A 57,671-nucleotide genomic window follows, 5' to 3' on the forward strand; every position below is an offset into this window, starting at 1 on the left:
CCGCCGCGGCCGGCCGTCCCGCACACCTGCTGCTACTACCCGGCCTTCGTCCATCTGCGGTGCGGGACCGGCCGGCCGGTGCTTCTGCGGGCCGCGACGCCCGCACCGTGGAACTCCGTCTCGAACGCGTCCAGTTGGCGCAGGAACTGCCGGGTGGAGCTGGTCAGCGAGGTCCCCCGGGAGCTGCGCAGCAGCAGCCTGGCGCCGAGCCGGAACTCCAGCCGGTGGATCCGGCGGGTCAGGGCGGACTGGCTGATGGAGAGCACCGCCGCCGCCCGGTTGATGCTGCCGTGCTGGGCGACCGCGCGCAGCAGATGCAGATCCTCGACATCGAGCTGCCCGGATTCCGGCACCGACGGGGATTCCGGTGACGTGTGCGAAGCGGCCGTACCCGCTCCCGCGTCCTGGCGGTCCAGTTGTTCCCCGTACCACTGGGCCCACCAGGGGTCGCGGAGCATGTCCTGGTGGTGCTCGGCGAACCGCCCCAGATAGCGGGCGGTGAGCAGCGTGGCCAGCTGCTCGGCCAGTGCGCCCGGCACCACGGCCGGGTCGACGATCAGCGAGCAGGTGCGGCGGGGGCGCTCGACGACGGACCGGTGCACGAGGTTCGGGGTGTGCAGGGCCGGGCCCGTGGGCGAGCCCAGGCCGACGACGTCGCCCCGGTGCAGCATGCCCCGGACGACCGAGGCCCCGGCGACCTGGAGACGCGGGGGCTTGGGCAGACCCGCGGCGTGGAAGACCCGCTCCACCAGCGCCTCGGAGCCGGGCCCCGCCTCGCTCACCCAGTTCTCGTCCATCAGGTCGGCGAGCGCGAGGGACTCCCGGTCGGCCAGTCGGTGACCTGACGGCAGCGTGACCCACAGCGCGTCGTCGAGCACGTCGTAGACCCGCACCGCCCGGTCGACCGAGGCGTCCGGGGTGTCGAAGCCCCAGGTGTGCACGGCGTCCACGGAGAAGTCGGCCAGTTGCCGCAGCGCCCCGTGCGGGGTGTCGTGACTGATCGACAGCAGCACGCCCAGCGTGGCCGAAGCATCCTCGACAACGTCCTCCAGGAGCGGTTCGGCGGAAGCGATCGACAGCACGTCCGGGGCGTCAAGGGCCTCAGGACCGCTGCCGAATATCTCCGTACGGGCAGCAAGGTCGACCTGCCGGAAGAAGCGTCGCCCGGCCACGAGCAGTCGAGAACCGGCCGCGGTCAGCTGAGCGGAATGACAGCCGCGCCGGGTCAGCGCCAGGTCCACGTCCTTGTCGAGCCGGTCCAGCCTGCGCTCGACCGATCCCTGTCGCAGACCGAGTCTCCGGGCCACCTCCGCGAGGTCTCCGCATCCCGCCACCGTGTCCAGAAGCTGCAGGTCGGCGCGGGAAAAGGGGAACTGCGCCGGCGCAACGGGAACAGACGCTAAAACTCGCTCAAAAGGCACCGCGGACATCCTTTTTGATTGAGACCGACCGGCCCGCTGGGAGGGGCACGCTTCCGCATCAGAGTTCGGGGAGCGTCACTCCCACCCGTCTCCGCCCTCTCTCCGGCCCCTCCTCGAATATCTGGCAGAGAGAGGGCGAAGAGCGGCGACCGTCACGGTTCTCAGGTCTTGCCCATCGCTGAACGCCCAGGAGAGCCATGTCCCGCGTATCGACCGGCCCCAAGAACGAACCGACAGCTGCCCACGCACTGCTGACCCGGCTGCACGAGCACGGTGTGGACAAGGTCTTCGGCGTCGTCGGCCGCGAGGCCGCCTCGATCCTCTTCGACGAGGTCGAGGGCATCGAGTTCGTGCTCACCCGGCACGAGTTCACCGCCGGTGTCGCCGCCGATGTGCTCGCCCGTATCAGCGGCCGGCCGCAGGCGTGCTGGGCCACGCTCGGCCCCGGAATGACGAACCTCTCCACGGGCATCGCCACATCGATCCTGGACCGCTCGCCGGTCATCGCGCTGGCCGCGCAGTCCGAGTCGCACGACATCTTCCCCAACGACACCCACCAGTGCCTCGACCTGGTGGCCATCGCGAAACCGATGACGAAGTACGCCGTCGAGCTGGAGCGCCCGAGCGAGATCACCGACCTGGTGGACTCCGCGGTGTCCGCGGCCATGACCGAGCCGGTCGGCCCCTCCTTCATCTCCCTCCCGGTCGACCTGCTGGGCTCCAGTGAGGGCATCGACCTCGCAGACCGCCCGGCCGCCCGCACCGTGGCCAAGCCCACCGGCATGGTCGACGCCGACTGGAAGAGCGCAGCCGACGAGGCCGTCGAGCTGCTGCGCGGTGCCAAGCACCCGGTCCTGGCCGTCGGTGCCGCGGCCATCCGCTCCGGCGCCGTGGACGCCATCCGCGCCCTGGCCGAGCGGCTGAACATCCCGGTCATCACGACGTACATCGCCAAGGGCATCCTGCCGCACGAGCACGAGCTCAACTACGGCGCTGTCACCGGCTACATGGACGGCATCCTCGGCTTCCCGGCCCTGGAGACCCTGTTCGCCCCGGTGGACGTCGTCCTCACCGTCGGCTACGACTACGCCGAGGACCTGCGGCCCTCGATGTGGGCCCGCGGCCAGGAGAAGAAGACCGTCCGCATCTCCCCCACCCCGAACCCGATCCCCCGGGTGTACCGCCCGACCATCGACGTCGTCACCGACGTCCTGGCCTTCGTCGAGCACGTCGACGCGGCCACCAAGGACCTCGCCGCGAAGGACCGGCACGACATCGCCCCGCTGCGCGCGCGGATCGCGGAGTTCCTCGCCGACCCGACCGAGTACGAGGACGGCATGCGCGTCCACCAGGTCATGGACTCCATGAACGAGGTCATGGCCGAGTCCGCGGGTGCGGGCCGCGGCACGATCGTCTCCGACATCGGCTTCTTCCGTCACTACGGGGTGCTGTTCGCCCGCGCGGACCAGCCGTTCGGCTTCCTCACCTCGGCCGGCTGCTCCAGCTTCGGCTACGGCATCCCCGCGGCCATCGGCGCGCAGATGGCCCGCCCCGACGAGCCCACCTTCCTCATCGCGGGCGACGGCGGCTTCCACTCCAACAGCGCCGACCTGGAGACGATCGCCCGTCTCAACCTGCCGATCGTCACGGTCGTCGTGAACAACGACACCAACGGTCTCATCGAGCTCTACCAGAACCTCGGCCACCGCCGCAGCCACGACCCGGCGGTCAAGTTCGGCAGCGTCGACTTCGTCGCCCTCGCGGAGGCGAACGGTGTCGACGCGACCCGCGCCACCTCGCGCGAGGAGCTGCTCGCCGCGCTGCGCAAGGGAGCCGAGCTCGGCCGCCCCTTCCTCATCGAAGTACCGGTCAACTATGACTTCACGACCGGTGGCTTCGGGGCACTGAGCATCTGATCATGTCAGCGCAGGAGTCTCCTGCCGCCTACGGATTCCTGGTCTCCGCCCAGCTGGACGGAGACCGGGTCCTCGGTGCGGCCCACGCCACCCAGGGCACCAGCACCGGCGTCCGGGAAAGTCTGCAGACGCAGACCGTCACCGCGTCGCTGGTCCACGCCCCCAACGTCTCCCCCGAACCCGCCCTGGCCCGCGAGGCGGACATCGCCGTGCTGGCCGTCGGCGAGATCTACAACGGGGACGACCTCCGGTCCGTACTCCCGTCACTCCCGTCATCCAGTGCCGACACCGGCGACGCACAGCTGCTGCTCCACCTGTTCCAACGCTACGGAATCCACGCGTTCCGCCTCGTCAACGGCCGGTTCGCCGCAGTGGTCGCCACCGGCCAGTGCGTGTACCTGGCGACCGACCACGCCGGTTCCGTCCCGCTGTACATCCGGCCGGGACGCGGCGAGGTCTTCGCCTCGACCGAGGCAAAGACGCTGGCCAGACACGGCGGACCCATGGGCCTGCCGGTCCCGTCCGCCCGCCGGGTACGGCGTCTCGCCGGGGTCTACCAGGTGCCGGCCGGCACCGTGCTGGCCATCGACCTCAAGACGGGCACCACCGACGCCCACCGCACGTGGGCACCGGCGCTGTCACGCCGCATCGTCGAGGAGGACGAGGCGGTCCAGTCGCTGCGCGAGGTCCTCGACACCGCCGTACGCTCCCGGCTCGGCCCTGACGGGCCTCCGCTCGTGGTGCTGTCCGGGGGCATCGACTCCTCCGGGGTCGCGGCGCTCGCGCACCGGGCAGCCGGCGCGCTGGACACCGTATCGATGGGGACCGAGACCTCGGACGAGTTCCCGCAGGCCCGCGTCGTGGCGGAGCACCTCGGCTCGAACCACCGCGAACTGACGCTGCAGACCTCGGACCTGCTGGCCCGGCTTCCGCACACCGTCTGGTCCGCGGAGTCGCTCGACCCGGACATCATCGAGTACCTGCTCCCGCTGAACTCCCTCTACGGGACGCTCAAGGGACCGCAGCGGCGCATCCTCACCGGCTACGGGGCCGACATCCCGCTCGCCGGGATGCACCGCGAGGACCGGCTGCCGGACCTGGACTCGGCCGTGGCGTACGACATGGCCACGTTCGACGGCCTCAACGAGATGTCGCCGGTGCTTTCGACGATGTACGGGCACTGGACCACGCACCCGTACTGGGACCGCGAGGTTCTCGACCACCTGGTCTCCCTGGAGGCCGGGCTCAAGCGGCGGTACGGGCGTGACAAGTGGGTGCTGCGGGCCGCGATGGCCGAGCTGCTCCCGCACGAGACCGTCACCCGGCCCAAGCTCGGCGTGCACGAGGGTTCGGGCACCACCTCCGCCTTCAGCCTGATCCTCACGGAGCACGGCGTACCGGAGGAGTCCGTGCCCAGCGCCAAGCGGCAGGTCGTGCAGGAGCTGTTCGACCGCACCGTCGTCAAGGGCGAGCACCCGGACCACGTCTCCACCTGGGACGTCGTCGGCGAGGTCGCGGACCAGCTCAAGGAGCGCCGCTCCGTGCCGTCCTCGCGACGGCCGGCGGGATCGCCCCAGCTGCACGCCGCGCCCGTGCCCGGTCACAGCCCGGCCCAGGAAGGGGAGTGAAGCAGTGGAGCGCATCGATTCGCACGTCTCGCCCCGTTACGCACAGATCCCCACGTTCATGCGGCTGCCGCTCGACACCGAGCCGAGCGGTTACGACATGGTGGTCATCGGAGCCCCGTACGACGGCGGCACCAGCTACCGTCCGGGCGCGCGCTTCGGCCCGCGCGCCATCCGCGCCGAGTCGGGGCTCATCCACGGTGTCGGCATCGACCGCGGCCCGGGGACCTTCGATCTGATCCGGTGCGCGGACGCCGGGGACATCGACCTGACGCCGTTCAACATGCACATCGCCATGGAGACGGCCGAGCAGCACCTCAAGGCGCTGCTCGCGGACAACGCGGCGTTCCTGATGCTCGGCGGCGACCACTCGCTGACCCTCGCGGCCCTGCGGGCGGTCGCCGACCAGCACGGCCCGGTGGCGGTGGTGCACCTGGACGCGCACTCCGACACCAACCCGGCCTTCTACGGCGGCGAGTTCCACCACGGGACCCCGTTCCGGCACGCCATCGACGAGAAGATCGTCGACCCGTCGGCGATGGTCCAGATCGGCATCCGCGGGCACAACCCGAAGCCGGACTCGCTCGACTACGCCCGCGGGCACGGCGTCCGGATCGTCACCGCCGACGAGTTCGCCGACAACCCGGTGTCGCGGACCGCCGACCTCGTACGCGAACGGGTCGGCAAGCGCCCCGTGTACGTCTCGGTGGACATCGACGTACTCGACCCGGCGTTCGCCCCGGGCACCGGCACCCCGGCCCCGGGGGGACTGACCTCCCGCGAGGTCCTCGCGCTGCTGCGCTGCATCGGGGACCTCAAACCGGTCGGCTTCGACGTCATGGAGGTCTCCCCGCTCTACGACCACGCGGGGATCACCTCCGTCCTGGCCACCGAGATCGGCGCGGAACTGCTCTACCAGTACGCCCGCGCCCATCGCCCCAGAAGCGAAGGAGACAACGCACCATGACCGATCCGATCATCGACTGCACACGCGACAGCGATCAGCTCCGCGCGCTCGCCGCGCGGCTGCCGAAGGTCCCGCGCGCCGATCTGTACGCCTTCCTGGACTCCGCGAAGAAGCAATCGGTGGAGCTGCCCCAGCACCTGGGCGCCGCTCTCGACGAGTTCAACGCCGACGGCAACACCGACGGCTATCTGCTGCTGCGCGGACTGCCGGTGGACCAGGGCGACGCCCTGCCCGCCACCCCGACCAGCACCCCGGCCCCGGTGGACCGCGGGCTGCTGACCATGGAGGCGATGCTCGCGCTCGTCGGGCGCAGGCTCGGACTCCACACCGGCTACCAGGAGCTCCGCTCGGGCACCGTCTACCACGACGTGTACCCGTCGCCGGGTGCCCACCACCTGTCGTCGGAGACCTCCGAGACGCTGCTGGAGTTCCACACGGAGATGGCGTACCACGTCCTCCAGCCCAACTACGTGATGCTCGCCTGTTCCCGCGCCGACCACGAGCGCAAGGCAAAGACCCTGGTCGGTTCGGTCCGCAAGGCGCTGCCGCTGCTCTCGGACGAGGTGCGCGCGCGCCTCTTCGACCGCAAGATGCCGTGCATGGTCGACGTGGCGTTCCGCGGCGGCGTGGAGGACCCGGGGGCGATAGCCGAGGTCAAGCCGCTGTACGGCGACGAGAAGGACCCGCTGCTGGGGTACGACCGTGAGCTCCTCGCCCCGGTGGACCCCGCCGACAAGGAAGCCGTGGCGGCGCTGTCCGCGGCTCTCGACGACGTGACCGAGGAAGTCAGCCTGGTCCCCGGTGACGTACTCATCATCGACAACTTCCGTACGACGCACGCCCGTACGCCGTTCTCGCCGCGGTGGGACGGCAAGGACCGGTGGCTGCACCGCGTCTACATCCGTACCGACCGCAACGGCCAGCTCTCCGGCGGTGAGCGGGCCGGCGACGTGATCTCGTTCAGCCCCCGCCGCTGATCGTCCCCCCACGGGACGGGCCGGCCCCCTTTTTGCGGGGGCCGGCCTTCGCCGCTTCCTGACCACTCTTATCCGATACATGACAAGGACGTCGACATGCCGATTACTTCACGTACTCCGCTGCGCCTCGCGGCAGCCGTCGGAGCGGGCCTGCTCATCACCCTGGGCGCCGCACCGGTCCACGCGACAGCCGGGAGCGCCACCGCGACCGGGACCACCCTGGCCTGGGCCGTCGGCGAGAACAACTGGGGCGAGGCCACCGTCCCCGCAGAGGCGCAGTCGGGGGTCTCCGCCATCGACGCGGGCGACTACCACAGCCTCGCCATCAAGAACGGCAAGGTCCTCATGTGGGGCACCTGGATCTGCAGTGGCGTCCCCGACTGCCAGACGAACAAGATCTACGTCCCCACCGAGGCCCAGTCCGGAGTGACCGACATCGCGGGCGGATACGACCACAGCCTCGCCCTCAAGGGCGGCAAGGTCATCGCCTGGGGCAGCAACGCCCGCGGCCAGCTGAACGTCCCGGTCGAGGCCCAGTCCGGTGTGACGGACATTGTCGCCAGGGGTGACCACAGCCTGGCCCTGAAGGACGGCAAGGTCATAGCCTGGGGCGGCTCGAACATCGGGGGCGTCCTCGATGTGCCGGTGGAGGCCCAGTCCGGCGTGACCGCGATATCCGCCGGGCACTCGCACAACATGGCGGTCAAGAACGGCAAGGTCATCGTCTGGGGCGGTGACAACTGGGCCGGTCAGAACAACGTCCCCGCCTCGGCCACCACCGGAGTGACCGCCGTCGCGGCCGGGTTCTCGCAGAGCGTGGCCCTCAAGAACGGCCAGGTCATCGCCTGGGGCAAGAGCAACCACGCCGCCGTGCCGGCCGCCCTCGCTTCGGGCGTGACCGCCATCGCCGCCGCCGACTCCCACAGCCTCGCCCTCAAGGGCGGCAAGGTCATCGCGTGGGGCGGCACCGCGCCCGGAGCCAACTACGTGCCGGTCGCGGCCACTTCGGGCGTGACCGCGATCGCCGCCGGATCGAACCACAGCCTGGCACTCAAGTAACGGACACCCCGGATCCGAACCAGGGCGGCGGACCGGCCACCGGACCGGTCCGCCGCCCTGGCACGTCCCGGCCCCGTCCCGGCCTTGGAGGAGACTCGTCCCATGACTTCACGCTTACGCCGGCGGTCCGGCCAGGCCGCATCCCTGCTCTTCGTGTTCCTCCTGGCCGGCGTCACCGCCTGCTCCGGCGGCCCGAGCGAGAGCAAGCTCAAGGGAATCGCCACCTCCGACGAGGTCCGCCAGAAGCGCGAGCGCACCGAGCGTGAACTGCGTGCCAGGGCCGAGGAGATCGGCAAGGGGTCCCCGTGGGGCCCGGCGCTGCGTACCACCGTGGTGGACACCTGCGCGCGGGGCGCCGGCAAGAACTACTTCGACCCGAATCCGCCGGAGCGGACCGCGATGAACTGCCTGATGCGGCTGCACCTGTACTTCGTCGTGGACCGCCCCGTGCAGGAGGTGCTGCGGGAGCTGGGGACCATGAAGACCCCCGCCGTCTGGAACCCGGAATCCATCCGGGGCGCCCTGCGCTACTACGAGGACAGGACCTACGAGAGCCCGCACGCCTACCGGCCCTCGATCGCGAGCGTCAAGGGCGGGGAGCAGCTGTCCTGGGACGTGGCGGGCGACAGCGAGAAGCTGAAGCACCCCGACCCGTGCGCCACACGCCCGACGGTCTACAGCCGCTGCGTCTCGGAGCCCGCGGATGTCACCCTGTCCGACCTGCGGAAACGCGGGGGCACGCTGTTCGAGTGGACGCTGAACGCGACCTACCACACCGTGCCGGGCAAGTAGCCGCACGGAGAAGGCGGAGAGGCCGGCCGGGAACAACCCCGGCCGGCCTCCCGTCAGCTACTGGGCTACACCTACACCCAGCCGTCGATCGTCCACTCCATGGCGTCCGCGTACAGCCGGGCGCCCCCGATCTTCGGGTGGAAGGACTGCGCCGAGAGACCGTAGTCCTTGAGAATCGGCCAGTCCTTGACCGTGTTGTCGCTGTCGGTCAGCGTCTTGACCATGCCGTGAATGCTCTCCGGGTTTCCGCAGACTCCCTTGCCGTCGAAGTTCGTCGTCGGGTCGGAGAACCGTGCGTCGATGCCCCTGCCCCGGGCGAGCAGCGCGGCGTCCTTCATCTCGCTGGTGAGGTGCGCGGCGATGAAGTTCAGCCAGTCGTTGGACTCCTTGGAGAGTCCGAGCGGGCCGAGCCGCAGACAGCCGGCGTCTCCCGAGATCAGCTTCGGGTAGCCCATGAGCATGATCTTGGCGTTGGGCGCCTTGCTGTGGATCCGGTCGATGGCGGCGCCGATGTCCGCCTTCACCACCTGAGTGATCAGCAGAGGCAGCGCCTCCTGCATCTGACGCCCCTGATAGGGGCCGTCCCGGTTGGTCTCGATCGTGCCGTCCCCGTCGACGTCCCGGTCGATCTTCGGCTCGTGCGACTCGAACGCCTTCGTCTCGCAGCTGCCCGAGCCGAACGAGATCAGGCACTTCTGGATGACGTCGGCGAAGCGGGAGTCGTTACCGCCGATGGAGATCGTGACCAGGCTGGTGTTCTGGTCCAGATACCCCTTGTCGATCTGCGGCAGTTCGCCGTTCTCCGGGTGCTTCAGGATGTTGTACGTACGGGCTCCCGAGCACGCGATCAGGTGGTAGTCCATGCTCGCGTCCCAGCTGTCCGCCAGTTCACCGACGGACGCGAACGCCCCCGGCGTCCTGGCCTGGCGCGACCATGTCTTCTTGGAACGGTGGCAGGCGTTGCGGGTCTCCTCGTTCTGCGGGTCCCGGTAGTTGGTCTCCTTGTAGTAGTCCGCGTTGCCGTCGGACGCGCCCTCGCCCGAGGAGAAGGAGTCACCCATGGCCACGATCTGGTGCTTCGGCTTTCCGGGCAGCTTCTGGAACGCGACGGAGTCCCAGGCCACGTCCTCCCCGGTGCCGCCGTCCGCGGTGTGGGTCGACAGGGAGACCGTGGGCGTGCCGGTGAAGCGGAAGACTCCCAGGCTCACCCAGCGGTTCTCACGGGTGCGCTGCGGCACCACGCGTACCGGCGAATCGGAGTCCGTGCCGCCCACGACGTAGGCGGCCTGGCGGGTGTGCGCGCCATGGTCGGGCATGTGGACCAGGACCCTGGTCCAGCCGATGGCGGACTCGTCCAGCGTCCACTTGCCGGTGGTGAACAGCCGGCTGCCGTCGGCCGTGGTCCTGTCCCTGGTGTGGGAGAACCAGAAGTGGTTGTTGTCGCCCGCCCCGACCTGGTGCAGGTCCATCTTTCCTGGATACGTGCCGTTCCACCCGGTGAAGCTGAACTCGAACTTCCCGGCCGATGTGGAGGCACCGCACGATCTGCTCGCGCTCCCCGCCGGCATCGCGCCGTAGGGGATGTCCTCGACGATCTTGACCCCGGCCGGCAGTCCGCCCATCCCGCACTGCGGCGGGTAGGAGTTCGCGTCCGGTTGTTCGACGTAGGTGTCGTTGAACCGATGGACGGCGTTGCCGCACATCGCGAGCATGGTGCAGTCCTTCCACTCCACCGAGGTGTTCCACCAGCAGTGCAGCCAGTGCGGGTTGGTGTCCTTGTTCCCCTCGTCGAGGGTGCAGGCGCCCTGACCGGGGTCGTTGGAGTCACCGTCGCCGATGCGGCCCGCGTAGCAGTCGTTGTTCTCCATGGTGCAGAACAGGTCGATCGGCGGCTTGGCCATCGTGCGGTAGCCGTTGTTGGTCCACCACGCGGGGCGGTAGCCGGCCTGGATGTCACCGGGACCGAACATCGCGGCGATGGGCCGGGCGGCCCAGCCGATGACCTTCTCCTGGTACGGCCAGTGCTGCGGGTTCGCGGCGTGCGAGTAGTCGTCCCCGCCGTCCGCGTTCTCCAGGAACGGGGTCCGGTTGTACTTCCAGATGGGGTTGGCCGGGTTGTTCGTGAAGCCGACACCCCAGTGGTCGTCGCCGCCCGACGGGTCGCCGCCCTTCTCGTAGAACCCCGAGTTGTAGGCCCACAGGGCGAAGAACCAGTTCTCGATGTACCGCGGGTGGCCGTTGTTGGCGGTCAGCCCGGTCTTCGCGGTCTGGTTCCACTTCTCGATGAGGATGTTCGCACCGGCGGCGATGTTCGCCGTGTAGTCGAGCGCGACGGCCTCCTGCTGCGTCTTGCTCAGCTTGACGCCCTGGTCGGCGAGGCGCATGCCGTCGGTGACCTGGGCGATGCCGTAACCGCAGTCCGCGTCGGCCCAGTTGATCAGCCACGGGTCCGTCTGCTCCCCGTCAGGGGCGTAGTCGACGCCGTAGAAGTTCCCGATCAGGGAGTTCGCGGTGACACCCGGGACGGCGAAGCGGGTGGCCTGCCACATGTTGGATTCCTGCGCGGTGATACCGAGCATGATCTGCGACGGGATGTGCCAGTCGTCGGTGCGGTCCGGTACGCCGTTGGTGTCCCCGTACATCAGGTCCAGCGGGAAGAGGGACTGCGGCTGGTAGGCCGACATGCCCGTGTTCTTCCAGTTGGACGCCCGGGAGACGTGCTTGTTGAGCGTGCCCGCGACCGTCTGGTTCACGGCCCACTCCACCTGGCGCGGAGTCGGCTGGAACGCCTGCTTGCGGATGTCGTTGCGCGGCACGGCGCAGGTGCGCTCGGCCTCGACGGGGTCGGTGGGCGATCCGGCGAGCGCGGCGGCGCCGGAAGCACCGGAAGCGCCGGCAGTCTTCGTACCACCACTCTTCGCGGCTTTCCCGCCCCCGGGCAGCGCGGGCGACGTGGCGGTCCCGGCGGACTGCTCCTTCGTGCCCCCGAGCGGCTTGCCGCCCGGCAGCGCCTCCAGCTCAGCCGTCTTTCCGGTGTCGAGCATGCGCAGCTCGGTCCGCACGGTACGGGCTTCGCCCTCGGCCTCGGCACGGACGGGGGACTTCTTCCCCGCCGCCCACGCGGTACCCACGGCGGCCTCGCCACGGGTGGAGATCCGGGCGTCCTTGGCCAGGTCGCCCCGGTTCTTGACACTGCCTGGCAGCTTGCCCTCGGTCCTGGCCTCGCCCGTGACGTACACGGTGCCGTCTGCGGCTGACGCCAGGTCCCAGTCCGTCAGCCCGCCGCGGACCAGCGTGGCCGGCTCGGCGCCACCGTTCCTGATCTGCGCCGCGCTCACCCGCCGGGCACGGCTGTCGCCCTCGTCGGACTTCTTCTTCGCGGAGCCGGGTATCCGCTCGATGAACGTGACACCCCCGTCGCCGTCGGCCCGGAGCTGGAAGGGAACGCTGCCTGTACGGGCGATGGTCTCCTTCTCGCCCCCCTTGCCGACCTTGACCAGCCGCGCCCCGTCCGCCGCCACGATGCCCTGCGCCGTCGGCACCGCGGAGGTCACCTGGCCGTCGGACAGCACCGGCTTCGCGGCCTTGCCACTGGCGAGGTCGACGGAGACGAGACGGGTCCCGGACTGCTTGTCCCCGTCGTGCGAGAGCTGGGTGAAGACAGCGTTGTCACCCGCGCCGCAACCGGGCGAGAAGTACGCCAGTGCCGCCTGGTGCGGAAGCTTGGTGACCTTCCCCGACTCCAGGTCCACGACGGCGGTGAACGCGCCGCGCACCATCAGCTCGGGCTTGTTCGTGAACGTACGGGGCGCGTAGGCCACCGCCGCCAGCTTCCCGGACTCCGAGACGCAGGCGTTCCCGATCCAGGCATCGGCCTCGAAGCCGGGCTCCGACAGGGTGGCGGCGGTCTTCCACTCGTACCCCTTGGCCGCGTCGGCCACGAGCACATGGAAGCCCTCCGCGTCCCCGGAGGTGGTCCACGCCACATCCTTGGAAGCGGCAAACCCTTTGCCCTGCACGGCCGCGCGCCGCTCCGGGGGAATGGCGGCGGCCGGCTGCTCGCCGTCCTTGCCTGCCTTGCCCGCCTTGCCGTCCTTGCCTGCCCGCTCCGACCAGCCCTGCGCGGCGCCGTCCGGAATCTTCGGATCCACGGCAGCGGCCTGCGAGGGCAGGGTCGCCAGGAGCGCGACCGCGGTCGCGACGACCACCGGCCCTCGCGCCCGCCGCTGTCTGATACTTCGTTTCAAGGTGCGTTTCCTACTCTGCTCGGCAAGAGCCGGAGCACACACCGATCGGGGCCCCGGCCCGGTGGCGCACGAGCGCCACCGCGGGCCAGTGCACACCTGCGATCTCTCTCCCAACTCTCCCTGGACTCCCGCCTGTTGCACCAACTCGGGCCCGGGGAACTGCTTCCGGACATCTTTCCCCGAACCCCGCAGGTGATCACGGCAGAAACCGGCCGACCGATCATGAGCAGATCAATTCCCTCGCCCGCGTCCCTACTGTCACAGGACAAATCGGTGATCGGGGAAGGGACTTCACATGGCTCTCAAGGCACACGCGCGCGCCTGGGCTTCGGTAGTGGCATGCACGGCCGGCGCCCTGCTCATCACGACACCGCAGGCCCGAGCGACACCCTCATCCGCCGCATCCGCCGCTCCGGACTGCCAGGGAATCTGCGTCATAGGAGTACGCGCCGCGACCCACCCCGGCTTCGACCGCTTCGTGATCGACCTGGGCGAGGGAACGATCCCCCAGTGGACGACGAGCACCCAGACGACCCCGCTGAAGTGCTGCGGCGACGAGACGAACGAGCACGTGGTCCCGATCCAGGGCAAGGAGTACCTGAAGATCTACCTCTCCCCGGCGACCACGTTCGACTTCAACACCTCCACGGTGCTGTACACGAGCCCGATGTACGCCACGTACAACCTCCCCAGCCTCAAGGGCCAGGGCCGCACCGACATCGTCGACCCCGAGGCACGGGCGTTCCACATCGGCCTCGCGCTGGACGACTACTCCTCGTACAAGATCTTCAAGCTCACGGCCCCGAACCGCATCGTGGTCGACATCAACCACTGACTTTTCCCCGCACTCGCACCACACGCTCCGGTGCCCCCTGTCCCCTCCTGCGGATCAAGGACCACCCGCTACACTGACGGCGGTGGCTCGGCCTTCACAGGCCGCACCACCGCGACCTGTCACCAGGCGCGCCTTCGTAGCTCAGGGGATAGAGCACCGCTCTCCTAAAGCGGGTGTCGCAGGTTCGAATCCTGCCGGGGGCACAACGCAGTATGCCGCTGACCTGGGGATTTACCCCCCAGGGAGGCGCTCCACTCGGCCTCGGACTCCTCGTCCGGGGCCGTTTGCATGCGCGTGTCCTGGATGCCCATCAGATCGGCGCCGGCCGCATGGGCGAGGGGCGCCGGGCCGTGGCGCAGGTCGTGAAGTGGCGGATCAGCCGACCTGCCGGTGTGCGTAATCGGGGAGCGGCGCGGTGCGCTTTGCCCGGTTCAGCCGGTCGAGCGTGGCGAGGATCCGCAGCAGCGGGAGTCGGGCGAAGGCGTCGCGGATCCGGCGACCGGCCGCGGACTTCGGCACCATGAGGCGGACGTTGGGGCCGATCCGCTGCTTGGTGCGGACGAGGGAGCGGTGGGTGGCGTCGTAGCGGGCGAAGGCGAGCCGGTGGTCGCCGGGAGCCGCCGCGAGTTCGCCGGCCAGCCGGTAGGCGCCGACCAGGGCGAGTTCCGCGCCGGCGCCCGAGGCCGGGGAGGCGCACCAGGCGGCGTCGCCCACCAGGGCCACGCGGCCGGTGGACCAAGAGTCCATGTGGACCTGGCTGAGGGCGTCGAAGTAGAAGTCCTCCTCCGCCAGTGACGCGGTGAGCAGGTCGGGGATGCGCCAGCCGGACTCACCCGCGAACGCCTCGCTCACCAGGCGCTTGTGCTCCTCGACATCGCGGTGGTCGTAGGCGAGAGGGGCGGAGCGGAACATGAAGTACGCCTTGGCCTGGGCATGGTTGCCTGAGCGGTAGATCCCGGCCATCCTGCCCGGCCGGTTGTACATCGTCACCCAGTGGTTCTCCCCCAGGGCCGCATCGGTGTCCGCGAAGGCGAAGTAGTGGTCCTTGTGCCGCAGGTAGCGCTCCTCCGGTCCGAAGGCCAGACGGCGGACCGTGGAATGCAGGCCGTCGGCGCCGATGACCAGGTCGAAGCGACGGCTGCCGGCGTGATCGAAGGAGACCGTCACCCCGTGGTCGTCCTGCTCCAGACTGCGGACGGAGTCGCCGAAGAGGTACTCCACGTCGGCCCCGGCCGCCTGGTGCAGCAGGGCCACCAGGTCGCCGCGCATGATCTCGACGGCCCCGGCCGCGCGGATGTCGATGCGCGCGACGGCACGGTCGTCGGTGTCGACGAACTTCATGCCGTGGACGTCGGTGGCGGCGGCCCGGACGCGCGGCATGAGCCCCATCCGCTCCACGACCTCGACGGCCTGGTCGCGTACGTCGACGCCGTTGCCGCCGGTGCGCAGGTCCGGTGCGCGCTCGACGACGGTGGGGCGGAAGCCGTGGCGGGCCAGCCAGTGGGCGAGGGTCAGCCCGGCGATGCTCGCGCCCGAGATCAGGATGCGCTCGTTCATGACGTCCCCCTTGCGATACGCTAACTGAAATACACGTTCCAGTTGAGTATGTGGAATGGACGTTTCAGATGTCAACACCCAGCGGTGGCCGCAGGGCCGACGCCGTACGCAACCGACAACTCGCCCTCAAGGCCGCCACGGAACTGCTGGCCGAACCGGACGCCACCCTCACTGTCGATGCCATTGCCCGGAGGGCGGGCCTGGGTGCGGCGACCGTGGTACGCACTTTCGGCGGCAAGGACGCACTGCTCGACGCGGCGGTGTCCGGCCTGCTCGAACCGGTCGTACGCCGCGCCGGGCATCTCCTGGAGGAGGCCGGCCCCGAGCAGGCTCTGCGGACGTTCCTAGCAGAGCTGATCACCTTCCAGTCCGCACACCACGCCATCAGCGAGCAGTTGGACGGACGGGAACTGCCCGCGACCGCGGCGCTGCGGAAGGAACTGGTGCGGGCAGTGGAGGACATGGTCGTCGGCGCGCAGCGGGACGGCGCGCTGCGCACCGACCTCGACCCCGCTGTCACCACCACCCTGATCGGCCAGACCGCCTACGCGATCGCCCGGACCCGGCCCGCCTCCGCGCAACTCACCGACGCCTACCTCGCCGTGGTCATGGACGGCCTGCGCCCGCAGCCGTAGCGTCCAGCCGTGAGGGCGAGCGCCCTGTCCGCCCCGTAATCATCGCCGCCGCTCGCGGAGCCTGCGTAGCGCGATTCGCTACGCAGGCTCCGCAATCAGTCACTCACCTACGCAGCCGGAAGGCCGTCCCCCTCCAGCCTGCGCAACCGCTCCGCATCGCACGTGCGCGGGCAGGTGATGCACGCCTCCGACGGGCGGATCGTGTAGTACAGGCAGCAGCCGAGACGGGTGCGGGTCGGGTGGTCGGTGCCGTCGCGGGTGGTCAGGTGGCGGAAGTTGGCGCCGGACGGGAACGGGGCCGAGGGGGACGGCAGGAGTTCGGATGCCGCGCGTAGCGCCTGTTCCTCCTGGCCCAGCGTGCGGCCCAGGTGCCAGATCGCGGAGATGAGATCGTCGCCCGCCATGCCCCACAAGGCTCGCGGGCCGCGACGCAGTTGGGGGGCCATCGCGGTCAGCAGAGGGCCCACGTGGTCCGCGACCGCCGCGCGGAGTTCGGTGCGCAGTGCCTCTTCGTTCGCCAGGACCCGGGTGCCGGGGAGGCCGGCGGCCGGGTCGTCGGGGAGGCAGGCGAACGCGCCTGGAGTGATGTGCAACACGCCTCCGGTCAGGTCGACTTGTACGTCGGCGGGGTGGATCCGCGGCACTCGGCGGTCCAGGTACCAGGCGCCGGCCATCAGCAGGCTGACCGACCAGAGGTAGTCGTGCAGGGCGCGGGACGCGGCCACGTCGGGGCGGGGCGTGTGGTCGTGGCGGCTGCGGATACGCACCGACTCCGCCTCGACGAACGCGGCGAGGTGGGGTGGGGATGTTGCCAAGTCGTGCGCTGTGGGGCCGTGTTGGGAGTGAGGGCGGCGTTCGGCGATCGTGACGCGCAGCGTCTCGCAGTGGGTGGTCAGACGTCGGTACGTCGCGGCGAGAAGGGTCGCGCTCTGTGCGGCGGGGCCGGTCGGTGGGGCGGCCGGGGCCACGGTCATCGGCACTCCTTGGGCGACAGCGGGCGACAACAGACGACAGCGGACGACAACACACGTGCTACGAGGGCAAGGTAAGGCTCACCTTAGCCGTCATTTCGCTGCTCGCGAGCGCACCGCGCGGCGGCGGCGTGACCAAGTCGAGCCCCACAGCTGATTGACAGAATTAGGATTGCCTAACCTAAAATCTCCTCACGTGTCCAAGAAAGAGCAGGTCGCCCTTTCGGCCCCGTCGCTACTGCGGATCCCTTTACTCCTCGCGGGGTTAGGGGCGTTGGTGGTGTGCGTCGCGCTGAGCCTCGCCGTCGGGGCACGTTCGGTTCCGCTGGCCACCGTCCTGGACGCGCTCTTCAACGACGCCCACGGACGCGATGCCATCGTGGTGACCGGGCTCCGCCTCCCCCGTACCGTCGTCGCCGTCGTCGTCGGTGCCGCGCTCGGCGTCGCCGGAGCCGTGGCGCAGGGAATCACCCGCAACCCGCTCGCCTCACCGACCACCCTCGGCATCAACGCGGGCGCCGGCTTCGCCGTGGTCGTCGCGATTTACGCGCTGCACCTCACCAGGCCCATCGAATACGTGTGGTTCGCCTTCGCCGGGGCAGCGGCAGCCGGGCTCCTCGCCCAGGCGCTCGCCCGGCGCTCCGGTGACATCGACCCCGTACGGCTCGCGCTCGGCGGTGTCGTCATCCAGATGGTGCTGCTGTCCTGGACCCAGGCCGTGATGCTGGCCAGCTCGCGCACGCTGGACGAGGCGCGGTTCTGGCTGGCCGGTTCGCTGTCCGGGCGCACCCTCGACGTCCTGTGGCCGGTCCTGCCGACACTCGTGATCGGGCTTGTGCTCGCCCTGGCCATCACCCCGGCCCTCAACACCCTTGCACTGGGCGACGATTCGGCCCAGGCACTCGGCGTGCCGGTGGGACGCATCCGGCTGGCCGGCGGGATCGCGGTGGTACTGCTCGCCGGTTCCGCGGTCGCCGTGGCCGGGCCCGTCGCCTTCATCGGACTCGCCGCACCCCACCTCGTACGACTCGCCATCGGCTCCGACCACCGGCTGCTGGTGCCCGGCTGTCTGATCGCGGGACCGCTGCTGCTGCTCGCCGCCGATGTTCTCGGACGGGTCGTCGTACGCCCGTCCGAGCTGGAGGTCGGCATCGTCAGCGCCTTCCTCGGTGCGCCGCTCCTCGCGGTGCTGGCCCGGAAGGTGGCCCGATGAGCGGGAACGTCGTACGGGAGAGGGAGAAGGAGAGGGAGGGGAAGAGCAGGGCCACCACCGCGCCGAGCCGGGCTCGTGCCCGGCAGCGGCGCAAGAACCTGGTGTTCGGGGTGTGCTGCATCGCCATCCTGTTCGTGCTCGTGACCCTCGCCGTGACCACCGGTCAGCTGCGGCTGCCCGCATCCGTCGCGCTGCGCGCCCTGATCGGGCTCGGCGATCCGGCCGACGTGCTCGTGGTGCAGGAGTTCCGGGCGCCCCGGATGGTCGCGGCCCTCGTCGCCGGGGTCGGGCTCGGGGTGGCGGGCTCGATGCTCCAGCGGCTGTTCCGTAACCCTCTCGCCTCCCCCGATGTGATGGGTATGACGGGCGGTGCCTCGTTCGGCGCGGTCGTCCTGCTCGCCACGGGCACCTCGCAGACCCTGATCCCCGTGGCGGCGCTCGGCGGCGGACTGCTCGCCGCGCTGCTGCTGGGCGTGTTCGGCTGGCGGTCGGGGGTCTCCGTGGCCCGGCTGGTGCTGGTCGGGCTCGCCGTCCAGGCCGGTCTCGCGGCGGCCGTGAACCTCATGGTCGTACGCTTCCCGGCCGAGCTCGCCAACTCGGCGCTCCAGTGGACCACCGGTTCGCTGTACGGGCGGACATGGACGGAGGTGTGGGCGGCGGGCGGCGCCATGGCCGTGGCACTCTGCATCGCCTTCGCACTCCACCGGAAGCTCGCCGTCCTCGACCTGGGCGACGACTCCGCGGGCGGGCTCGGACTGAACACCGACGCCGCACGCCTCCAACTCCTCGTCACCGCCGTCACGCTGGCCTCGCTCGCCGCCGCGCTCACCGGCCCCGTCGCCTTCGTCGCACTGGCCGTGCCCCACCTCGTGCGGTTCGTCGCCGGGCCGCCGACCGCGGGGACGCTGGTCCTGACCGGTCTCGGCGGCGCCGTACTGCTGCTCGCCGCCGACCTCGTGGTGCAGCACCTGCTGCCCGTGAACGGGCTGCCGGTCGGCGTGGTCACCGCCACGCTCGGCGCCCCCTGGCTCCTCGTCCTGATGATCCGCCAGAGCAGGCCCGTCAACCGGAGTGCCGCATGAGCCGACAGACCGCCCCGAACCAGCTGTCCACGCACAGCCTCGACCTGCGATACGGGGACCGTGTCGTCATCGGCGGCCTCGACCTGGTCCTGCCCGGCAACGCGATCACCGCCATCGTCGGCCCCAACGCCTGCGGCAAGTCCACACTGCTGCGCGGGCTGACCCGGCTGCTGGCCCCGGCCGGCGGCAGCGTCGCCCTGGACGGCGCGGACATCCACCGGATGTCCGCCCGGTCGCTGGCCCGCCGAATGGGCCTGCTTCCGCAGCAGCCCGTCACCCCGGACTCCATCACCGTGGAGGCGCTGGTCCGCCTCGGCCGCTACCCGCACCAGCGGTTCCTGAGCCCCTGGTCGGAGACCGACCAAGGGGCGGTGGACGAGGCGCTGGAGCGTACCGGCACCACGTCGCTGCGCGACCAGCCGGTGGACCAGCTCTCCGGCGGCCAGCGGCAGCGCGCGTGGATCGCGCTCGCCCTGGCCCAGGACACCGAACTGCTCCTGCTCGACGAACCGACCACCTTCCTGGACCTGCGCCACCAGCTCGACGTACTCGACCTGGTCGCCGAACTGCACGCCGAGGCGGGACGCACCGTCGTGATGGTCCTGCACGACCTCGGCCAGGCCGCCCGCTACGCGGACCACCTCGTGGTCCTCAAGGAAGGGGAACTGGCCGCCGCCGGAGCCCCGGCCGATGTGCTCGACGCCGAGCTCGTCAAATCCGTGTTCGACGTCGACTGCCGGGTGATCCCCGACCCGGAGACCGGCACGCCGCTGGTCATCCCCAAGGACAGGTCGGCGCGGCACACCGCCCCCGTCCTCGCCTAGGGCCCAGCCACCTACGCAGAGACCCGTACCGGACGGGCAGCGCGCGTCCGGTACGGGTCGTCAGCGCCCGTAATAGCTCCAACCGCCGCTCACAGCAAGGACAACGAACCCTCATGACGACACGAGCTCCCCTGCACGGCACCCGCCGGCTGAGCGCCGTACTGCTCACCGTCGCCCTCGGCACCGGCACGCTCGCCGCCTGCGGCAGCGACAAGGCGGCCGACGACACCAAGCCCGCGGCGGGCAACGCCGCGGACGCCGGTTTCCCGCGCACCGTCAAGCACGCCATGGGTGACACCAAGATCCCCGCCAAGCCCACGAAGGTCGTCGTACTCGACACCGGCGAGCTGGACGACGTCACCCTGCTCGGCATCGAGCCGGTCGGCGCGGTCTCACCGCACATGAAGACCGAGGGCGGCTTCCCCAACTACCTCAAGGACAAGATCGGCGACGTCAAGGACGTCGGCCCCATGGAGGAGCCGAACCTCGAACTGATCGCCTCGCTCAAGCCCGACCTGATCCTCTCCTCCAAGGTCCGGCACGAGAAGGTCTACGACAAGCTCAACGGCATCGCCCCGACCGTCTTCACCGAGACCACCGGTGCTCCGTGGAAGGAGAACCTGAAGGTCCACGCCGAGGCCCTGGGCCTGGAGGCACAGGCGGACACGGCGCTGAACAGCTACGAGGCCCGGGCGAAGGCCCTCGGTGAGGCCATCAAGGCCAAGTACGACGGTGCGATGCCCTCCGCCTCGGTCGTCCGCTTCGTCGCCGGGCCGACCCGCCTCTACCAGAAGTCCGCGTACAGCGGCATCGTCCTGAACGACATCGGCCTGACGCGCCCCGCCTCGCAGAACTCCGGCGACCCCGCGATGACGATGCTGGACGTCAGCCCCGAGCAGATCGACAAGGCCGAGGCCGACCTGGTCTTCGTCACCGTCGCCGACGAGCCCGACAAGACGCAGCAGAAGGACGTCACGTCCAACCCGGTCTGGAAGGACCTGAAGGCGGTCAAGGACAACAAGGTCTTCACCGTCCCGGACGAGACCTGGATGTCCGGCATCGGTGTCCAGGCCGCCGGCAACATGCTCGCCGACGTGGCCAAGGCCGTCGGCGTCGAGCTGCCGAAGGCGTAGTGCTGAAGCCGTAGCGCCCACGCAGTAATCGTCACCACCGGGGCGGGCCGTCGGCCGCACCGCCGGCCCGCCCCCGTCGCCCGCGCCCTCCGTCGTCCTCCGGAAGTGGTCCCCATGCGGTTGTACGTTCTCGCTCTCAACCCCACCGACTCGGTCACCGAGGGATTCCTCCCCGCGGCCCGGCGGCTCGGTCTCCGCGTCACCCTGCTGACCGACCGGCCCGAGCCCCATCTGCCCGCCCGCCCGGACGTCGAGGTCCTGGCCTGCGACGTACGGGATTTCCGCGCCGTCATCACCCGGATCGCGACGCACCACGAGCCCGCCGCCGTCTTCACCAACAGCGACCACCTCCAGACCCAGGCCGCCCTGGTGGCCGACTACTTCGGTCTGCCGGGCAAGAGCTGGCACGCCGCACTGCGCACCAAGGACAAGGCGCAGATGCGCCGCCACCTCAGCGCCGCCGGAGCCGACACCGTGTGGTCGGCCGAACTGCCCGCGGGTGCCGGCGCCGACAGCCTGGCCGCCAGTGCCCCGTACCCCTGTGTGGTCAAACCGCGGGAGGGCGTGGCCAGTGAGGACGTGGTGCTCGTCAGTGGGCCCGAGGAACTGACCCTGCGCTGCAAGGAGATCCAGGCGCGGCGGCCGAACGCGGCGCTGGTCGTCGAGGAGTATCTCGCCGGAGAGCTGTACACACTGGAGACGCTGGGCAACGGGCACATACGCCACGTCCTGGGCGGCTTCCACACCGAGCTCTCCGCGCCCCCGCATTTCATCGAGGAGCGCATGCGCTTCGTCGCCGGGCATCCGCACTCCGTCACGCAGCAGGTACTGGCCCAACTGGACGCCCTCGGCGTCGGCTTCGGCGCCTGCCACACCGAGTTCGTGGTGCAGGCGGGCCGCGCCAGGATCATCGAGGTCAACTACCGCGCCATCGGCGACCAGTGCGACCTGCTCCTCGAGCAGCTGCTCGACATCCCGCTCTTCGAGTACATCCTGCGTGTGCACCTCGGTAAGCCGCTGCCTGTCATCCTCGGCGCCCGCACCGACGGCTGTGCCCGGATCGACTACCCGTGCGCCGAGCGGGCCGGAACCCTTGTCGCCGCGCCCGAGGCCACCGACCTCCACGTCGACGGTGTCGCACTCACGTACCGGCCGCTGCGGCAGACCGGCGAACGGCACGATCTGTACCGCACCAACCGCGACTACCTCGGGGTCGTCCGTGCCACCGGCACCGACCAGGCGAGCGTGGACCGGGTCGTGGGCGGTTTCCTCGCATCGAACCGCTGGGAGATCACCCCATGACGGCCCCTGTCGCCGCGGAACGCGACACCGCCGAGGGCGAGCTCGTCCTACGGGTACTGAGCGCGCTGCTGCGCGAGGACGTGGCCGGCCTCCGCAGCCGCAGCACGCTCGTGGAGCACGCCGACGGCCGCTGGCTGCGCCTGCCGTCGGCAGACGGTGAGGCGTTGCTGCTGCCGGTCGGCGACGACGGTTACCAGTGCGAGCTGGCCGCCCGGCTCCCTGTTCTGCAACGGGAATCCGACGGAGCTCGGTTACGGACGTCCGACGCGATCATCGCCGCGCTCGCGCAGCTCGCCGACCCGGCCGACCGAGCCGGTTTCGACGCCTTCGCCGAGGAGTGCCGGCAGACCCTCGCCACCGTACGACTGCACGACGCGACCCGCGACGAGGTCACCACCGCGCTCGCGGACCGCTACGGCAGCAGCCCGGCCGACTGGACGGGCCTGGCCGGCGGCCTGGCCTTCGACACGCTCGCGGCGCGCCTCGACCACCCCGTGTATCCGACCGGGCGCGGCCGTTCCGGACTCACGGACGAACAACTGCGTTCGTACGCTCCCGAGTTCCATCCGACCGTGGCTCTGCGGACGCTCGCCCTCCCCCGTGAAGCCGTCACCGTCCAAGGACCGGAGGCTTGGCTGTCACCCTCGGCGGCCGGTCTCCCGGAACTCGAAGGCACCCATCTCGCCATTCCCGTACACCCGTTGACGCTCGGCGCCCCGCTGGCCGAAGCAATGCGCGCCACCGGGCTCGAACGGCGGGCGGTCCTGGCCGAACGGGCAGGGCCGGAGGCCGTACCCACCCTGTCGATGCGCACCGTGGCCCTCACCTCCGACCCCACCGTGCACCTCAAGCTGCCCCTGGCCACCGCCACTCTGGGCCTGCGCAACCGCCGCACCATCAAGCCGGGCACGCTCGTCGACGGAGCCGCGGGCCAGCGGATGGTCGAGGCGGTGATCGCCCGCGAGCCGCGCTTCCGCGAAACGATCCTGCACGCCGACGAGACGCGTTACGCGCACGCCGGGCACGAGCTGCTCGCCGTCCTCTGCCGCCGCTATCCGGCCGGACTCGACGACTCCGTCGTCCTGCCCATGGCGGCCCTGCTGAGCAGGGCACCCGACGGGCGGCTGCTCTCCGACCACCTCGCCGACCGTTTCTACGGCGGCCGGACGACGGCGCTCCTCGATGCCGTCCTCACCCTGCTCCTCGACTGGCAGACCACCCTCTTCGGGTACGGGATCGCCCTGGAGTCCCACCAGCAGAACATCTCCCTCGTGCTGGACGGGCCGGCGAACCGTCCCCGCCTCCGGCTGCTGTTCAAGGACAACGACGGCCCACGCGTCAACACCGCCCGGATGCGCAGTGCACTGGGCCAACAGGCGCCCGATACGGATGAGTTCGACGACGCGCGGATCTTCTGCGACGGCGACGGGCCGGTCGTCGACCTGTTCACCACCATCACCATCCACCTCTGCGCGGGCGCGTACGCCTTCGGGCTCGCCCGGCACGGCCGGGCCCCTCTCGCGGAGCTGCTGCGGCTGGTACGCGACCGGCTGGGCGAGGCCGTCGACCGGCTCGGCACCGGACCGGGGGAACCCGGTGCCGTACTGCGCAGGCATGTGCTGGACGCGGAGCGGCTGCCGGTCAAGGCGATGGTGAGCGCCGGGACCCTGCTCAGCAAGGAGCGCTCGGGCGCCGCCGACATCAACAAGCACTACACGACAGGACCCAACTACCTGCTGCCTGGGGCGTGAGCTGCGATGACGTCCGGAATCGGAATCACGACAGGGCCCACCGACACCAGGCCGGAGTTCGGCCCCCGCCAGGTGCGCGCCGTGGCCGCCTGCTACTTCGTGGCGTCCTTCGCCGCACTCGGCCTGCCCCCGTACCTCACCGTGATCCTTCCCGAGCTCGGCGACGCCACCGCGCGCTGGGCCGGGCTGCTCTACATCGTCCCGACGGTGTTCGGCGCGCTGGGCGCACCTCTGTGGGGGCGTCTCGCCGACCGTTACGGGCGCAAGCGGCTGCTGCTCCGCGCCCAGCTGGGACTAGCCGTATCGTTCCTGCTCGCCGGGTGGGCGGACTCCCTGGCCACGTTCACCGCCGCGCTCGTGCTCCAGGGCATCCTCGGCGGCACGTTCGCCGCGTCCAACGGCTATCTCGCGGCGGCACTGGACGGGCCCGGCCTGTCCAGGGCGCTCACCCTGATGCAGGGCGCGGCGCGAGCGGCGCTCGTCTTCGCGCCGATCGTCGTCGGCTCGCTGTCGCCCTGGGTCTCGCCGCACCGCCAGTACGCGCTGCTCGCGGTGCTGCCCCTGGCCGCGGCGGTGATGCTCGCCGCGCTGCCGGAGCCGGGCAAGGCACACGCGATCGCGGCACCGCCCGAGCCGTCCCCGGTACCGGAGATACCCGAGCCGTCCTCGATACCCGAGCCGTCCCAGGTCCCCGTATCCGACCGCCCACGCCCTCCGGCCACGGAGCCCGTCGCCCCGCTGCGCACGCTCTACGGCTACGAGTTCGCGTTCGTCTTCTCCACCGTCATCTCCTTCCCGTATCTGATCTCGCTGGTCGGAGAGCGCATACCCGGCATCTCGCCGGTCGTCTCCGGTGTCCTCTTCGCGCTGCCGCACCTCTTCTACCTCGTGTGCGCCATGCGGGTGCACAAGGCGTTCGAGAGCCGCCCGCGGACCGGGATCGCACTCGGCTTCGCCTTCATCGCCGTGGGCCTGGCCGGGCACGGCGTCGCCGGCACGCTCGCCGCCTTCACCGTCGTACGCCTGCTGCTCGGCGTCGGCCTCACGCTCGGCCTGGTCTGTCTGTCCATGCTGGCCGCCGACTGCGCCAAAGGCCGTCCGCCCGGCGGGATGTTCGGCTCACTGGAATTCGTCTCGAAGGCGGGGGCGGTCGCCGCCGGCCTCGCCGCCGCAGCCGGCAACACCGCGTTCGGACCGGCCGCACCCCTGTTCACCGGTACCGCCGTGGCCGTGGGAGCGGTGCTGACCGCCGCCCTCTCCGCCCGTCGCTCACACCGCACCACCACCCAGACCCGCTGGAGCCGTTGATGTCACTGCCCACCGGCACCGCCCGCGCACACCCCTCCACGCCTGCCGGGCTGCCCGGCGCCGACCAGGCCGTCGCGCACACCCTGCTCAACTGTCTGCTCCGCGAGGTGTCGGGGCCCGAGCACCAGACGGCCGTCTCCGACGGGCACCTCCTGCTGCGGCTGCCCCGGCGCGGCGTACTGCTCCGCGTGGCCCTGCGCCGCACCTCGCTCCTGGGCGCACACCGTTTCAGGGGCCCGGTGACCGAACAGCACGAGGGCGGCTGGCAGGAGGTGGGATGGCTCCGCCTCGCCGAGTACACGCACGCCGAGCTCTCGCTCCGTACCGGCGTGAGCAACGACGAGTTCCTGGACCAGATCCGCTCCAGCCACCAGGGGGTCTCGGCCGCACTCACCGCCCCCAGGGCCGTCCCGGACAGCGGCCCCCTCGCCACCTATCTGGCCTCCGAACAGTCCCTCCTGTTCGGCCACCGCTTCCACCCCACCCCCAAGGCCCGCAGCGGCGACCCGGCCGCCTGGTCCTCGTACGCCCCCGAGGCCGCCGCCTCCTTCCCGCTGCGGATGTTCGCCGTACGGGACCACCTGATCGCCGAGGAATCCACCGGCGCCGGGGCCACCGACCCCCTCGACCGGCTCCACCCGGTGCCGGAGGGATACCGCCTGCTGCCCGCGCACCCCTGGCAGTACGAGCTGCTGCGCGAGCACCCCGCGCTCGGGGAGTGCCTCGGCCGGGGCGACATCCTCGACCTGGGGCCCGGCCGGGAGCCATTCACCGCGACGGCCTCCGTACGCACCCTGTACAACGGCGACTCCTTCCTCAAGTTCAGCCTCAACATCCGCATCACCAACTGCCTGCGCAAGAACTCCAGTTACGAGCTCTCCGGCGCCGTCGCCCTGACCCGCGTACTGGCGCCCGCCCTGGCCGACCTGGCCACCCGCTTCCCCGCGAGCGCCGTGCTCCGCGAGCCCGCCTACCGCAGCCTCGCGGTGCCGGGTCCTGACGGCCGACCCGATCTGGGGCTCCTGGAGGGCTTCGGCGTGATCGTCCGCGAGGGCCTGGCGGAACGGCTGCGCCCCGGTACGACTCCGCTGCTCGCGGGGGCCGTCGCCGACGAGTTCCCCACCGGGCCCGGCCACCTCTCGCGGCTGCTGGACGGCGGGGGCCCGCAGGCGGCGCTCGACTGGTGGGCGGCCTACCTCGACCTGCTCGTGCCGCCCGTCCTCGCCGCGTACTTCGATCACGGCCTCGTACTGGAACCGCACCTGCAGAACGTCCTCGTCTGCGTCGACGGCGAAGGACTGCCCGTACAGGTCCTCTTCCGCGACCTGGAGGGCACCAAGCTCGTCCCCGAATTCCACGCCCGCACCCTCGCCTCGCTGCCGCCCGAGGTCGCGGAACCGCTCACCTACGACGCACAGCGCGGCTGGGACCGCGTCGTCTACTGCCTGCTGGTCAACCACGTCGCCGAGATGCTCGCCGCCCTCGCCGACCTCCACCCGCAGACCGAGACGGCGCTGTGGGCGCAGGTCCGCACCACCCTCCAGGAGTACGCCGACAAGCACGGCTGCCCGCCCCGCCTGAGCGCGCTGCTCGCAGGCGTACCTCTGCCCGCCAAGGCCAACCTCCTCACCCGCTGGGGACGCAAGGCCGACCGCGAGGCCGCGTACGTACGCCTCCCCTCACCTCTCGCCGAGGACCTGCTCTCCGGAGCGACCCGGCCCGACTGCCTCGCCGCCCCCTGGAGTGACCGATGACGCCCCCGACCCCTGCGGTGCGCGCACGCGCCCTGGCCCTCGGCCCGGACGAGCTGCCCGCCTACCTCTACGACCTGCCGGCCCTGCGCGCCCACGCCGCCGCGGTGCGGGCGGCGCTGCCGCCGAGCATCGAGCTGTACTACGCGGCCAAGGCCAACCCGGAGCCGGAGATCCTGGCGGCCCTCGGGCCGTACGTCGACGGGTACGAGGTCTCCTCCGGCGGCGAGCTGGCGCACGTCGGCAAGGCCGTCCCTGGCCGCCCGCTGGCCTTCGGCGGACCCGGCAAGACACCGGCGGAGATCGCCGCGGCCCTGGACCTCGGCGTGGAGCGCTTCCACGTGGAGAGCGAACACGAACTGCACCTGCTGGCGCACCTCGCGGAGCTGCGGGCCCCGGGCACCCGCATCGCGGTCCTCCTCCGCTTCAACCTGCCGCTGGCAGCGGGCACGCTGGAGGGCAGCTCGCTGGCCATGGGAGGCCGGCCGACCCCCTTCGGCCTCGATCCGGACCAGGCCGGCACAGCCGTCCGCCTGCTCACCGACGGCACCTACCCGCACCTCGATCTACGCGGGGTGCACGCCCACTTGGCGAGCGGCCTCGACGCACCCGAGCAGCTCGCGGTCGCCGAGTCGATCGTCACCTGGTCACTGGCACTGGCCGCGCGCCACGGCATCCCCCTGCCCGAGGTGAACATCGGCGGCGGCATGAACGTCGACTACACCCGGCCCGGCGCCCGCTACGACTGGGCCGCGTACGGCAAGGGCCTCGGCGCCCTGGCCGACGCCCACCCCGGCCTGCTGCTCCGCATCGAGCCGGGCCGCGCGCTCACCGCGTACTGCGGCTGGTACGCCACCGAGGTACTGGACGTGAAACAGAGCCACGGCGAGGAGTTCGCGGTCGTACGCGGCGGGACGCACCACCTGCGCACCCCGGCCGCCAAGAGCCACGACCAGCCGTGCGCCGTGCTCCCCGTCGATACCTGGCCCCACCCCTGGCCACGCCCCGAGGCGCGCCAGGACACCGTGACGCTGACCGGCCAGCTGTGCACCCCGAAGGACGTACTGTCGCGCGCCGTCCCCGCACCGGGGCTCCGGGCGGGCGACCGGGTGGCGTTCGCCCTGGCCGGCGCCTACGCCTGGAACATCTCGCACCACGACTTCCTGATGCACCCGCGACCCGGCTTCCACTTCCTGGAGTAGTTACGGTGATCCCATGACGACAACCACCGTGGTCGATACGGGAGTAGGGCCTCTGCTGCGCGGCTGGCGCGAGCGCCGCCGCGTCAGCCAGCTGGAGCTCGCACTGCGCGCGGACTCCTCGGCCCGGCACATCAGCTTCATCGAGACGGGCCGCTCACGCCCCAGCCAGGACATGATCCTGCGCCTGGCCGAGCAGCTGGACATTCCCGTACGGGAGCGCAACTCCCTTCTGCTGGCCGCCGGTTACGCACCCACGTACCCGGAGACCCCGCTCGACGACCCGGCGCTGGAGACCCTGCGCGCCGGGCTGCTGCAACTGCTCACCGGATACGAGCCGTATCCGGCGTTCGTGGTCGACGCGACCTACAACGTCGTCGCCGCCAACAACGGCATGACGATGATCCTGGACGGCGTACCGGAGCGGCTGCTCGCTCCCCCGCTCAACGCGATGCGCCTGACCCTCCACCCGGAGGGCCTGGCGCCGAGGATCCGCAATCTGCGGGAGTGGCGCGGACACCTCCTCGCCCAGATGGAGCGTCAGATCGCCCTGGTCCGCTCGGACGCGCTGCGCGAGCTGTACGAGGAGGTGTCGGCGTATCCGGTGCACGACACGGGCCCGGAGCCGGACGACCCGGTGCCGTACTTCGCGCTGCCGCTCCAGATCGAGCACGACGGCCGGGTGCTTTCGTTCATCTCGTCGATCTCGACGTTCAACACACCCATGGACGTGACGGTGGCCGAGCTGGCCATCGAGACACTGCTTCCGGCGGACCGGACGACGGCCGCGTACCTCCGCTCGCTCAGCGACTGAGCCGCAGAGCGCCGAACTGCACGGCCGCGAAACCGCCCACGGTGGCGGCCTGCATCAGCCCCCACACCGCACCGGCCGTGGTCGGCGTGAGCCAGAGGGCGAGTGCGGCGATGCTGACCACCACCCAGGCGACGTTCGTCTCGATCACCACGCGGGTCAGGAAGCCGGAGGGCTCGCGCCGGGAGGCGAGCCAGCCGACGTCGGCGGCGAACGCGAGAAGGAAGACGCCGAGCCAGAGGAGCAGCGTCGGGTCGACGCCCAGCAGGCGGCCGAGCGGCCCGGAAGCGGCCACGTAGGCGAGCCCGTTGGCCCCGGTGACCACCGCGTCGAGGGCGAGGAACCGACGGAGCATGGTGAGCGGCTCGGTGGTGCGGGCGAGGCCGGAAAGAGTGGTCACGGACATCGGGAATCAGCCTCCATCGGGGACGTACACGCTGGTCGGGGGCCGGATCCCGAGGCGGGGTAAGCCGCCTCGGAACCCGGTGGAACCACCATGCCGGTCGCCGGGAGAGGGGTCGATTACCCCGGAGGTAATGCCCGTTCGCACGCCGCGCACCGATGCGCGAGGCGCACCCGGACATTCACGGCCCCTTAACCGGGGCGTACACCGAAGCGCACCTCCGAATCGTCCGGGCTGCCTAGCCTGTTGGTTCAGACCGGTTACCACTTCGTTATGGTGACCGCTTCAGAGAACAGGGACCCCCGTGAGATTCACCCCTCTCGTGATCGCCGCGACCTCCGTGGCGCTCGTCTCGCCGATCGTCGCCCACGCCGACTCCCCCGGCACCTCCAGTCAGTCCGCACCCACCGCCGCCCCCGCCGCGCCCGGCGTCAGCGTGCCCGGTGGCCGCTACGAGCACCCGGTCGAGCTGAAGTTCCGGGCCGAGCCCGGAGTCACCGTCCGCTACACGCTCGACGGCACCACCCCGACCCTTCACAGCCGCGTGCACTCCCCGGGCCGCCCGCTGCGGATCACCGAGGACACCAACGTCACGGCCGTCGCCTTCCACGGCAGCAGGGCCAGCACCCCGGTGTCGTACGGCTACCTCATCAGGACCAGCGAGAAGCCCGTCGCACGCCTCGTCGTCATGTCCGACGTCCACGTCGGCGACCACGCGAGCAACGACAAGAAGTACGAGAGCTTCTTCGACACCATCGGGTCCATCTTCCCGAAGCCGGACGCGATCCTGTCCAACGGCGACATGATCAACGACAACGGCAACGGCCGCGGCCCGGACCACAAGATCGTCTCCGAGATCTTCCAGGCCAACCTCGCGCGCAAGGGCATGACCGGCACCCAGGTGCTTATGTCGAACGGCAACCACGACGCGAGCCTCACCGCGATACGGGACGGCTACCCCAAGCCCTGGTTCCCCGACTCCGGCGGCGGCTACTACGAGTCCACCGTCAACGGCATCCACCTCTTCACGGTGAACACCGAGACGTACAACTCCAGTACAGCCCAGCGCAATTGGCTCAAGGGGCGGCTGGCCGAGATCACCTCCGACCCGGCAAACGTCAACACGCCCGTCCTCGTGCAGGGCCACCGCCCCACGACCGGGACGGCCATGGACGGCCAGCAGGCGTCGAACCCGCGGCTCGCCGAGGACCTCGGCGCCTTCCCGCAGGCGGTCTTCTTCTCCGGCCACTCGCACCTGAACCTCAACGACGACCGCTCGATCCACCAGCGCGACTTCACCTCCGTCAACGACGGCTCGATGTCGTACGTCGAGGTCGACCACGGCTACCAGGCGGTCACCGAGACCGGCCTCGCCAACCGCTTCGAGACGCCGACCGCGCAGGCGCTCTTCGTCGAGGTCTACAAGGACCGCACCGAGATCGCCCGGGTCAACATGGCCGCGGACAAGCACGACATCTACACCGGCGGCCAGTGGTCGGCGAGCTGGCAGCCCCCGTACGCCAGCGCGGGCACGCTCAGCGGACCTGCCTGGACGGTACGGCTGAAGGGCTCGACCAACCAGCAGATCAAGGACAACTTCCGCTACACCGCGGCCCAGCGCAACACCGTGGCCCCGCGGTTCACTGCCCGTACGCCGCTGACGGCGGTTCCCGGCGCCACCGATGGGTCCACCGCGCTGCGGATCGCGCAGGCCGAGGACGACCAGATGGTGCACCACTACAAGGTCGACATCACCGACTCGGCGACCGGCGCGGCAGTCGTCTCCTCCAAGGTCCTCGCGGACTACACGTTCATGCCCCGGCCGAACACGCTGGACATCCCGGTGCCGGACGCGGCGCAGCCGACCCGGTACGCGGCACGGGTCGTCGCGGTCGACGCGTACGGGAACGCCTCCCCGGCCGTCACGCTGAACTTCGGCCGGTAGAACAGCCCACCAGCACGGCTCAGCGGCAGGAGACCTTCAGCTGGGCCGCCGCATGATGCGCGCCGACCAGTTCCTCGTCGCCCCAGTCGCGGCCCCGGTCGATCAACTGCACGGCGAAGGTGGCGCCCTTGACCGGGAAGCTCTTCACCGCGACCGGGGTGCCGCGGTGGTCCGGCTGGCGGACCGCGAAGCCCGTGTAGGCGGAGTCCGCGTCGTCGGGGTCGGAGAGCACGCGGTAGACGGTCGGATTGCCCGCCACATCGCGGTCACGGCCGCTGCTCGGGACGAAGACGGTGAGCGCGCACTCCCGGAAGCCCTTGCCGAGGTGCCAGGACCACACGGCGGTGTTGCCCCGGTCCTCGGTGGGGCTGCCGGACATCGGGACGGCGCTGAACCGGCCGTCGCACGAACTCCCGCTGAATCCACCGGAGTCGACGGTGTACCAGCCCGCGTCCCCGTTCTCGAAGCGCCCGTGCTCACGGTACTCACCCGTCGAGCAGCCGGGCCCCGCCCACGCCGTGTAACGGTAACGGGGCACGTCCGGTGACGGCTTCCCCGACGGGCTCGCGGACGCGGACACGGATACGGACGCCGACGCGCTGGGCGTCCGCGGGCCCTCGGTGCCCGGTGGTCCGATCAGGCTCGGGGCGCCGCCGACGGGGTCGGGCAGGGCATCGGCTCGGCCCGCCGCGCCCGGGCGGCCGGCACTCAACCCCTCGCCGTCCGCCGACGCGAGGAACGAGACGACGGTGAACAGACTGCCGGCCGCCACCACGACTCCCACCGCAAGCAGCGCCTTGCTCCGCACGGGCAGGGTGGATATCCGGCCGGTCAGCGTCTCGCGTGCGATCCACGAACCGTCCCCGCCCGCCGAACGGGCCACGGATCCGCAGCCGGGACAGACCATGCCCGGCAACGCGCCCCGCCGTTCACCGCCGCAGTGTTGGCACCTCATGCCAGCACACCTTGCCAGGGGCGCGCCCCCGGAGGGAGAGATCGTGCACGATTTACTTGCCCGAGCCGCATTCCCTCATCTGCTCAGTGCAGTTCCTCGGGGCACGGGGTGCCGGGCGGCAACTGGTACGGGGCAGCGAGCCGGTACACGCCCGGCCGGGGTGCGAGCAGTTCCGTCCACTCGTCGCCCTCCGGGTCCTCCTCCACCTTGATCAGGCAGCCGTGCAGGTTGTCGAAGGACTTCTCGGCGTCCCCGTCCACCTCCGAGCGGCGCTTGGACGCCTCGGTCTCCTGCGGGCGCTCCACGCTCTTGCCCTCGTCGTCGACGACGGCCAGCCAGCGCGAGTACGGAATCCGGATCAGCACCCGGCCCGCCTTCTCCACCCGGATGGTCAGCTTGTCGGGCCCCGCCCGCTCCACCGTCGCGGGCGAATCCGCCATCGGCACCGGGTCGAGGACGCGGTAGAGCGTCCAGTTGGCGTCGCCCCAGATCTCCTCCAGATACGGCTGGCCCGCCGCGACCAGGGCCGCTTCCTGCACCGCCCCGCTGGAGTCCGGTGCGCCATCGGGCAGCACGACGTAGTGCACGGCCCAGCGGTCCAGCCACTGCCGGTAGTTCACGGCGTTCAACGTGTCGTCGTAGAAGAGCGGATTGCGCTTCATATCGGCCTGGCGGTTCCAGCCGCGGGCCAGATTGACGTACGAGGGGAACGCGGACGCCTCCCGGTGACTGCTCGCGGGCACGACTTCCACCCTGCCCCGTTCGGCCCCCACCCGCTGGAGCTGATTGACCAGCGGGGCGAGTTCCCGGGTCCAGGAGGCGGTCGGGGCGGTACGGACGATGTCGTCGACGCCCTTGAAGCCGATCCAGAAGTTCAGCCCGGCGAAGGCCAGGACCAGGGCGTACCAACGGCGGCTTCGAGGCGCCGTGTACGGCAGTGCGGCGAGCAGCACGACTCCGGCGAAGAGCATCGCCATCCGCGACACGTTCGACCCGATCTGCGAGTCGACCACATAGGTCAGCAGGGTCCCCACGCCGTACACGGCGGCTGCGGTACGGACCGAGCTCCAGTCCTTCGGCACCAGCACGAAGACGAGGACCGAGAAGAGGAACGGCAGCGACAGGGTCCCGAGCGACATCGGCTGCGTACCGGAGAACGGGAACAGCCACGAGGACAGCGCCACGACGGCGACCGGGGCGAGTCCCAGTGCGTACGCGCCGGGGCGCCGTTTGTTCAGGAACAGGGCCGCAGCCACCACCCCGAGGAACAGTCCGGCGACCGGGCTGCCCGCGGTCGCGAGCCCGGCGAGGGGCGCGGCGACGGCCGCCTTCGCCCAGCGCTTGTACCGCCACCGGTGCGGCCAGCAGAAGACGGCGGCGACGGCACCCAGCGCGAACATCATGCCGAGACCGAACGTCACCCGCCCCGAGAGGGCGTTGCACAGATACGCGAAGACTCCGGCCAGCGAGCACGCGAGGGGGTTACGGACCGCCCGCACCCGCACGAGGATCAGCGCGGTGAGCGCGGCGGAGACCGTGCCGACGATCATCATCGTCGTACGGACGCCGAGGACGGACATCAGATACGGCGACACCACGCTGTACGAGACGGGGTGCATGCCCCCGTACCAGGCGAGGTTGTACGCCGTTCCCGGATGCCGGCCGACGAACTCGGCCCAGGCGTCCTGTGCGGCGATGTCGCCGCCACTGTTCGCGAAGAAGAAGAACCACAGGATGTGGGTGACCGCGGCGGCGGCCGTCGCGATGGTCACGGGGTGACCCAGCAGGCGCCGCCAGCGGTTCGGCCGCGGCGTCGGGGCGGTCACGGGCTCGGGGGTGCGCGGGGCAGGGAGCCGTATTCGCGTAGCTCCGTTGCTGCTGTTACTGCCGCTCGCGCCGGCACCGTTCTTTCCGCTGCCTCGGTCCGTCGCACGGCCGGGTCTCGGCTCCGCGGTGGTCACTACGGCTCTCTCCCCGTCCTCCGCCGGCCCGTACTTCCCCAAGGACGCCGTCCCGGGGCCTCAAGTTGCCTGGGGACGCTAGCACGTGCCCCATCAGGTAAGGAGGCGCCGCGGACGGCGCCTCCTCAACGTCCGCGCGTCAGCCGACGCGCGTCATCTTGTCGCCGAACGTCGGCTCCGTCAGATCGCCCTGGAGCGCGACGGGGGCACTGACCTTTCCGCTGCCGGTACCGACGGTCACCACTCCGACCTGCGTACCGGCAGGCGCGGTGTGGGAGATCTCGTTGCCGCTGTCCGTGACGGACAGTTCGACCTTCAGCCCCGTCCAGCCGACGGCCTTCAGGTTCTTGGTGGCGACGACGGGCGTGCTGCGGCCGAAGCCGTCGTCGACGTACCCGACGACGTCACCCTTCTTCACGACGGTGGCCGAGGTGACGGCCGCCTGCGAGTCCTGGATCAGCTTGAGACCGTTGGTCAGCGACAGCTTGAGGCTGTCGTAGAGGCGGCCGGTATTGGCCTGCTGCCCCATGACCACGCCGTAGATCCGGTGCGTCTTGCCGTCCACGACCGTGTTCGCGGACCAGAGCAGACATCCGCCCGCAGGGGTGGACGAACCCGTCTTGATGCCGCTCACACCGGGCTTCAGCAGGAGCGTGTTGTTGTTGTAGATCGGGGTGGTGATGTCCTCGATCTGGACCTCGGGCATGTCCACGATCTCGCGGAACACCTCGTTCTGCATGACCGCCTGGGCCAGCTTCAGCTGGTCGGCCGCGGTGGAGACGGTCGTCTTCTCCAGCCCACTGGGGTCCGTGTACGTCGTCCCGGTCATCCCGAGTTCCTTGGCCGCGTCGTTCATCTTGTCGACGAACTCCGCGTCGGTCGGGGAGTCCCAGCGGGCGAACAGCCGGGCGGCGTTGTTCCCGGACGGGATCATCAGGAGCTGGAGCAGATCGCGCTGGCTGAGCTGCTGCCCCTTCGTGAGGGGGGCCGTCGACTCGTCGGTCAGCTTGGACTCGTCCTCCGCCCGCTGGTCGACCGTGATCATCTCGCCGGGCTCGTCACCCTTGAGCGGGTGCTCGCGCAGGATGACGTACGCCGTCATGACCTTCGCGACACTGGCGATCGGCGCGGGCTTCTGCGCCCCTTCGGAGCCGAGCGAACCCACGCCGTCGACGATCACGGCGGACTGCCCCTGGCCGGGCCAGGCGAGGTCCAGCGGGTCGCCCTGGAAGGTGTACGTCGGCTCCGCCGTCAGCCTGAGCTCGGGCGTCGGTAGCGGGCGCACCATCTGCGCGATCGCAAAGATGACCACCGCGAGCAGGAGCAGCGGGGTCCAGATCTTGACCCGGCGCACCGCGGTGCGAACCGGCGTCTCCTCCGGCGGAGGGGTATTCGTGAGCTCGGCGAGCAGGTCGAGCGGCGGCTTGGGCGGCAAGGGCTGCTGCCGGGTCCGCTCGGCCCCGCTGAGCGCCGGGCCGGGCGCACCGGCGCCCGGCGAGGCCGCCCAGCTGGGCGCCGCGGAACGCCCGGCACCCCGGTCGGGCGTGACGTCCGGGGTGACCGTGGGCCCGATCACGGGCGCGGCACCCGACCGCACGTCATCGGAACGCAACGGCACGAACTTGCTGGTCCGCTCGGCGGGCGTCTCCGGCTTCGGCATCGCCGGGGGGATCTTCAACGCGGTCGTCGGCTGATCGACCCGAGCGGGCTTGACGGCCTTGAAGACGGCGGTGGGCTGATCGATTCCGCGCTTGTCCTGCGGGGCGTCGGTGGGGGTGGGGGTGTCGGTGGGGGTGGGGGTGTCGGTGGGGGTGGTGGTGGTCCCGGAGGAAACGGCGGGCTCGGCGGGCTCGGCGGGCGTGGCCGTCGGCTTGGCGGGCTCGGCGGAGCCGGTGGGCTCGGTGGAGCCGGTGGATCCGGCAGGCTCTGTCGACTCGGTCGGCCTGGGCAGCCCGGCGGGCTCAGCCGGGGCCGCGGGGCCGCCGGGCTCGGTCGGCTGGGCGAGCTCGGCGCAGCCGGCGGATTCGGCGGACCGGACCGGCTCGGCAGGTTCTGCCGGTTCGGCGGCCTCGACCGCCTCGGCGGGTTCGGAGCCTTCAGTGGCCTGAGCAGGCTCGGTCCGATCGGCGGACTCCGCAGGCTCGGCGGCCTCGGGCAGCTCTACCCGGTTGGCGGCATCCGTGCCCCCGGCCGGCTCAGCGGGTGCCGCAGCGTCAGCGGCCCCGTCGGCATCGGCGGGCTCGGGCTCGTTCGCCGGCTCGGCGGGTGTGGCCGGATCCGTGGGCTCCTCGGCGTCCGCAGTCATCGCCGACGCAGTGGACGCCGCCGGCTCGTCCGACGTGGACTCCTCGCGGGTCCTCGGGACCCGGGGCTCGTCCGCGGTCTCGGCGGCGCCGTCCGCGTCGTCGCCGCGCGCGACCCACGCGGCGACCGCCGCACGCAACCTCGCGTCACCCGGCTCCGCAGCCGCACCCGGCTCCGAGCCCGCGTCCGCCTCAGCCGTCACCGGAGCCTCAGCGGCCCCGTCGGCGTCCGAGGGCTCCCCGGTGCCACCGGGAGACGTGGAGCCCTTCTCAGGGCCGTCCAGGGCCTCTCCGGAAGCCGGAGGACCGTCATCGGCGCCGTCGTCCGACACCGGCATACGGAACACCGCCGTCGCACTGTCCGTCGAAGCGGCGGCCGGTTCTCGGAACACGGCGAGCCGCGGATCACGTTCTTCCGCAGCCGTCCCCGACGACTTCCGCTGCTCCGACTTGTCGGGGGACTCGCCCGCCACCGATGCCTCCTCCATGCGCGGCGGGGGCATCCCCGCACTGTTCGACTGTCCGAACCATCTACCAGTGTCCTGTGTGAACCACTACCCCGGCTGCTAGACGAGAACGACATACCTTCTGGTTCCCGTACAAAGCACCCAGGCGCTCTCGACAGACCAATGTGAGAGGGGTCACCCTGTCATTCATCCACGCGGGGAGGCATGGATGGGCAGGAGCCGCAGAACAATTCCGGAGGAGCTTCTGCTGCTCGCTCTGGACCCGACCACGGGTACCACAGCGCAGCCGCAGTCGCTCGACCTCGGCCTCGCCGGAGCACAGCTAGTGGAGCTGGCTCTGGCAGGACGGATAGCCCCTGACGGGGATCGTATCGCCGTGGTGATGCCACGGCCGACAGGAGATCCGACTCTGGACTCCGCACTGGAACTGCTGCGCCGACGCGGCAGCCCGGTCCGGGCCGTCCACTGGATTGGCGGGCCCCGACTGGGGCTGCGCCAGATCTACCTCGCTCATCTGGAGCGGTGCGGCATGGTGCATGCCGTGGCGGGCCAGATGTGCGGAGTGCTGCCGACGACTCGCTACCAGGCGACGGACACGGCAATCAGCCGGGACATCAGAAACCGGCTGGACAGTGCGATCCGCACCGGCGTACCGCCGGACCCGCGGACCGCGGCGCTCGCCGCACTGGCCCACGCGGTCGGACTCGGCAAGCACCTGTACCCCGGGAACGAGGGGCGCTCGTCGCGCTCCCGGCTCCGGGACCTGATCAGACACGACCCGATGGGCGGACTCGTGGCGCACGCCGTGATGGACGTCCAGAACGGCGTGGCCGTACAGCCACGCCGTAATCAGCAGGCGGCAGGCGTGCCGTTGCAGCCCGGGGCGCAAGCGCGTCACGGCAGCATGGCGCACACCTCCGTCCGCTGACCGCAGCACCGCACCGCAGCACCGCACCGAACACCGCGCAGAGCACCGCGCGGAGAACCGAATACCGCCGCACCGACGTCCCCAAGACCCGGTTCGGGAGCCGCACCACGCGCGGGGCAGCCGGATCCACCGGCTGCCCCGCGCGCCTGCGTGTGGCCATTTCCCAGCGCGCCCATGGTCATGGGTGGCAATCTGCTGAGCAGTAGATACGCACAGCTACATAGCCGGAGGTGCCGTTTCCGTGCCGTCCAACGTCAATCCCACCGTCAGGCGACGCCGGTTGGGCCAGGAATTGCGCCGCCTGCGCGAGATCAAGGGCATGACGGCCGAGGAGGTGGCGGAGCGCCTGCTGGTCTCGCAGTCGAAGATCAGCCGCCTGGAGAACGGCCGCCGCTCCATCAGCCAGCGAGACGTCCGCGACCTCTGCGGCGTGTACGAGGTCGAGGACCACCGCATCGTCGACTCACTCATGCAGATGGCCAAGGACTCCCGCCAGCAGGGCTGGTGGCACGCCTTCGGCGACATCCCGTACAGCGTCTACATCGGTCTGGAGACCGATGCGGAGTCCTTGCGGGTGTACGAGCCCCAGGTCGTACCGGGCCTGCTGCAGACCCGGCAGTACGCCGAGGCGCTCATCAACGGCGCCCTGCCGGAATCCGCCCCTTCCGACATCGAGAAGCGGGTCAACGTCCGGGCGCGCCGACAGGACCGGATCAACGCGCCGGAGCATCCGCTGCGCCTCTGGGCCGTCATCGACGAGTCCGCGCTGCACCGGATGGTCGGCGGCAAGCAGGTGATGATCGACCAGCTGGAGCACCTCATCGAGCAGTCGAACCTGCCCCACGTCACCATTCAGGTGCTGCCGTTCGAAATGGGGGCACACCCCGGCATCAACGGGCAGTACGCCATTCTGGAATTCCCGGATGCCGCGGACTCCAGCGTGGTCTACATCGAGGGCGTCACCAGTGACCTGTATCTGGAGAAAGCCAATGATGTGCAGCGATACAGCGTCATGTACGAGCACTTGCGGGCACAGGCGCTGAATGTGGAACAGACCCGGGAGTTCATCAGCGACATCGCCAAGGGTTACACCCGCTGATTCCAGTCACGCCGCGAAGTCTGTTTTGCGAGAAATACAGCGATGTCAGGTGAGGGGTGGCGGCAGAGTACACCGCCGCCACCTCTCGGCGGAAGACTCACAGGGGATATGCCATCCGGTCGAGTGAATGGCCCCGTCACGCAGGGAAGTTGGCGAGTAGCGTCGATCACGCCAACAGGAACGCAGTCGGTTCCGCTCGCACAACTCTCTGAACCGGAGTGAAAATGGCTATTCTTCAGGGTGCTACGGACATGTGGACGAAGTCCTCGTACTCCGGCGGCAACGGCGCGTGCGTCGAGGTCAAGTCCCCCATCACGCAGGCCATTGCCGTGCGCGACTCGAAGGTTCCCGAGGGCCCCTCGATCACCTTCGTGCCCGGCGCGTGGAATGCCTTCGTGCGGGATGTCGCAGCGGGCGCTGTCGACGCCTGACCGGTGCTGTCCGCAGCACACGGAAGCATCAACGACCGGAGCCCTCTCGACTGGCCCGCCGTCCTGGCCGAGGGGGCCCTGCTCCGAGCCGGACGGCCTTCAGGACACTGCTTCGCGGCAACTGCTCCACAGCGACCGCTTCACAGCAACTGAAGGCCGTCCGGCCGAAGATCAGCGCAACTGATCGACGTACCGGTCCGTCCCGGGCACGGTAGGGATGAACGGCGCGACCAGTTCGACCCGCCCCAGGCCCGATGCGGCGACCGCCCCGTCGAGCCCCGTGAAGTGCTTCGCCCAGCAGGCACGCGGGTCCTCCTGGAGAAACCACAGCAGCGTCAGCCGGGTGTCCACGCCCTCGACCTGCTTCACATAGGTCATGCGGTCACCGGGCAGCGGCGTGGGCCGGAAGACCGTGACCATCGCCGCAGGCGACCCGGCGAGCAGCTTCGGCAGATGCCGGGAGCGCAGCCACTCCAGCAGTTCCGCGCGCCGCTCGGGCCCGTCGGCGTCGACGACCTGGAGCACGAGCCCCGCGTACGGATGGTCGAGCGCGTGGAAGTCGCGCGGCCCGGCGGCCCCGTCGCGGTAGACGGTCGCCTCGTGGTCCTGGAAGGCCGTGAAGACGTGGGTCCGGTCCTGGTGGACGCGGCCGTCCCGGTTGAGCCGCTTGTTGATCCCGACGGTCCACTTCATGTGCTCGTCGTAACGCCCGTCCGTCACCCAGTAGGTGGACAGATAACACCCGGCGCCGACCGGCTGCGCCACCGCGGACTTCTCCGGGTAGCGCAGTTCCTGGAGCTCACGGGTGGCGACCCAGCGCCGGCCCGCGAACATCCAGGGCATCGCCATCGCGCCGGCGATGTAGTGATCGTCCTCGTACCAGCGGTTGTAGGCGTACTCATGGCCCGGATGCGGTTCGACCATGGTGATCAGCGCGTGCCCGGGGTGGACTCCGTACGGTCCCACCGCCGCCAGCTCCGCGTACGGACCGCTCCGTGTCTCCTCGCTCATGCCGTTCCCCTTCCGTGCTTCGCCACGGCGTCCTACTCTGACGCTCCGTCAGAAGAACTGCCAGAGCCGGGAGGCGCCGATGTTGCTCGCTGGGAAGACCGTCATCGTGTCGGGTGTCGGCACCGGTCTCGGTCATCAGGTCGCGGCGGCCGTCGTACGGGACGGGGGCCACGCGGTCCTCGGTGCGCGTACCGCGGCGAATCTCGCCAGGACGGCCGCCGAGATCGATCCGGAGGGCCGGCACACGGCCCGGCTGGCGACCGACATCACCGACGAGACGCAGTGCGAGGCGCTCGCCGGGCTTGCTCTCTCGCGGTTCGGGCGGATCGACGCGGTGGTTCATGTGGCCGCCCTGGACACCCACTTCGGCGGCCTGGAGGATGCCGACTTCGCCGCCTGGCAGTCGGTGCTCGACGTCAATCTGCTCGGGACGCTACGGATGACCAGGGCCTGTCTGCCCGCACTGAAGGAGCACGGCGGTTCGGTGGTCATCATCGGTACGCAGTCCTCGGTGGCCGCCCCGACCCAGGTGCGCCAGGCGGCGTACGCGGCGTCGAAGGGCGCGCTCACGTCCGCGATGTACTCGCTGGCGCAGGAGCTGGGACCGCACCGGATACGGGTGAACACGGTGCTGCCCGGCTGGATGTGGGGGCCGCCGGTACAGGCGTACGTGAAGTTCGCCGCACATACGGACGGAGTGCCCGAGGAGGAGGTGCTGGCCGGGCTCACCGCACGGATGGCGCTGCCCGAGCCGGCCACGGACGGGGATGTGGCGGAGGCCGCGGTGTTCCTGGCCTCCGACCGGGCCCGGTCGATCACCGGACAGTCGCTTCTGGTCAACGCCGGCGAGCTGATGCGCTGACGGCAGGGGCAGATCTCCTCCTCACTCGGCCGCACGGGACCCGCATCCCGTGCGGTCTTTCTCGTATGTACGACACTGACGAAGTGCCCGCCCATCGTGTGGCCGCTGTCACGTTCGCGACAACGCCCCACAAGGTCAAGAACAAGCAAAATCGTTCGGCTTGCTGATTGGCGTTCACATCTCTGATCGCTCGAAGCCTTGACCGAGGACCCGGACAGGCGGTTCAATCCCCGAAGTCCCCGCTCCCGCACGGGGTCACCGCTGAACGGCCGTACTGACGGAGTGCGTACCCGTTCACAAGGCGGACCCCTGGAGGGGGCACATGAACAGTCTCGACTGGGCCGTGCTCATCGGCTACTTCGGTGTGATGGTCGCGATCGGACTCTGGTCGCACAAGCGCGTGGACAACGTCAGCGACTTCTTCACGGCCGGCGGCAAGATGCCGTGGTGGCTGTCGGGCATCTCGCACCACATGTCCGGCTACAGCGCGGTGATGTTCACCGGCTACGCGGGCATCGCGTACCAGTACGGCGTCACGTCCTTCGTGACCTGGTCGCTGCCGATCGCCATCGGCATCGGTATCGGCGCCAAGCTCTTCGCGCCCCGGCTCAACCGGCTGCGCTCGCGACTGCACGTCGCCTCGCCGCTCGAATACCTCAAGACCCGGTACAACATCCCGACCCAGCAGGCACTGGCCTGGTCCGGGCTGCTCCTGAAGATCGTGGACGTCGGTGCCAAATGGGCGGCCATCGCGACACTGCTCTCCGTCTTCACCGGCATCACCCTCACCCAGGGCATCTTCATCACCGGCGCCATCACTGCCGTCTACTGCACGGTCGGCGGCCTGTGGGCCGATGCGCTCACCGAGCTCGGCCAGTTCATCATCCAGCTCTTCGCCGGGCTCGCGATGCTGGTCATCGCCATGCGCGAGCTGGGCGGCTTCAGCTCGCTGTGGACGGTCTGGGACAAGCTGCCCGAGGGCCACACGGAGCCGACGGCGGGTCCGTACACCGTGACGTTCCTGCTGGCGTACCTGTTCATCAAGACCTTCGAGTACAACGGCGGCATGTGGAACCAGGCCCAGCGCTACATGGCCACGGACTCCGCACGCTCGGCGACCCGTTCGGCCTATCTCTCCGCGATCCTGTGGCTCGTCTGGCCGGTCGTCCTCTTCTTCCCGATGTGGGTGGCCCCGCTGCTCGTCGAGGCCAAGAAGCCGGACGCCTCGGACTCGTACGCCCTGATGACCGAACAGCTGCTGCCGCACGGGCTGCTGGGCCTGGTGGTCGTCGGGTTCTTCTCGCACACGATGGCCATGTGCTCCTCCGACGCCAACGCCATCTCGGCGGTCTTCACCCGCGACATCGCGCCGGTCTTCTCCAAGGCCGCGCGCACCTGGAGCAACCGCAGCGGTCTGCTGGCGGCGCGGCTCTCCACGCTCGCCTTCCTCGGTCTGTCGATGGCGCTGGCGACGCAGATCAACTCGCCGACGTTCAAGGACATCATCTCGGTCGTCATCAAGTGGGTGGCGGGTCTGATGGGCCCGATCGCGATCCCGTTCATGCTGGGTCTGCTGCGCAGGTTCCGGAAGTCGGGGCCGACGGCGGCGCTCACCAGCTGGGCGGCGGGGCTGCTCGCGTTCTTCTTCACCAATTACAACCTCGACGGTTCGGTCAAGACGGATGTGGCGCTCCAGTACCAGGTGGCGCTTCCGCTGGCGATCTCGCTGGTCCTCTACATCGTGATCGGCTTCATCAAGCCGGAGGACACCCCGGAGCGCGACGCGGTCATCGAGCAGATCAACACGGACGACGACGGGGGCGCGGCGGGAGGAGCCGCGGGCGGTGCGGGGATTCCCGCGCAGGCCGGTCCCGGGGGCCCGGCGGTGCTCCGTGAGGGCGTGAAGGACTGACCTTCGCGCAGCAGCGGACGGTTCGTACGACAGCGGGGGTGGCGGGCCGGAGGGTCCGCCACCCCCGTTGCCGTGACCGCTCTCAGCCTCGCGGGTAGCGGACCAGCCAGCCGGTGGCGACGGCGGTCGGGCTGTGCAGGGCGGGGCCCTGGGTCATCTCCATCGCGAAGTCGTCGGAGAGTTCGAGGAGGGTGGAGCGGCCTTCCAGTTCGGCGAGCCAGGCGGGCGGCAGGGCCGTCTCCCCGTGCAGTACGCCGAGGAGGGCTCCGCAGACGGCGCCGGTGGCCGCGGAAGGGCCTCCGTGGTTCACCGCGAGGCGCAGTCCGTGCCGGACGTCCTCGCCGACCAGGGCGCAGTACAGGGCCACGGACAGGACCTCCTCTGCGGAGTCCGTGGCGCCGAGTGCCTCGATGAGGGCGGGGCCCGGGATGCCCTGGCGTACGGAGCCGAGGGCCTGCTTGAGGGCCTCGGTGACCGGTTCGTGGCCCGGGCGTCCGGCGAGCAGGGCCAGGGCGTGCTGCACGGAGCCGTCCAGGGTCTCGCCGCGGGCCAGCCCGTGGATCATGACGGCGAGGGCTCCGGCGGCGAGCTGGGCGGTGGTGTGGCCGTGGGTCTGGGCGGCGCACTCGACGGCGAGCTGGAGGACGAGCTGCGGCTCCCAGCCGACCAGGAGGCCGAAGGGCGCGGAGCGGGTGAGGGCGGCCGAGTCCCGCGCGGTGGGGTTCTTCGGCTGGTCGAGGGTGCCCATCACGGTGTCGCCGAAGCCGGTGAGGCATTCCCGGGTGGGGGCGCGGCGGGTGTACAGCCACTCTTCGCGCGCGAGCCAGCCGTCTTCCGTACGGCGTTCGTCGGGCCCCCAGTCGCGCTGGGTCGCGGCCCAGCGCAGATGGGCCCGGTGGACGTCGGTGGGCGGGTGCCAGGCGCCGGTGTCGCGGCGGACCTGGGCGCGTATCAGCCCGTCGACGGTGAACAGGGTGAGCTGGGTGACGGCGGTGACGGCGCCGCGTCTGCCGTGCGCGGGTACGAAGTCGGTGACCGCTTCGGCGCCGTGTGCCTCGCGGATCTGCTCCAGCGTGAGCCCGGTGACGGCCGCGCCGAGCGCGTCACCGATGGCGCCGCCGAGCAGGGCGCCGCGCACCCGGCTGCGGAAGTCCTGCTGTTCGGCACGGCCCCAGACAGCTGTGGTCCCTGTGCTCACCGTGCCCCTTCCCTCCGATTACCGGCGTACGACATTCCGGCGTGCGACTGCGCAAGCACTGTAATCGAACGGGAAGGGGCGGATCAGGGCTGGATCGGTATGTACGGAGTAGCTATTGAGAGCACTTTTGAACGGCATTCCTCACGGTTTTCCGGGGTAGCCGCCGCGCACTTCCCCGCTATCCGAACTGGCCCACCTTGTAGTCGCCCGCGGGCTGCTGAAGGATGACGTTCAGCCGGTTGTAGGCGTTGATGACGGCGATGAGGGACACCAGGGCGACGAGCTGGTCCTCGTCGTAATACTTGGTGGCGTTCTCCCATACCTCGTCCGGGACACCACCGGCCGCGTCGGCGATACGCGTGCCCTGTTCGGTGAGTTCCAGTGCGGCGCGCTCGGCGTCGGTGAAGACGTTGGCCTCGCGCCAGGCCGCGATCAGGTTGAGCCGGGTCGAGGTCTCGCCGTTGTGCGCGGCGTCCTTGGTGTGCATGTCGGTGCAGAAGCCGCAGCCGTTGATCTGGCTGGCGCGGATCTTCACCAGTTCCTGTGTCGTGGCCGGCAGCGCCGAATCCGTGATCACCTTCCCCGCCGAGTTGAAGTGCTTCATGAGGGGACCGGCGAGCGCGTTGCCGAAGACGTTCAGACGAGCGTTCATGACGAACTCCTGTATGCCGTTGCTGATGCCTGTACCTCTCTGACGGAACGGCTCGGCATGATGTGACACGGCCGCCCGTGACGTACGCCACAGGCGGCCGACGGCCTTGCGCCACCTCGCGTCAGCTCGGCAGCACCGGCAGCAGCTCCGGCAGATGCCCGTCCGATGCGGCGGCTGCCTTGACGCGCTCCTCGGGCACCTCGCCGTACAGCGTCGTACGCGGCTTCGCCGGGCGGCCCGCGAGGTCGGCGATGGCGATGAGGTCCTGGACCGAGCGGTACGAGCCGTAGCTCGAACCGGCCATCCGGGAGATGGTCTCCTCCATCAACGTGCCGCCCACGTCGTTCGCGCCCGAGCGCAGCATCTCCGCCGCGCCCTCCGCGCCCAGCTTCACCCAGCTGGTCTGGATGTTGGTGATGTGCGGGTGCAGGAGGAGACGGGCCATCGCGGTGACCGCGCGGTTGTCGCGGGCGGTCGGGCCGGGGCGGGCGATGCCGGCCAGGTAGACGGGCGCGTTGGTGTGGATGAACGGCAGCGTCACGAACTCGGTGAAACCACCGGTCTCCTGCTGGAGGTTGGCCAGCGTCCGCAGGTGGCCGAGCCAGTGGCGTGGCTGGTCGACGTGCCCGTACATCATGGTCGACGAGGAGCGCAGACCCACCTCGTGGGCCGTCCCGATGACCTCCAGCCAGGTGGCCGTCGGCAGTTTGCCCTTGGTGAGGACCCAGCGGACCTCGTCGTCGAGGATCTCGGCCGCCGTGCCGGGGATCGAGTCGAGTCCGGCCTCCTTCGCTGCGGTCAGCCAGTCACGGATGGACATGCCGGTGCGGGTGGCCCCGTTGACGACCTCCATCGGCGAGAAGGCGTGCACGTGCATGCCGGGGACGCGTTCCTTCACGGCCCGCGCGATGTCGAAGTAGGCCGTGCCGGGCAGGTCGGGGTGGATGCCGCCCTGCATGCAGACCTCGACCGCGCCGACGTCCCACGCCTGTGCGGCGCGGTCGGCGACCTGGTCCAGCGAGAGGGTGTACGCGTCGGCGTCCGTACGCCGCTGGGCGAAGGCGCAGAACCGGCAGCCGGTGTAGCAGACGTTGGTGAAGTTGATGTTCCGCGTGACGATGTACGTGATGTCGTCGCCGACCACGTCCCGGCGCAGCGTGTCCGCGATCCGGCACAGCTCGTCCAGCGCGGGCCCGTCCGCGTGCAGCAGGGTGAGCGCCTGGTCGTCGGTGAGCTTCGTCGGGTCGTCGGCGGCCTGGCTGAGGGCCTGGCGTACGTCGCCGTCGATGCGGGACGGCACCATGCCGGGGGCCGCCGCCTCGCGGAGCGCCTCCCAGTCCCCGTACACCTCGTCGAAGTCGTCGCGCCGGTCGCCGGTGCGGCCCTCGGTGTCGATGGTGCGGTGCAGGTCGGTGCGGCCGGTGGCGCTGAACCCCTCGTCGGGTTCCTGCCAGGGCAGTCCGACCGGGATCGCCCCCTCCTTCGCCAGGCCCGTCTCCGGGTCCGCGAGTGCCCGCACGTGCGGGAGGAGGCGGGGGTCCAGCCACGGCTCGCCGCGCTGGATGAACTCCGGGTAGATGGTGAGGCGTTCGCGGAGCGTGAAGCCGGACTCGGCGGTCTTCGCGGCCAGTTCGTCGATGTGCGGCCAGGGGCGCTCGGGGTTCACATGGTCGGGGGTGAGCGGCGAGACGCCGCCCCAGTCGTCGATCCCGGCGCCGATGAGGAGGGCGTACTCGGCGTCGACGAGGTTCGGCGGGGCCTGGATACGGGCGGACGGGCCGAGGATGTGGCGGGCGACGGCGATCGCGGCGGCCAGTTCCTCCAGCTCGGCGTCCGGCATACCGCGCATCGCCGTGTCCGGCTTCGCGCGGAAGTTCTGCACGATGACTTCCTGGATGCCGTGGTAGGCGCGGGCCGTCCTGCGCAGCTCGAAGAGGGAGTCGGCGCGCTCCTCGTACGACTCGCCGATGCCGATCAGGATGCCGGTGGTGAAGGGGACGTTGGACCGCCCCGCGTCCTCCAGCACCCGCAGCCGCACGGCGGGCTCCTTGTCGGGTGAGCCGTGGTGCGGGCCGCCGGGCTCGGACCACAGGCGGGTCGCCGTCGTCTCCAGCATCATCCCCATGGACGGCGCGACGGGCTTGAGCCGCTGCAGATCCGTCCACGTCATGACACCCGGGTTGAGGTGCGGGAGCAGCCCCGTCTCCTCCAGGACCCGGATCGCCATCGCCCGTACGTACGCGAGCGTGTCGTCGTACCCCTCGGCCTCCAGCCACTCGCGCGCCTCGGGCCAGCGGTCCTCCGGCCGGTCGCCGAGCGTGAACAGCGCTTCCTTGCAGCCCATTTCGGCGCCCTTGCGGGCGATGTCGATGACCTCGTCGGGCGACAGGAACATCCCGTGGCCCTCGCGGCGCAGCTTCCCCGGCACGGTCACGAACGTGCAGTAGTGGCACTTGTCCCGGCACAGCCGCGTCAACGGGATGAAGACCTTGCGGGAGTACGTGATGACGCCCGGCCGGCCCGCCGCGTCGAGCCCGGCGTCCCGCACCCGGGCCGCGGACCCGGCGAGGTCCGTCAGATCGTCGCCACGCGCCTGCAACAGCACGGCGGCCTCGCCCGCATCGAGGGCGACGCCGTCCCGGGCGCGCTTGAGTGCGCGCCGCATGGCGTTGGTGGTCGGGCGTCCGCGCTGAGGATCGGTCATGAACCGAGCATACGAGCGAGGACCTAGTCTCCGACCAGCGCTCCGGTGGATCGGACCGCCCCCGCACTCCTGGCGCCTGGACCGTTATGCCCCGCTTGCCCCGTAGGGTCGGCACGGTGATGGAAACGATCGTCCTCGGCATCGGCGAAACACTCATCCGCGACGACCGCTACTGGGCGTCCTGGGCCAACTGGCTGGGCATCCCGCCGCACACACTCAGCGCCCTGGTCGGCGCCGCGGTCACCCAGGGCGGCGAGGGCGCCGACGCACTGCGCCTGCTGCGCCCCGGCATGGACGTCGCCGAGGCCGCACACGCCCGCTCGGCGGCCGGCCGGGGCGAGCACCTGGACGAGTCGGACCTCTACCCCGACGTACGCCCCGCACTCGCCGAACTCCGGGCACTGGGCCTCCGGGTCGTGATCGCGGGCAACCGGACCGCCCGCGCCGGCGAACTGCTCCGCGCCCTGGACCTGCCCGCGGACCTGGTCGTCACCTCGGAGGAGTGGGGCGTCGCCAAACCGGACCCTGGCTTCTTCGAACACGTACTGACCGCCGCGGAAGCCGACCCCCGGGCCACCCTGTACGTGGGCGACCACCCGGCCAACGACCTGTTCCCGGCCAGGTCCGCGGGCCTGCGTACGGCCCACATCCGCCGCGGCCCCTACGGCCACTGGTGGGCGGAGCACCCGGACGTGACGGAGACGGCTGACTGGCACATCACGACACTGACGGAACTCCCGTCCCTCCTGGGCAAACCCGCCACGGAGCCGGGCCCGGCGGCCCCGGCGAGGGCGCTGCGGTCGGTGTAGGTGTCGCATCGGGCCGGCCTAACCCCGACGGAACAGCCCCGTCCAGAGGAACGCTTCGCCGAACAGCGGGGACTCGGGCGGCTCGTCGCGCATGCGGCGCAGTTCGATTTCCGTCAGGTCGGAGAAGATCCAGCGCAACGACTCCGCCGTGTACGCGAGCCCGCCCTGAAGGCCAGCCTCGCGGTAGAAGTCCGCGTCCGGGAGTTCCGAGCCCATGCCGCCCGCCGCGAAGCACGTGAGGGCGAGGTGGCCGCCGGGGGCGAGGACGCGGTCCAGGAGGGCGAGGTAGCTGATGCGGCGGTGGGGCGGCAGGTGGTGGAAGCAGCCGGAGTCGTAGACCAGGTCGTACGGTCCTGTGAGCTCGGCGGTCGTCGGCGCGAACGCGTCGCCGCAGTGGAACCGGACGTCGGCGCCCGCCTCGTTCGCCCGCTCCTCGGCCCAGGCGATCGCTGCCGGGGACAGGTCGACCGCGTCCACCTCGAAGCCCAGGGCGGCCAGGTGGAGGGCGTTGCGGCCGGGGCCGCAGCCCAGGTCGAGGGCGCGGCCTGGGGTGATCAGGCCACGGTCGGCGTACGAGACCAGGTTCTCGTCCGGCTTCGCCACGAAGAACGGCACCGCCCTGGCCCGGTACGCGTAGAACCCGTCCCACCACGAGGCCCCGCCCGCCGTCCAGCGGTCGGCCTCCGGTGCGAACAGGCCGTCCAGGAGTCTCAGTACGTCGTCCACCGAGCGTATGTTCCGGTCCATCAACTGCCCCTTTCCCAGGGGCAACACGATACGTCTTGGAGACATTGAAAGCCCAGGTCAGAGGTGGTGCGCGGAAGTCGTCCGCAGTCGTCTCCCGGGCTGGCGCGGGGAGTGGAGGCCGGGGAGTCCGCGTGCCGGACCGGGCCCCGCCACGCGGCCCCAGGTGGCCGTCACGGGGCCGTTCCGGACTGCGCGTCGCCAGGTTTCCGGGCGGATTCCGGAACGGCCGCACCGGGCCCCCGGGGCGGGTGCCGTGCCGCGCCGTGATGGGATGCGGCACATGACAGTCCCGTCGCTTCGCGCCCGTATAGAGCACTTTTACGCCACCGTGCCCCTGGTGTTCGCCGAGGCGGAGGAGTACGGCCCGTTGCGGCTGTTCGTACGGAGGGCGGCGGGCGCCCCGTACTACGGAGGACCGGGCCACGGCCGGCCGATCGCCGCAGGTGCCGACGCCGTCACGGGTGCCGACATCGCACGCGTACGGGCCCGGCAGCGGGAGCTCGGTGTGCCGGAGGCGTTCGAGTGGCTGGACGAGGTGGCTCCCGCAATGCGCGGGCTGATCGAGGCGGCGGGCCTGCCCGTGCTGGAGCGGCCGTTGATGGTCCTCGACCCGGAGCATCCGCTGCTGGCGCCGCCCCTGCCGGACGGGGTGACGGTCCGCGCCCTGGACGCCGACGACCCGGCCCTGGCCGCCGCCCTCGCCCTCCCCCGCCTGGCCTTCGCCGATGTGGGCACGGCGGTGGGCACTGCGGGGCGTGCGGAACTGGCTCTCGTAGCCGAGACGTTGACGGGGGACGGCACCCTCGCGACCGTGCGTCCGACCCTCCGCGCCGGTCACAAGGTCCTCGTGGCAGCCCTCGCGGCAGATGGGACTCCGCTCGCTGTGGGGCACTACCACCCGGCGGACGGCATCACCGAGATCGGCGGCATCGGGACCCTTCCCACGGCCCGACGCCAGGGGCTGGGCGCGGCCGTCATGGCAGCCCTGGCCTGCCACGCACGGGACCACGGCGTGCACACCGTGTTCCTCGCCTACGCCGAGGACGCGGTCGCCCGTATCTATGCCCGCCAGGGCTTCCGGCCGGCCGGTACCACCCTGCTGATCGCGAACCAGCCCGCCCGCTCGTAACGCGTCGCCGCACCCGTCACGGGGCCAGTGACCGCCAGATCCGGTCCGGCAGGACGCGGGCGGCCTCGTCGAGGTCGACGTCGTCGATGCCCGAGAGCCAGCGGCGGGCGACGGCGACGACCGGGCCGAGGACCAGCGACTCGATCAACGCGAGCGGCAGCGGGGCGATCTCGCCCGATTCGACGCGCGGCTTGAGCCACTCGGCGAACGGCGAGAGCCGGGCCTCCTGGGCATCGCGGAGTTCCTTGCCCTTGGCCATGCCGTAACGGTCGGCCGTGGCGGAGTGCAGGAGCAGGGCGGCGGCCCGGTGCTCCTGGACGAAGGCCAGATAGGCCCGGACGAGGGCTTCGATCGCGGTCCGGGTGGTGGGGGCGGCCTGCAGAGCCATCGCCAGCTCGCCCAGCAAACGGCCCAGCCAGCGGTGCATCAGCTCGGCGACGAGGCCGTCGATGCTGCCGAAGTGGTGGTACAGGCTGCCCAGACTGACTCCGCTGGCCTTGGTGACCGCGCCGACCGTAATGCCCCGCTCGCCCTCTTCGCCGTACATGCGCAGCGCTGCGTCGAGGAGCAAGTCGGCGGTCACCGCGCCGCGTTGCTGTTTGGGGCTCATAGAGATCCTTACCGGTTCTAGAGTAGGTTTCTAGAAACTGATTCCAATTTTACGGGGTTGACGTGTTCGAGCTGGGGGGAAGCGGGGCCGAGCCCCTGGAGGCGGGTGACCCGCTCCGGATCGGATCGATACCGCTGGCGGGGCGGCTCGGGGCCGGCGGCATGGGGCGGGTGTACCTCGGCGTCCACGAGGGACGGTACGTGGCCGTCAAGCAGCTGCTTTCCTCCGTCGTCGGCGAGGACGCCGACTTCGTGCGCCGGTTCGGTCACGAGCTGGACAACCTGGCCCGGCTCCCCGCGGAGGCCACCGCACCGCTGCTCGCCAGCGACCGCACCGCGATGCCCCCGTGGTTCGCCACCGCGTACGTTCCCGGGCTCACCCTCAGCCAGGCCGTCGAGCTGCACGGCGGCTCCCTGCCCGCCTCCGCGCTCTGGGTGCTGCTGCGGAAGGCGGCTGCCGCCCTGGCGCCGGTGCACGCGCTGGACATGGTGCACCGGGACATCAAACCCTCCAACGTCATGCTGACCCTCGACGGGCTCACCCTCATCGACTTCGGCGTCGCCCGCGCCACCGAGCAGAGCCAGCTGACCAGAACCGGCATGGTCGTGGGCACACCCGCCTACATGGCGCCCGAACAGGCCTCGGGCTCACGCGGGTTGAGCGGCGCAACCGACGTGTTCGCGCTGGCCTCGGCGCTCAACTACGCGGCGTGCGGCAGGCCGCCCTTCGGCGACGACTCGGGCCACGGTGTGCTCTACCGCATCGTCCACGAGCAGCCCGACCTGGCGCCGCTGCGGGAGCTGGACCCCCATCTCGCCGAGCTTCTCGCGGCCTGCCTCGACAAGGACCCGGACGGCCGCCCGACCGCCGCCGAGCTCGTGGAGAGCGCCTCGCGGCGAGGTCCGTCCACGGGGCCTCTGTGGCCCGCGGTCATCACGGAGCGGCTGGCCGAGCGTGCCGCCTTCGCCGCGAGCACGCAGAAGATCGACACACCGACCGTTCCGCTCGGGGGCGGAAGCCCGGAACCGGAGCAGGGCCCCGAGGCGGGGCAGAAGAAGCCGGAGCCCGGGCGCCCTCGCCGTAAGCGCCTCTTCCTCGCCGTCGTCCCCGTCGCCGTCACCGTGGGCGGCACGACCCTCGCCATCCAGCTCCTGCCCTACGTGTCCTCTCCGGGGGCCACGGAGAATCCCGGCCCGTCGGCCTCGGTCTCGGCACCGGCCGACCCCGGACAGGCAGCAGGCGGAACCCCGGCCGGCACGGCCCCGCCGGCCAGGACCCCCGCCAAGGACCAGACCGGGGAAAAGGGCGAGGACAAGGACGGGGGCAAGGAGCAGGCCGGGGAGAGCGACGCGGCGAGCGGCGGAGGCAAGGAGCCGGGCGGGGCGGGCGACTCCCAGGCCGCGGCCGGCGGCACCGGCACCGGATCAGGCGCGCAGGACGACACCGGCGGGAGCAGCGACTCGGGTGGCGGCGCCGACGCTTCCGGTGGAGCCGCCGTATCCGGCGCGGGCGGCAGCGCCCCGTCCTCGGCCGCCCCGCCCCCCGCCCCCTCCGGCACCTACCGCTACCGCAACGGTGACATCGGCGACTGCATCACCCAGACGTACGGCGGCTCGGACCACGGCTCCTGCTCGGACTCGACCGCCCGGTGGACCGTGCGGAGCCAGTCCGGCGGCTTCAAGCTCGTCAACCAGCAGACCGGCCAGTGCCTGTACGCCAACATGCCCGGCCAGGCCGTCTTCGTGGGCGACTGCGCCCAGGAGGCGGGCCGGGTCTGGCGCAACGGCTCGGGCGGCAGCCTCGTGAGCGTCTCCAACGGCGGCTGCCTGGACCTGGGCACGACCAGTTTCCTGGTGACGTCCACATGCGCCGGGGAGTCGTCGCAGCGCTGGACGAAATTGACCTAGGGCGGCGCCGGTCCCGGGGAGACCCGGGCCGGTGCCATACGAGGGAGGCCCTAGGGCCTCGCTGGGGAAGTAGGCCCGGGCCCGAGTAACAGGGCCTACTTCCCCAGGACCGCCTTCATCACGTTCTTCGCGATCGGGGCGCCGAGCCCGCCACCCGAGATGTCCTCGCGGGAGATGTCCATCGCCGTCGGGTCGATGAAGACCGCGACCGCCACCGACTGACCGTCGGCCTTCTTGCCGTACGAGACGAACCAGCCGTACGGGACTTCCTTGCGCACGTCCACGCCACGCTGCGCGGTGCCGGTCTTGCCGCCGACCGTCACGCCGTCGATCAGGGCCTTCTGGGCGCTGCCTTCCGCGGCGGTGAACTCCATCATCTCCTGGACCTTCTTCGCGGTCTCCTCGGAGACGGCCTGGCTCATGAGCTGCGGCTCGTTCTGCTCAAGCGAGGAGAGGTCGGGGCCCTTGAGTTCGTCGACGATGTACGGCTGCATCAGCTTGCCGTTGTTGGCCATGGCCGCCGTGACCATCGCCATCTGCATCGGCGTGCTGGTGAGGGAGCCCTGACCCATGCCGGTCAGCGCGGTGCCCGGCTTGTCCAGTTCGTCCGGGTAGAGGCTCTTCGTGGCGAGCATGTCGCCAAAGTCCTCCGAGTAGACGTCGGAGTTGAATCCGAACTTCTCCGCCGTCTCGCGCATCTTGTCGTCGCCCAGCTTGGCCGCCGCGTCGAGGAAGACGTTGTTGCAGGAGAACTGCATGGCCGTCTTCAGGGACGCCTTGTTGCAGGCCTGGTCACCCGCCTCGCTGCTGATCTTGTTCGTGGAGAGCGGGAGGGGGTACGGGGAGACCGCGTCGGTCTTCGCGTCGACGTCCGTGATGACGCCGTGCTCCAGGGCGGCGGCCGCCGTGAGGATCTTGAAGGTGGAGCCGGGCGGGAAGGTCTCGCGCAGCGGACGGTTGGCGAGCGGCTTGCTCTTGTCGTCCACCAGCGCCTGGAACTTGTCGCCCTCCTTGAAGGAGTTGCCGGCGAAGACCGAGGGGTCGTACGAGGGGGTGGAGGCGAGCGCGAGGACCTTGCCGGTGGCCGGGTCGAGGGCGACCACCGCCCCCCGGGCGTCGATGTCCGTCAGGCCCTTGTACGCGGCCTCCTGCGCCTTCGGGTCGATGGTCGTGATCACGTTGCCGCCGCGTCGCGGCTCGCCGGTGAGGATGTCCTTGGCGTGCCGGAAGGCGAACCGTTCGTCCTGGCCGCTGAGCACCTCGTCGTACGTCTTCTCCAGGAGGGACATGCCCTGGGCCTGGGATGCGTAGCCGGTGATCGGTGCGTACATCGGCCCGTTCTTGAACGTGCGCTGGTACTTGAAGTCGGTGCCGTCGACCGCCTTCGAGCCGGTGATCTCGTTGCCGCCGACGATGATGTTGCCGCGCGGGGTGGCGAACTGTGTGATCTTGACCCGGCGGTTGTGCTCGTGGTTCGCGAGCTCCTCGCGCTGGGCGAATTGCAGCCAGTTCGACCGCAGCAGAAGGGCAAGCACCAACAGCCCGCAGAAGATGGCGATGTGCCGTAGCGGCCTGTTCATGGCTCCCCCAGTTCTCTGACGGCCGCTCACGCATCGGTGGAGGCGGTCCGCGCTTCGATCTCCAGTGTTGAAGGATGCCACTTCGGCTCGCACGGTTGCAGCGGGAGGGTTTCCCCTGGTCACGGCATACCGGCCTATATCCGGCTATCACCGGGCCGACAAGGTCACATGTCTGTCAGGTCTCTGTCACGAACGTTCTTTCGGTGCCATTCTCACCGGCGCACCCCCCACGAACCGAGTGAAGGAGAGACCGCGTGAGAACCACGCTGCGTGCTGCCGCACTTGTCGCCTCTGCTGCCATGGCCGTTGTCGCCGTACAGGGCGCACCCGCCAGCGCCGACTCCACGGCCGCCGACCGCGGGGCCGGGGCCACCGCCCTGCCGCTCAGCGCTTCCGCCAGGGCGACCGCCATCAAGGACGCGCAGGCCGGGGCCGTCACCACGGCACGGCAGATCGGGCTCGGTGCACAGGAGAAACTGGTCGCCCGCGATGTGATGAAGGACTCGGACGGCACCGTCCACACCCGGTACGAGCGGACCTACGACGGTCTCCCCGTACTCGGCGGCGACCTGGTGACCCACCACCGCAAGGACGGCTCGCTCAAGGGCATATCCCGCGCGCGCTCCGAGCGGATATCGCTCCCGACGACCACCGCGTCCGTCGCCGCGGCCCCGGGTGCGCGCAAGGTGGTCTGGGCGGCGGACGGCAAGCCCGTCCTCGCGTACGAGACGGTCGTCACCGGCACACAGGCCGACGGCACGCCCCAGGAACTGCACGTCATCACCGACGCCACGAGCGGCAAGAAGCTCTACTCGTACGAGGGCATCCACACCGGGACGGGCACGAGCCAGTACAGCGGCACCGTCTCCCTGGGCACCACCCTCAGCGGCTCCTCCTACAGCCTCACCGACGCGGGCCGCGGCGGGCACAACACGTACGACCTCAACGGCGGCACGTCCGGCACCGGCACGCTCTTCACCGACGCCGACGACGTCTGGGGCAGCGGCACCACCGCCAACCGTCAGACGGCCGGTGTCGACGCCGCCTACGGCGCCGGTGTGACGTGGGACTTCTACAAGACGGAGTTCGCCCGCAACGGCATCGCGGGCGACGGCAAGGCCGCCTACTCCCGCGTCCACTACGGCAACGCGTACGTCAACGCGTTCTGGTCCGACAACTGCTTCTGCATGACGTACGGCGACGGGGCGAACAACCTCAAGCCGCTCACCTCGCTGGACGTCGCCGCGCACGAGATGACCCACGGGCTCACGGCGGCCACCGCCGGGCTGAAGTACAGCCGGGAGTCGGGCGGCCTCAACGAGGCCACCAGCGACATCCTCGGCACCTCGGTGGAGTTCTACGCGAACAACTCCGCCGACGCCGGTGACTACCTCATCGGCGAGAAGATCGACATCCGCGGCAACGGCACCCCGCTGCGCTACATGGACCGGCCGAGCAGGGACGGCTCGTCGGCGGACTACTGGTCCAGGTCCGTCGGCAGGCTGGACGTGCACTACTCGTCCGGTCCGGCCAACCACTTCTTCTACCTGCTGTCCGAGGGCAGCGGCGCCAAGACGATCAACGGCGTCTCGTACGACTCCCCGACCGCCGACGGTTCCACCGTCACGGGCATCGGCCGGGACAAGGCGTACAAGATCTGGTATCGGGCCCTCTCCACGTATATGACCTCCTCCACCGACTACGCCGGAGCCCGCGCGGCGACCCTGCAGGCCGCGGGCGACCTGTACGGGGCGGGAAGCGCCGAGCAGCAGGGCGTGACCTCGGCCTGGAACGCGATCAACGTGACGAAGTAGCGAAGCGGACAGCAGGGAGGGGCCGGACCACCGTCCGGCCCCTCCCTCACGTCCTACAAGTGCGCCGCGTACGCGTCCAGCACCCGCAGCACCTCCGGCGCGGGCTCCGGGGGCAGCTGGAGTACGACCTCCTCGATGCCCAGATCCGCGTAGTGCGCGAGCTTCCCCGGGTTCGGCAGGACCGCGTACGGCACCACGTGCAGGTGCTGGGGATCCCGGCCCGCCGCCTGCCAGACCCGCCGCAGCTCCGGTACGGACTCCGACAGGCCGCGCCCGCCGATCGGCATCCAGCCGTCCGCGTACTCCGCGATCTGCTCGAACAGCTTCGGGCCCGCGGCGCCGCCGACCAGGGTGCGCGGTCCGGTCACGGGACCGCGCGGCTTCTGGACCGGCTTCGGGTACGCGAAGCTCGCCCGCACCGAGCCGAACTCACCCTCGTACGAGGTCGGTTCGTCCGCCCAGAGCGCCCGCATCAGCGCCATCCGGTCCCGGCCGAGTGCCCGGCGCTTCGACCAGACGACGCCGTGGTCCGCGGCCTCCTCCACGTTCCAGCCGAAGCCGACGCCGAGGGTGAAACGGCCGGCGGAGAGGTGGTCGAGCGTGGCGATCTGTTTGGCCAGACCGATCGGGTCGTGCTGGGCGACCAGCGTGATGCCCGTGCCGAGCGCGAGGCGTTCCGTCACGGCCGCCGCCTGGCCGAGCGCGACGAAGGGGTCGAGGGTCCGGCCGTACTCGGGAGGCAGCTCGCCGCCCGCCGGGTAGGGCGTGTCCCGGCTCACCGGGATGTGGGTGTGCTCGGGCAGATAGAGCCCTGCGAAACCCCGCTGTTCCAGCTCTCGCGCGAGCGCGACCGGCGTGATCGTCTGAT

The 57,671-nt window shown here is 70.6% G+C and carries 43 protein-coding genes, 1 tRNA gene and 1 pseudogene (1 of these 45 running past the window's edge); 29 read left to right on the plus strand and 16 right to left on the minus strand.

Annotation, left to right across the window (positions count from 1 at the left end; translation table 11 throughout):
- Window positions 1-35: 35 nt before the first annotated feature.
- Window positions 36-1,307 carry a LysR family transcriptional regulator gene (locus ACWGO0_RS25800; protein WP_453539605.1) on the minus strand — a complete coding sequence of 424 codons (1,272 nt, stop codon included), beginning with the start codon at window positions 1,305-1,307 and terminating at the stop codon, window positions 36-38.
- A 311-nt stretch (window positions 1,308-1,618) separates the two neighbouring features.
- Here ACWGO0_RS25800 and ACWGO0_RS25805 point away from each other — a divergent pair, with 311 nt between their 5' ends.
- The 6 genes and pseudogenes from ACWGO0_RS25805 (at window position 1,619) to ACWGO0_RS25830 (ending at window position 8,757) form a co-directional block, all read left to right on the plus strand.
- The gene (locus tag ACWGO0_RS25805; RefSeq protein ID WP_453539608.1) at window positions 1,619-3,337 is read left to right on the plus strand and encodes a thiamine pyrophosphate-binding protein; all 1,719 of its coding nucleotides are present in this window, start codon (window positions 1,619-1,621) and stop codon (window positions 3,335-3,337) included.
- 2 nt (window positions 3,338-3,339) lie between these two features.
- Window positions 3,340-4,860, plus strand: a pseudogene (locus ACWGO0_RS25810) (asparagine synthase-related protein); the annotation flags it as partial.
- Window positions 4,861-4,969: 109 nt separating this feature from the next.
- Window positions 4,970-5,929, plus strand: a complete 960-nt coding sequence (gene speB / locus ACWGO0_RS25815; protein WP_453539611.1) for an agmatinase — start codon at window positions 4,970-4,972, stop codon at window positions 5,927-5,929.
- On the plus strand, window positions 5,926-6,906 hold the full coding sequence (gene cs1 / locus ACWGO0_RS25820) for a clavaminate synthase Cs1 (protein WP_453539614.1): 981 nt from the start codon (window positions 5,926-5,928) through the stop codon (window positions 6,904-6,906). Before speB ends, cs1 begins: the two co-directional genes overlap by 4 nt.
- A 96-nt stretch (window positions 6,907-7,002) precedes the next feature.
- Window positions 7,003-7,965 carry an RCC1 domain-containing protein gene (locus tag ACWGO0_RS25825; protein ID WP_453539617.1) on the plus strand — a complete coding sequence of 321 codons (963 nt, stop codon included), beginning with the start codon at window positions 7,003-7,005 and terminating at the stop codon, window positions 7,963-7,965.
- A gap of 102 nt (window positions 7,966-8,067) precedes the next feature.
- Window positions 8,068-8,757 (plus strand): hypothetical protein, encoded by a 690-nt coding sequence (locus ACWGO0_RS25830; protein WP_453539620.1) that lies wholly within the window; start codon window positions 8,068-8,070, stop codon window positions 8,755-8,757.
- A gap of 71 nt (window positions 8,758-8,828) precedes the next feature.
- Here the strand turns inward: ACWGO0_RS25830 and ACWGO0_RS25835 are convergent, their stop codons facing one another.
- Window positions 8,829-13,004 (minus strand): NocE, encoded by a 4,176-nt coding sequence (locus ACWGO0_RS25835; RefSeq protein ID WP_453539623.1) that lies wholly within the window; start codon window positions 13,002-13,004, stop codon window positions 8,829-8,831.
- Window positions 13,005-13,299: 295 nt separating this feature from the next.
- On the opposite strand from ACWGO0_RS25835, the gene ACWGO0_RS25840 reads away from it, so the two are divergent.
- The gene (locus tag ACWGO0_RS25840) at window positions 13,300-13,839 is read left to right on the plus strand and encodes an AMIN-like domain-containing (lipo)protein (RefSeq protein WP_453539626.1); all 540 of its coding nucleotides are present in this window, start codon (window positions 13,300-13,302) and stop codon (window positions 13,837-13,839) included.
- A gap of 130 nt (window positions 13,840-13,969) precedes the next feature.
- Window positions 13,970-14,042, plus strand: a tRNA-Arg gene (locus tag ACWGO0_RS25845).
- Window positions 14,043-14,214: 172 nt separating this feature from the next.
- On the opposite strand, the gene ACWGO0_RS25850 is transcribed toward ACWGO0_RS25845, so the two are convergent.
- Window positions 14,215-15,396, minus strand: a complete 1,182-nt coding sequence (locus ACWGO0_RS25850) for an FAD-dependent monooxygenase (RefSeq protein WP_453539629.1) — start codon at window positions 15,394-15,396, stop codon at window positions 14,215-14,217.
- A gap of 68 nt (window positions 15,397-15,464) precedes the next feature.
- Here ACWGO0_RS25850 and ACWGO0_RS25855 point away from each other — a divergent pair, with 68 nt between their 5' ends.
- Window positions 15,465-16,031 (plus strand): TetR/AcrR family transcriptional regulator, encoded by a 567-nt coding sequence (locus ACWGO0_RS25855; protein WP_453539632.1) that lies wholly within the window; start codon window positions 15,465-15,467, stop codon window positions 16,029-16,031.
- 107 nt (window positions 16,032-16,138) lie between these two features.
- Here ACWGO0_RS25855 and ACWGO0_RS25860 read toward each other — a convergent pair whose 3' ends face one another.
- Window positions 16,139-17,005, minus strand: coding sequence for a (2Fe-2S)-binding protein (locus ACWGO0_RS25860; RefSeq protein WP_453539635.1), 867 nt, complete (start codon window positions 17,003-17,005; stop codon window positions 16,139-16,141).
- Window positions 17,006-17,246: 241 nt separating this feature from the next.
- On the opposite strand from ACWGO0_RS25860, the gene ACWGO0_RS25865 reads away from it, so the two are divergent.
- From ACWGO0_RS25865 to ACWGO0_RS25910, 10 genes are all read left to right on the plus strand, one after another.
- A complete protein-coding gene (locus ACWGO0_RS25865; RefSeq protein ID WP_453539773.1) occupies window positions 17,247-18,215 on the plus strand; it encodes a FecCD family ABC transporter permease in 969 nt (322 codons plus the stop codon).
- Window positions 18,212-19,297: a FecCD family ABC transporter permease gene (locus ACWGO0_RS25870; protein ID WP_453539638.1), complete on the plus strand. Its 1,086-nt coding sequence runs from the start codon at window positions 18,212-18,214 to the stop codon at window positions 19,295-19,297. Before ACWGO0_RS25865 ends, ACWGO0_RS25870 begins: the two co-directional genes overlap by 4 nt.
- On the plus strand, window positions 19,294-20,121 hold the full coding sequence (locus tag ACWGO0_RS25875) for an ABC transporter ATP-binding protein (RefSeq protein ID WP_453539640.1): 828 nt from the start codon (window positions 19,294-19,296) through the stop codon (window positions 20,119-20,121). Before ACWGO0_RS25870 ends, ACWGO0_RS25875 begins: the two co-directional genes overlap by 4 nt.
- Before the next feature lie 113 nt (window positions 20,122-20,234).
- Window positions 20,235-21,254 (plus strand): ABC transporter substrate-binding protein, encoded by a 1,020-nt coding sequence (locus ACWGO0_RS25880; RefSeq protein ID WP_453539643.1) that lies wholly within the window; start codon window positions 20,235-20,237, stop codon window positions 21,252-21,254.
- Window positions 21,255-21,368: 114 nt separating this feature from the next.
- The gene (locus ACWGO0_RS25885) at window positions 21,369-22,556 is read left to right on the plus strand and encodes an ATP-grasp domain-containing protein (protein ID WP_453539646.1); all 1,188 of its coding nucleotides are present in this window, start codon (window positions 21,369-21,371) and stop codon (window positions 22,554-22,556) included.
- Window positions 22,553-24,307, plus strand: a complete 1,755-nt coding sequence (locus tag ACWGO0_RS25890; protein ID WP_453539649.1) for an IucA/IucC family protein — start codon at window positions 22,553-22,555, stop codon at window positions 24,305-24,307. Before ACWGO0_RS25885 ends, ACWGO0_RS25890 begins: the two co-directional genes overlap by 4 nt.
- A 6-nt stretch (window positions 24,308-24,313) precedes the next feature.
- Entirely contained in the window at window positions 24,314-25,615 is a 1,302-nt protein-coding gene (locus ACWGO0_RS25895) for an MFS transporter (RefSeq protein WP_453539652.1), read from the plus strand.
- Window positions 25,615-27,369 (plus strand): IucA/IucC family protein, encoded by a 1,755-nt coding sequence (locus tag ACWGO0_RS25900; protein ID WP_453539655.1) that lies wholly within the window; start codon window positions 25,615-25,617, stop codon window positions 27,367-27,369. The genes ACWGO0_RS25895 and ACWGO0_RS25900 overlap by 1 nt, the downstream gene beginning before the upstream one ends.
- Complete coding sequence (locus ACWGO0_RS25905) at window positions 27,366-28,568, plus strand: type III PLP-dependent enzyme (RefSeq protein WP_453539658.1); 1,203 nt, start codon at window positions 27,366-27,368, stop codon at window positions 28,566-28,568. Before ACWGO0_RS25900 ends, ACWGO0_RS25905 begins: the two co-directional genes overlap by 4 nt.
- Before the next feature lie 13 nt (window positions 28,569-28,581).
- The gene (locus ACWGO0_RS25910) at window positions 28,582-29,379 is read left to right on the plus strand and encodes a helix-turn-helix domain-containing protein (protein ID WP_453539660.1); all 798 of its coding nucleotides are present in this window, start codon (window positions 28,582-28,584) and stop codon (window positions 29,377-29,379) included.
- Here ACWGO0_RS25910 and ACWGO0_RS25915 read toward each other — a convergent pair.
- Complete coding sequence (locus ACWGO0_RS25915; RefSeq protein WP_453539663.1) at window positions 29,369-29,782, minus strand: hypothetical protein; 414 nt, start codon at window positions 29,780-29,782, stop codon at window positions 29,369-29,371. The genes ACWGO0_RS25910 and ACWGO0_RS25915 overlap by 11 nt on opposite strands.
- A gap of 301 nt (window positions 29,783-30,083) precedes the next feature.
- On the opposite strand from ACWGO0_RS25915, the gene ACWGO0_RS25920 reads away from it, so the two are divergent.
- On the plus strand, window positions 30,084-31,724 hold the full coding sequence (locus ACWGO0_RS25920) for a chitobiase/beta-hexosaminidase C-terminal domain-containing protein (RefSeq protein ID WP_453539666.1): 1,641 nt from the start codon (window positions 30,084-30,086) through the stop codon (window positions 31,722-31,724).
- Window positions 31,725-31,743: 19 nt separating this feature from the next.
- Here ACWGO0_RS25920 and ACWGO0_RS25925 read toward each other — a convergent pair whose 3' ends face one another.
- The 3 genes from ACWGO0_RS25925 to ACWGO0_RS25935 form a co-directional block, all read right to left on the minus strand.
- Entirely contained in the window at window positions 31,744-32,679 is a 936-nt protein-coding gene (locus tag ACWGO0_RS25925) for an adhesin (RefSeq protein WP_453539669.1), read from the minus strand.
- Between the two features lie 83 nt (window positions 32,680-32,762).
- Window positions 32,763-34,640, minus strand: a complete 1,878-nt coding sequence (locus ACWGO0_RS25930) for an MFS transporter (protein ID WP_453539672.1) — start codon at window positions 34,638-34,640, stop codon at window positions 32,763-32,765.
- Between the two features lie 139 nt (window positions 34,641-34,779).
- Complete coding sequence (locus tag ACWGO0_RS25935) at window positions 34,780-37,446, minus strand: serine hydrolase (RefSeq protein WP_453539675.1); 2,667 nt, start codon at window positions 37,444-37,446, stop codon at window positions 34,780-34,782.
- Between the two features lie 172 nt (window positions 37,447-37,618).
- On the opposite strand from ACWGO0_RS25935, the gene ACWGO0_RS25940 reads away from it, so the two are divergent.
- The 3 genes from ACWGO0_RS25940 to ACWGO0_RS25950 all read left to right on the plus strand — a co-directional run bounded on the left by ACWGO0_RS25940 (window position 37,619) and on the right by ACWGO0_RS25950 (window position 39,868).
- Window positions 37,619-38,338 carry a GOLPH3/VPS74 family protein gene (locus tag ACWGO0_RS25940; protein WP_453539678.1) on the plus strand — a complete coding sequence of 240 codons (720 nt, stop codon included), beginning with the start codon at window positions 37,619-37,621 and terminating at the stop codon, window positions 38,336-38,338.
- Window positions 38,339-38,579: 241 nt separating this feature from the next.
- Entirely contained in the window at window positions 38,580-39,437 is an 858-nt protein-coding gene (locus tag ACWGO0_RS25945) for a helix-turn-helix domain-containing protein (protein ID WP_453539681.1), read from the plus strand.
- A 224-nt stretch (window positions 39,438-39,661) separates the two neighbouring features.
- Window positions 39,662-39,868 carry a DUF397 domain-containing protein gene (locus tag ACWGO0_RS25950; RefSeq protein ID WP_453539684.1) on the plus strand — a complete coding sequence of 69 codons (207 nt, stop codon included), beginning with the start codon at window positions 39,662-39,664 and terminating at the stop codon, window positions 39,866-39,868.
- Between the two features lie 171 nt (window positions 39,869-40,039).
- Here the strand turns inward: ACWGO0_RS25950 and ACWGO0_RS25955 are convergent, their stop codons facing one another.
- Window positions 40,040-40,879, minus strand: a complete 840-nt coding sequence (locus ACWGO0_RS25955) for a hypothetical protein (protein WP_453539687.1) — start codon at window positions 40,877-40,879, stop codon at window positions 40,040-40,042.
- Between the two features lie 79 nt (window positions 40,880-40,958).
- Here ACWGO0_RS25955 and ACWGO0_RS25960 point away from each other — a divergent pair, with 79 nt between their 5' ends.
- Both ACWGO0_RS25960 and ACWGO0_RS25965 read left to right on the plus strand, forming a co-directional pair.
- The gene (locus ACWGO0_RS25960; RefSeq protein ID WP_453539690.1) at window positions 40,959-41,741 is read left to right on the plus strand and encodes an SDR family oxidoreductase; all 783 of its coding nucleotides are present in this window, start codon (window positions 40,959-40,961) and stop codon (window positions 41,739-41,741) included.
- A gap of 322 nt (window positions 41,742-42,063) precedes the next feature.
- The gene (locus tag ACWGO0_RS25965; protein WP_453539693.1) at window positions 42,064-43,653 is read left to right on the plus strand and encodes a sodium:solute symporter family protein; all 1,590 of its coding nucleotides are present in this window, start codon (window positions 42,064-42,066) and stop codon (window positions 43,651-43,653) included.
- Between the two features lie 82 nt (window positions 43,654-43,735).
- Here the strand turns inward: ACWGO0_RS25965 and ACWGO0_RS25970 are convergent, their stop codons facing one another.
- The 3 genes from ACWGO0_RS25970 to ACWGO0_RS25980 form a co-directional block, all read right to left on the minus strand.
- Entirely contained in the window at window positions 43,736-44,851 is a 1,116-nt protein-coding gene (locus tag ACWGO0_RS25970) for an ADP-ribosylglycohydrolase family protein (RefSeq protein WP_453539696.1), read from the minus strand.
- A gap of 178 nt (window positions 44,852-45,029) precedes the next feature.
- Complete coding sequence (locus tag ACWGO0_RS25975; protein WP_453539699.1) at window positions 45,030-45,503, minus strand: carboxymuconolactone decarboxylase family protein; 474 nt, start codon at window positions 45,501-45,503, stop codon at window positions 45,030-45,032.
- A 121-nt stretch (window positions 45,504-45,624) separates the two neighbouring features.
- Complete coding sequence (locus tag ACWGO0_RS25980; protein WP_453539702.1) at window positions 45,625-48,207, minus strand: bifunctional FO biosynthesis protein CofGH; 2,583 nt, start codon at window positions 48,205-48,207, stop codon at window positions 45,625-45,627.
- Window positions 48,208-48,326: 119 nt separating this feature from the next.
- Here ACWGO0_RS25980 and ACWGO0_RS25985 point away from each other — a divergent pair, with 119 nt between their 5' ends.
- Complete coding sequence (locus ACWGO0_RS25985; protein ID WP_453539776.1) at window positions 48,327-49,016, plus strand: HAD family hydrolase; 690 nt, start codon at window positions 48,327-48,329, stop codon at window positions 49,014-49,016.
- Window positions 49,017-49,034: 18 nt separating this feature from the next.
- On the opposite strand, the gene ACWGO0_RS25990 is transcribed toward ACWGO0_RS25985, so the two are convergent.
- The gene (locus ACWGO0_RS25990; protein ID WP_453539705.1) at window positions 49,035-49,763 is read right to left on the minus strand and encodes a class I SAM-dependent methyltransferase; all 729 of its coding nucleotides are present in this window, start codon (window positions 49,761-49,763) and stop codon (window positions 49,035-49,037) included.
- Between the two features lie 280 nt (window positions 49,764-50,043).
- Here ACWGO0_RS25990 and ACWGO0_RS25995 point away from each other — a divergent pair, with 280 nt between their 5' ends.
- Window positions 50,044-50,892: a GNAT family N-acetyltransferase gene (locus tag ACWGO0_RS25995; RefSeq protein ID WP_453539708.1), complete on the plus strand. Its 849-nt coding sequence runs from the start codon at window positions 50,044-50,046 to the stop codon at window positions 50,890-50,892.
- 16 nt (window positions 50,893-50,908) lie between these two features.
- Here ACWGO0_RS25995 and ACWGO0_RS26000 read toward each other — a convergent pair whose 3' ends face one another.
- Window positions 50,909-51,502 (minus strand): TetR/AcrR family transcriptional regulator, encoded by a 594-nt coding sequence (locus ACWGO0_RS26000; RefSeq protein WP_453539711.1) that lies wholly within the window; start codon window positions 51,500-51,502, stop codon window positions 50,909-50,911.
- A gap of 62 nt (window positions 51,503-51,564) precedes the next feature.
- Between ACWGO0_RS26000 and ACWGO0_RS26005 the strand changes: the two genes are divergently transcribed.
- Complete coding sequence (locus tag ACWGO0_RS26005) at window positions 51,565-53,409, plus strand: protein kinase domain-containing protein (RefSeq protein ID WP_453539714.1); 1,845 nt, start codon at window positions 51,565-51,567, stop codon at window positions 53,407-53,409.
- Window positions 53,410-53,504: 95 nt separating this feature from the next.
- Here the strand turns inward: ACWGO0_RS26005 and ACWGO0_RS26010 are convergent, their stop codons facing one another.
- Entirely contained in the window at window positions 53,505-54,989 is a 1,485-nt protein-coding gene (locus tag ACWGO0_RS26010; protein WP_453539717.1) for a peptidoglycan D,D-transpeptidase FtsI family protein, read from the minus strand.
- A gap of 299 nt (window positions 54,990-55,288) precedes the next feature.
- On the opposite strand from ACWGO0_RS26010, the gene ACWGO0_RS26015 reads away from it, so the two are divergent.
- Window positions 55,289-56,803: a M4 family metallopeptidase gene (locus tag ACWGO0_RS26015; protein ID WP_453539779.1), complete on the plus strand. Its 1,515-nt coding sequence runs from the start codon at window positions 55,289-55,291 to the stop codon at window positions 56,801-56,803.
- A gap of 53 nt (window positions 56,804-56,856) precedes the next feature.
- Here the strand turns inward: ACWGO0_RS26015 and ACWGO0_RS26020 are convergent, their stop codons facing one another.
- Window positions 56,857-57,671, minus strand: partial view of an LLM class F420-dependent oxidoreductase gene (locus tag ACWGO0_RS26020; RefSeq protein ID WP_453539720.1) — the 3' portion only. The gene runs 31 nt beyond the window's last position; only the last 815 of its 846 coding nucleotides appear in the window; its start codon lies off the right edge, out of view — the gene reads right to left on this strand; its stop codon occupies window positions 56,857-56,859.

The sequence above is a fragment of the Streptomyces sp. NPDC055749 genome (genome assembly GCF_053617235.1).

What these genes read in the sequence shown, in the direction of transcription:
- ACWGO0_RS25805 (WP_453539608.1), top strand. Translation starts at nt 1,619, where the DNA reads ATGTCCCGCGTATCGACCGGCCCCAAGAACGAACCGACAGCTGCCCAC.
- cs1 (WP_453539614.1), top strand. Translation starts at nt 5,926, where the DNA reads ATGACCGATCCGATCATCGACTGCACACGCGACAGCGATCAGCTCCGC.
- ACWGO0_RS25825 (WP_453539617.1), top strand. Translation starts at nt 7,003, where the DNA reads ATGCCGATTACTTCACGTACTCCGCTGCGCCTCGCGGCAGCCGTCGGA.
- ACWGO0_RS25830 (WP_453539620.1), top strand. Translation starts at nt 8,068, where the DNA reads ATGACTTCACGCTTACGCCGGCGGTCCGGCCAGGCCGCATCCCTGCTC.
- ACWGO0_RS25840 (WP_453539626.1), top strand. Translation starts at nt 13,300, where the DNA reads ATGGCTCTCAAGGCACACGCGCGCGCCTGGGCTTCGGTAGTGGCATGC.
- ACWGO0_RS25850 (WP_453539629.1), bottom strand. Translation starts at nt 15,396, where the DNA reads ATGAACGAGCGCATCCTGATCTCGGGCGCGAGCATCGCCGGGCTGACC.
- ACWGO0_RS25855 (WP_453539632.1), top strand. Translation starts at nt 15,465, where the DNA reads ATGTCAACACCCAGCGGTGGCCGCAGGGCCGACGCCGTACGCAACCGA.
- ACWGO0_RS25860 (WP_453539635.1), bottom strand. Translation starts at nt 17,005, where the DNA reads ATGACCGTGGCCCCGGCCGCCCCACCGACCGGCCCCGCCGCACAGAGC.
- ACWGO0_RS25870 (WP_453539638.1), top strand. Translation starts at nt 18,212, where the DNA reads ATGAGCGGGAACGTCGTACGGGAGAGGGAGAAGGAGAGGGAGGGGAAG.
- ACWGO0_RS25875 (WP_453539640.1), top strand. Translation starts at nt 19,294, where the DNA reads ATGAGCCGACAGACCGCCCCGAACCAGCTGTCCACGCACAGCCTCGAC.
- ACWGO0_RS25880 (WP_453539643.1), top strand. Translation starts at nt 20,235, where the DNA reads ATGACGACACGAGCTCCCCTGCACGGCACCCGCCGGCTGAGCGCCGTA.
- ACWGO0_RS25885 (WP_453539646.1), top strand. Translation starts at nt 21,369, where the DNA reads ATGCGGTTGTACGTTCTCGCTCTCAACCCCACCGACTCGGTCACCGAG.
- ACWGO0_RS25890 (WP_453539649.1), top strand. Translation starts at nt 22,553, where the DNA reads ATGACGGCCCCTGTCGCCGCGGAACGCGACACCGCCGAGGGCGAGCTC.
- ACWGO0_RS25895 (WP_453539652.1), top strand. Translation starts at nt 24,314, where the DNA reads ATGACGTCCGGAATCGGAATCACGACAGGGCCCACCGACACCAGGCCG.
- ACWGO0_RS25900 (WP_453539655.1), top strand. Translation starts at nt 25,615, where the DNA reads ATGTCACTGCCCACCGGCACCGCCCGCGCACACCCCTCCACGCCTGCC.
- ACWGO0_RS25905 (WP_453539658.1), top strand. Translation starts at nt 27,366, where the DNA reads ATGACGCCCCCGACCCCTGCGGTGCGCGCACGCGCCCTGGCCCTCGGC.
- ACWGO0_RS25910 (WP_453539660.1), top strand. Translation starts at nt 28,582, where the DNA reads ATGACGACAACCACCGTGGTCGATACGGGAGTAGGGCCTCTGCTGCGC.
- ACWGO0_RS25915 (WP_453539663.1), bottom strand. Translation starts at nt 29,782, where the DNA reads ATGTCCGTGACCACTCTTTCCGGCCTCGCCCGCACCACCGAGCCGCTC.
- ACWGO0_RS25925 (WP_453539669.1), bottom strand. Translation starts at nt 32,679, where the DNA reads ATGAGGTGCCAACACTGCGGCGGTGAACGGCGGGGCGCGTTGCCGGGC.
- ACWGO0_RS25935 (WP_453539675.1), bottom strand. Translation starts at nt 37,446, where the DNA reads ATGCCCCCGCCGCGCATGGAGGAGGCATCGGTGGCGGGCGAGTCCCCC.
- ACWGO0_RS25940 (WP_453539678.1), top strand. Translation starts at nt 37,619, where the DNA reads ATGGGCAGGAGCCGCAGAACAATTCCGGAGGAGCTTCTGCTGCTCGCT.
- ACWGO0_RS25950 (WP_453539684.1), top strand. Translation starts at nt 39,662, where the DNA reads ATGGCTATTCTTCAGGGTGCTACGGACATGTGGACGAAGTCCTCGTAC.
- ACWGO0_RS25955 (WP_453539687.1), bottom strand. Translation starts at nt 40,879, where the DNA reads ATGAGCGAGGAGACACGGAGCGGTCCGTACGCGGAGCTGGCGGCGGTG.
- ACWGO0_RS25960 (WP_453539690.1), top strand. Translation starts at nt 40,959, where the DNA reads ATGTTGCTCGCTGGGAAGACCGTCATCGTGTCGGGTGTCGGCACCGGT.
- ACWGO0_RS25965 (WP_453539693.1), top strand. Translation starts at nt 42,064, where the DNA reads ATGAACAGTCTCGACTGGGCCGTGCTCATCGGCTACTTCGGTGTGATG.
- ACWGO0_RS25975 (WP_453539699.1), bottom strand. Translation starts at nt 45,503, where the DNA reads ATGAACGCTCGTCTGAACGTCTTCGGCAACGCGCTCGCCGGTCCCCTC.
- ACWGO0_RS25980 (WP_453539702.1), bottom strand. Translation starts at nt 48,207, where the DNA reads ATGACCGATCCTCAGCGCGGACGCCCGACCACCAACGCCATGCGGCGC.
- ACWGO0_RS25985 (WP_453539776.1), top strand. Translation starts at nt 48,327, where the DNA reads ATGGAAACGATCGTCCTCGGCATCGGCGAAACACTCATCCGCGACGAC.
- ACWGO0_RS25990 (WP_453539705.1), bottom strand. Translation starts at nt 49,763, where the DNA reads ATGGACCGGAACATACGCTCGGTGGACGACGTACTGAGACTCCTGGAC.
- ACWGO0_RS25995 (WP_453539708.1), top strand. Translation starts at nt 50,044, where the DNA reads ATGACAGTCCCGTCGCTTCGCGCCCGTATAGAGCACTTTTACGCCACC.
- ACWGO0_RS26000 (WP_453539711.1), bottom strand. Translation starts at nt 51,502, where the DNA reads ATGAGCCCCAAACAGCAACGCGGCGCGGTGACCGCCGACTTGCTCCTC.
- ACWGO0_RS26010 (WP_453539717.1), bottom strand. Translation starts at nt 54,989, where the DNA reads ATGAACAGGCCGCTACGGCACATCGCCATCTTCTGCGGGCTGTTGGTG.
- ACWGO0_RS26015 (WP_453539779.1), top strand. Translation starts at nt 55,289, where the DNA reads ATGGCCGTTGTCGCCGTACAGGGCGCACCCGCCAGCGCCGACTCCACG.